At 50.6% G+C, this 57,519-nt stretch carries 52 protein-coding genes (2 of these 52 only partly in view); 32 read left to right on the forward strand and 20 right to left on the reverse strand.

What is annotated here, in order from left to right; genetic code table 11:
- The 5 genes from typA to WG68_RS06245 form a co-directional block, all read left to right on the forward strand.
- On the forward strand, positions 1-357 hold the final stretch of the coding sequence (typA, locus tag WG68_RS06225) for a translational GTPase TypA (RefSeq protein WP_046556800.1). The gene continues 1,482 nt to the left of window position 1, outside the view; 357 of the gene's 1,839 nt are visible here — the last part of the coding sequence; its start codon lies beyond the left edge, outside the window; its stop codon occupies positions 355-357.
- 137 nt (positions 358-494) lie between these two features.
- Positions 495-1,361, forward strand: coding sequence for a virulence factor BrkB family protein (locus tag WG68_RS06230; protein WP_046556801.1), 867 nt, complete (start codon positions 495-497; stop codon positions 1,359-1,361).
- On the forward strand, positions 1,358-1,795 hold the full coding sequence (gene dtd / locus WG68_RS06235) for a D-aminoacyl-tRNA deacylase (protein WP_046556802.1): 438 nt from the start codon (positions 1,358-1,360) through the stop codon (positions 1,793-1,795). The genes WG68_RS06230 and dtd overlap by 4 nt, the downstream gene beginning before the upstream one ends.
- Before the next feature lie 30 nt (positions 1,796-1,825).
- On the forward strand, positions 1,826-2,749 hold the full coding sequence (locus WG68_RS06240; RefSeq protein WP_046556803.1) for a bifunctional GNAT family N-acetyltransferase/hotdog fold thioesterase: 924 nt from the start codon (positions 1,826-1,828) through the stop codon (positions 2,747-2,749).
- Positions 2,750-2,860: 111 nt separating this feature from the next.
- Complete coding sequence (locus WG68_RS06245) at positions 2,861-3,481, forward strand: restriction endonuclease (RefSeq protein WP_046556804.1); 621 nt, start codon at positions 2,861-2,863, stop codon at positions 3,479-3,481.
- Between the two features lie 148 nt (positions 3,482-3,629).
- Here the strand turns inward: WG68_RS06245 and WG68_RS06250 are convergent, their stop codons facing one another.
- From WG68_RS06250 to hutC, 4 genes are all read right to left on the reverse strand, one after another.
- Positions 3,630-5,657, reverse strand: a complete 2,028-nt coding sequence (locus WG68_RS06250; protein ID WP_046556805.1) for a methyl-accepting chemotaxis protein — start codon at positions 5,655-5,657, stop codon at positions 3,630-3,632.
- A 179-nt stretch (positions 5,658-5,836) separates the two neighbouring features.
- Positions 5,837-7,372: a histidine ammonia-lyase gene (gene hutH / locus WG68_RS06255; RefSeq protein ID WP_046556806.1), complete on the reverse strand. Its 1,536-nt coding sequence runs from the start codon at positions 7,370-7,372 to the stop codon at positions 5,837-5,839.
- Positions 7,373-7,377: 5 nt separating this feature from the next.
- Entirely contained in the window at positions 7,378-9,051 is a 1,674-nt protein-coding gene (gene hutU / locus WG68_RS06260) for a urocanate hydratase (RefSeq protein ID WP_046556807.1), read from the reverse strand.
- Entirely contained in the window at positions 9,051-9,779 is a 729-nt protein-coding gene (gene hutC / locus WG68_RS06265) for a histidine utilization repressor (protein WP_046556808.1), read from the reverse strand. Before hutC ends, hutU begins: the two co-directional genes overlap by 1 nt.
- A gap of 98 nt (positions 9,780-9,877) precedes the next feature.
- Between hutC and hutI the strand changes: the two genes are divergently transcribed.
- Together hutI and WG68_RS06275 are read left to right on the forward strand one after the other, a co-directional pair.
- Entirely contained in the window at positions 9,878-11,101 is a 1,224-nt protein-coding gene (gene hutI, locus WG68_RS06270) for an imidazolonepropionase (protein WP_046556809.1), read from the forward strand.
- Between the two features lie 62 nt (positions 11,102-11,163).
- Complete coding sequence (locus tag WG68_RS06275; RefSeq protein WP_235357685.1) at positions 11,164-12,729, forward strand: putative bifunctional diguanylate cyclase/phosphodiesterase; 1,566 nt, start codon at positions 11,164-11,166, stop codon at positions 12,727-12,729.
- On the opposite strand, the gene WG68_RS06280 is transcribed toward WG68_RS06275, so the two are convergent.
- Positions 12,726-13,784, reverse strand: coding sequence for a formimidoylglutamase (locus tag WG68_RS06280; RefSeq protein WP_046556810.1), 1,059 nt, complete (start codon positions 13,782-13,784; stop codon positions 12,726-12,728). The two genes, WG68_RS06275 and WG68_RS06280, sit on opposite strands and share 4 nt — an antisense overlap.
- An 18-nt stretch (positions 13,785-13,802) precedes the next feature.
- Positions 13,803-14,288, reverse strand: coding sequence for a ribonuclease E activity regulator RraA (gene rraA / locus WG68_RS06285; RefSeq protein ID WP_046556811.1), 486 nt, complete (start codon positions 14,286-14,288; stop codon positions 13,803-13,805).
- A gap of 164 nt (positions 14,289-14,452) precedes the next feature.
- On the opposite strand from rraA, the gene WG68_RS06290 reads away from it, so the two are divergent.
- Positions 14,453-16,468 carry a putative bifunctional diguanylate cyclase/phosphodiesterase gene (locus WG68_RS06290; RefSeq protein ID WP_046556812.1) on the forward strand — a complete coding sequence of 672 codons (2,016 nt, stop codon included), beginning with the start codon at positions 14,453-14,455 and terminating at the stop codon, positions 16,466-16,468.
- 15 nt (positions 16,469-16,483) lie between these two features.
- Here the strand turns inward: WG68_RS06290 and WG68_RS06295 are convergent, their stop codons facing one another.
- The 5 genes from WG68_RS06295 to priA form a co-directional block, all read right to left on the reverse strand.
- Positions 16,484-16,852: a gamma-butyrobetaine hydroxylase-like domain-containing protein gene (locus WG68_RS06295; protein WP_200897551.1), complete on the reverse strand. Its 369-nt coding sequence runs from the start codon at positions 16,850-16,852 to the stop codon at positions 16,484-16,486.
- 3 nt (positions 16,853-16,855) lie between these two features.
- On the reverse strand, positions 16,856-18,190 hold the full coding sequence (gene hslU, locus WG68_RS06300) for an HslU--HslV peptidase ATPase subunit (RefSeq protein WP_046556814.1): 1,335 nt from the start codon (positions 18,188-18,190) through the stop codon (positions 16,856-16,858).
- 11 nt (positions 18,191-18,201) lie between these two features.
- Positions 18,202-18,720, reverse strand: coding sequence for an ATP-dependent protease subunit HslV (hslV, locus tag WG68_RS06305; protein WP_046556815.1), 519 nt, complete (start codon positions 18,718-18,720; stop codon positions 18,202-18,204).
- Positions 18,721-18,778: 58 nt separating this feature from the next.
- Complete coding sequence (locus WG68_RS06310; protein WP_235357686.1) at positions 18,779-19,234, reverse strand: SPOR domain-containing protein; 456 nt, start codon at positions 19,232-19,234, stop codon at positions 18,779-18,781.
- A gap of 199 nt (positions 19,235-19,433) precedes the next feature.
- Positions 19,434-21,608, reverse strand: coding sequence for a primosomal protein N' (gene priA / locus WG68_RS06315; protein WP_046556817.1), 2,175 nt, complete (start codon positions 21,606-21,608; stop codon positions 19,434-19,436).
- 204 nt (positions 21,609-21,812) lie between these two features.
- Between priA and rpmE the strand changes: the two genes are divergently transcribed.
- Positions 21,813-22,025, forward strand: a complete 213-nt coding sequence (gene rpmE, locus WG68_RS19340; RefSeq protein WP_083981810.1) for a 50S ribosomal protein L31 — start codon at positions 21,813-21,815, stop codon at positions 22,023-22,025.
- A 73-nt stretch (positions 22,026-22,098) separates the two neighbouring features.
- Here rpmE and WG68_RS06320 read toward each other — a convergent pair whose 3' ends face one another.
- Positions 22,099-23,004, reverse strand: coding sequence for a tetratricopeptide repeat protein (locus WG68_RS06320; protein ID WP_046556818.1), 906 nt, complete (start codon positions 23,002-23,004; stop codon positions 22,099-22,101).
- Positions 23,005-23,567: 563 nt separating this feature from the next.
- Between WG68_RS06320 and WG68_RS06325 the strand changes: the two genes are divergently transcribed.
- Positions 23,568-24,809, forward strand: coding sequence for a malic enzyme-like NAD(P)-binding protein (locus WG68_RS06325; protein WP_046556819.1), 1,242 nt, complete (start codon positions 23,568-23,570; stop codon positions 24,807-24,809).
- A 37-nt stretch (positions 24,810-24,846) separates the two neighbouring features.
- On the opposite strand, the gene WG68_RS06330 is transcribed toward WG68_RS06325, so the two are convergent.
- From WG68_RS06330 to WG68_RS06340, 3 genes are all read right to left on the reverse strand, one after another.
- Positions 24,847-25,812: a sugar phosphate nucleotidyltransferase gene (locus tag WG68_RS06330; protein ID WP_052748987.1), complete on the reverse strand. Its 966-nt coding sequence runs from the start codon at positions 25,810-25,812 to the stop codon at positions 24,847-24,849.
- Positions 25,813-25,958: 146 nt separating this feature from the next.
- Positions 25,959-26,768: an SDR family oxidoreductase gene (locus WG68_RS06335; protein WP_046556820.1), complete on the reverse strand. Its 810-nt coding sequence runs from the start codon at positions 26,766-26,768 to the stop codon at positions 25,959-25,961.
- A gap of 44 nt (positions 26,769-26,812) precedes the next feature.
- Positions 26,813-27,577 (reverse strand): hypothetical protein, encoded by a 765-nt coding sequence (locus WG68_RS06340; RefSeq protein WP_046556821.1) that lies wholly within the window; start codon positions 27,575-27,577, stop codon positions 26,813-26,815.
- Positions 27,578-27,705: 128 nt separating this feature from the next.
- Between WG68_RS06340 and WG68_RS06345 the strand changes: the two genes are divergently transcribed.
- Both WG68_RS06345 and WG68_RS06350 read left to right on the forward strand, forming a co-directional pair.
- Positions 27,706-28,848, forward strand: a complete 1,143-nt coding sequence (locus WG68_RS06345) for a sensor histidine kinase (RefSeq protein WP_046556880.1) — start codon at positions 27,706-27,708, stop codon at positions 28,846-28,848.
- Positions 28,841-29,485 (forward strand): response regulator, encoded by a 645-nt coding sequence (locus tag WG68_RS06350; protein ID WP_046556822.1) that lies wholly within the window; start codon positions 28,841-28,843, stop codon positions 29,483-29,485. Before WG68_RS06345 ends, WG68_RS06350 begins: the two co-directional genes overlap by 8 nt.
- 78 nt (positions 29,486-29,563) lie before the next feature.
- Here WG68_RS06350 and metJ read toward each other — a convergent pair whose 3' ends face one another.
- Positions 29,564-29,899, reverse strand: coding sequence for a met regulon transcriptional regulator MetJ (gene metJ / locus WG68_RS06355; protein ID WP_046556823.1), 336 nt, complete (start codon positions 29,897-29,899; stop codon positions 29,564-29,566).
- 184 nt (positions 29,900-30,083) lie between these two features.
- Between metJ and metB the strand changes: the two genes are divergently transcribed.
- From metB to argH, 9 genes are all read left to right on the forward strand, one after another.
- Entirely contained in the window at positions 30,084-31,358 is a 1,275-nt protein-coding gene (gene metB, locus WG68_RS06360; protein ID WP_046556824.1) for a cystathionine gamma-synthase, read from the forward strand.
- Positions 31,359-31,364: 6 nt separating this feature from the next.
- The gene (metL, locus tag WG68_RS06365; protein ID WP_046556825.1) at positions 31,365-33,764 is read left to right on the forward strand and encodes a bifunctional aspartate kinase/homoserine dehydrogenase II; all 2,400 of its coding nucleotides are present in this window, start codon (positions 31,365-31,367) and stop codon (positions 33,762-33,764) included.
- An 18-nt stretch (positions 33,765-33,782) separates the two neighbouring features.
- A complete protein-coding gene (metF, locus tag WG68_RS06370) occupies positions 33,783-34,676 on the forward strand; it encodes a methylenetetrahydrofolate reductase (protein ID WP_046556826.1) in 894 nt (297 codons plus the stop codon).
- 89 nt (positions 34,677-34,765) lie between these two features.
- Positions 34,766-37,654, forward strand: a complete 2,889-nt coding sequence (locus tag WG68_RS06375; RefSeq protein ID WP_046556827.1) for a ligand-binding sensor domain-containing diguanylate cyclase — start codon at positions 34,766-34,768, stop codon at positions 37,652-37,654.
- 133 nt (positions 37,655-37,787) lie between these two features.
- The gene (argC, locus tag WG68_RS06380; protein WP_046556828.1) at positions 37,788-38,819 is read left to right on the forward strand and encodes an N-acetyl-gamma-glutamyl-phosphate reductase; all 1,032 of its coding nucleotides are present in this window, start codon (positions 37,788-37,790) and stop codon (positions 38,817-38,819) included.
- Positions 38,816-39,586, forward strand: a complete 771-nt coding sequence (gene argB, locus WG68_RS06385; protein WP_046556829.1) for an acetylglutamate kinase — start codon at positions 38,816-38,818, stop codon at positions 39,584-39,586. Before argC ends, argB begins: the two co-directional genes overlap by 4 nt.
- 66 nt (positions 39,587-39,652) lie before the next feature.
- Positions 39,653-40,567 (forward strand): ornithine carbamoyltransferase, encoded by a 915-nt coding sequence (locus tag WG68_RS06390; RefSeq protein WP_046556830.1) that lies wholly within the window; start codon positions 39,653-39,655, stop codon positions 40,565-40,567.
- A 7-nt stretch (positions 40,568-40,574) separates the two neighbouring features.
- The gene (locus WG68_RS06395) at positions 40,575-41,780 is read left to right on the forward strand and encodes an argininosuccinate synthase (RefSeq protein ID WP_046556831.1); all 1,206 of its coding nucleotides are present in this window, start codon (positions 40,575-40,577) and stop codon (positions 41,778-41,780) included.
- A gap of 5 nt (positions 41,781-41,785) precedes the next feature.
- A complete protein-coding gene (gene argH / locus WG68_RS06400; protein WP_046556832.1) occupies positions 41,786-43,174 on the forward strand; it encodes an argininosuccinate lyase in 1,389 nt (462 codons plus the stop codon).
- Positions 43,175-43,277: 103 nt separating this feature from the next.
- On the opposite strand, the gene WG68_RS06405 is transcribed toward argH, so the two are convergent.
- Entirely contained in the window at positions 43,278-45,821 is a 2,544-nt protein-coding gene (locus WG68_RS06405) for a penicillin-binding protein 1A (protein ID WP_235357687.1), read from the reverse strand.
- A gap of 258 nt (positions 45,822-46,079) precedes the next feature.
- Between WG68_RS06405 and WG68_RS06410 the strand changes: the two genes are divergently transcribed.
- The 9 genes from WG68_RS06410 to WG68_RS06450 all read left to right on the forward strand — a co-directional run bounded on the left by WG68_RS06410 (position 46,080) and on the right by WG68_RS06450 (position 54,987).
- Positions 46,080-47,159 carry a pilus assembly protein PilM gene (locus WG68_RS06410; RefSeq protein WP_046556834.1) on the forward strand — a complete coding sequence of 360 codons (1,080 nt, stop codon included), beginning with the start codon at positions 46,080-46,082 and terminating at the stop codon, positions 47,157-47,159.
- On the forward strand, positions 47,147-47,743 hold the full coding sequence (locus WG68_RS06415; RefSeq protein ID WP_046556835.1) for a PilN domain-containing protein: 597 nt from the start codon (positions 47,147-47,149) through the stop codon (positions 47,741-47,743). The genes WG68_RS06410 and WG68_RS06415 overlap by 13 nt, the downstream gene beginning before the upstream one ends.
- The gene (locus WG68_RS06420) at positions 47,740-48,339 is read left to right on the forward strand and encodes a type IV pilus inner membrane component PilO (protein ID WP_046556836.1); all 600 of its coding nucleotides are present in this window, start codon (positions 47,740-47,742) and stop codon (positions 48,337-48,339) included. Before WG68_RS06415 ends, WG68_RS06420 begins: the two co-directional genes overlap by 4 nt.
- Entirely contained in the window at positions 48,336-48,872 is a 537-nt protein-coding gene (locus WG68_RS06425) for a pilus assembly protein PilP (protein ID WP_046556837.1), read from the forward strand. The genes WG68_RS06420 and WG68_RS06425 overlap by 4 nt, the downstream gene beginning before the upstream one ends.
- Positions 48,873-48,890: 18 nt before the next feature.
- Positions 48,891-50,957, forward strand: a complete 2,067-nt coding sequence (locus WG68_RS06430; RefSeq protein ID WP_046556838.1) for a type IV pilus secretin PilQ — start codon at positions 48,891-48,893, stop codon at positions 50,955-50,957.
- A 166-nt stretch (positions 50,958-51,123) separates the two neighbouring features.
- Positions 51,124-51,642: a shikimate kinase AroK gene (gene aroK, locus WG68_RS06435; RefSeq protein WP_046556839.1), complete on the forward strand. Its 519-nt coding sequence runs from the start codon at positions 51,124-51,126 to the stop codon at positions 51,640-51,642.
- Positions 51,643-51,660: 18 nt separating this feature from the next.
- Positions 51,661-52,716, forward strand: coding sequence for a 3-dehydroquinate synthase (gene aroB / locus WG68_RS06440; RefSeq protein ID WP_046556840.1), 1,056 nt, complete (start codon positions 51,661-51,663; stop codon positions 52,714-52,716).
- Positions 52,716-54,107 (forward strand): SPOR domain-containing protein, encoded by a 1,392-nt coding sequence (locus WG68_RS06445; RefSeq protein WP_046556841.1) that lies wholly within the window; start codon positions 52,716-52,718, stop codon positions 54,105-54,107. The genes aroB and WG68_RS06445 overlap by 1 nt, the downstream gene beginning before the upstream one ends.
- Before the next feature lie 4 nt (positions 54,108-54,111).
- Positions 54,112-54,987 (forward strand): Dam family site-specific DNA-(adenine-N6)-methyltransferase, encoded by an 876-nt coding sequence (locus tag WG68_RS06450; RefSeq protein ID WP_152663043.1) that lies wholly within the window; start codon positions 54,112-54,114, stop codon positions 54,985-54,987.
- On the opposite strand, the gene WG68_RS06455 is transcribed toward WG68_RS06450, so the two are convergent.
- From WG68_RS06455 to WG68_RS06465, 3 genes are all read right to left on the reverse strand, one after another.
- Positions 54,926-55,120 (reverse strand): DUF2970 domain-containing protein, encoded by a 195-nt coding sequence (locus tag WG68_RS06455; protein WP_046556842.1) that lies wholly within the window; start codon positions 55,118-55,120, stop codon positions 54,926-54,928. The two genes, WG68_RS06450 and WG68_RS06455, sit on opposite strands and share 62 nt — an antisense overlap.
- Entirely contained in the window at positions 55,120-55,371 is a 252-nt protein-coding gene (locus WG68_RS06460) for a hypothetical protein (RefSeq protein WP_046556882.1), read from the reverse strand. Before WG68_RS06460 ends, WG68_RS06455 begins: the two co-directional genes overlap by 1 nt.
- Before the next feature lie 145 nt (positions 55,372-55,516).
- On the reverse strand, positions 55,517-56,197 hold the full coding sequence (locus WG68_RS06465) for a TorF family putative porin (protein ID WP_046556843.1): 681 nt from the start codon (positions 56,195-56,197) through the stop codon (positions 55,517-55,519).
- Between the two features lie 232 nt (positions 56,198-56,429).
- Between WG68_RS06465 and rpe the strand changes: the two genes are divergently transcribed.
- Together rpe and trpS are read left to right on the forward strand one after the other, a co-directional pair.
- Positions 56,430-57,107 carry a ribulose-phosphate 3-epimerase gene (rpe, locus tag WG68_RS06470; RefSeq protein ID WP_046556844.1) on the forward strand — a complete coding sequence of 226 codons (678 nt, stop codon included), beginning with the start codon at positions 56,430-56,432 and terminating at the stop codon, positions 57,105-57,107.
- 77 nt (positions 57,108-57,184) lie between these two features.
- A protein-coding gene (gene trpS / locus WG68_RS06475) for a tryptophan--tRNA ligase (RefSeq protein ID WP_046556845.1) crosses the window boundary here: on the forward strand, positions 57,185-57,519 show its beginning. It continues 670 nt past the right edge of the window; 335 of the gene's 1,005 nt are visible here — the first part of the coding sequence; its start codon is at positions 57,185-57,187; its stop codon lies beyond the right edge, outside the window.

A 57,519-nucleotide genomic window follows, 5' to 3' on the forward strand; every position in this document is an offset into this window, starting at 1 on the left:
ATTTCTAACGCCGTGGGTAAAGCGGCTGGTTATGCTATTTTCTCACTGCAGGAACGCGGTAAGATGTTTATCGGCCATGCCGAAGAAGTGTATGAAGGTCAGGTTATCGGTATTCATAGCCGTAGCAACGACTTAACGGTTAACTGCTTAAAAGGTAAGCAATTAACTAACGTACGTGCCTCAGGTACCGACGAAGCCATTAACCTGGTACCACCAGTCCGTTACACCCTGGAACAGGCGCTGGAATTTATTGATGACGATGAACTGGTAGAGGTAACGCCTAAATCTATCCGTATTCGTAAGCGCCACTTAACTGAGAACGACCGTAAGCGCGCCAGCCGTGGCCCTGCTGCGTAAGCGTTTTCTGTAGTAAAACAAAGCCAGCATATTGCTGGCTTTGTTGTTTCTGGTTGTGCTACCAATCCTGATATACACTAGTTTGCCTCTGGTTTTTCTAGTATTCTTGCGCTTATCAGAGTTATAACGGAGCTGCAATGGACAAGCCTCATCTGGTGCGCTATCTGCATCGGAGCAAAGATTTTGTTATCGGATATATTCAGCGCTGTAAGCAGGATCAGATCTCTATAGTGGCAGGTTATCTGGCGTATATTTCGCTGTTGTCACTGGTACCGCTCATTGCCGTGATGTTTTCGATGCTGGGCATGTTTCCGATGTTTGTGGCGCTGCGATCCCGCTTGGAAGAACTGATATTTGCTAACGTAATCCCGACCCGGGGCGAAGAAATACAAAGCTATGTTAATGAATTTATCAGTAATACTGGTGGGATGACGGCGATAGGTATTCTGGCGCTTATTTTTGTGGCGCTGCTGCTTATTCATAATATTGATAAAACCTTAAATAAAATCTGGCGGGTGAAACAGCGGCCGCGGCCGATTATTTCGTTTTCAATTTACTGGATGATCTTAACTCTGGGCCCGGTGCTTATTGGTACCTCTATAGCGGTCACCTCTTATCTGGCGACGATCAGCCGCTATGCAGAAGGTTATACGCCGGGTATTTCCAGCGTTGTGCTGTGGCTGACACCTTATCTGATGTCGCTGCTGGCGTTCTTTATTCTTTACCTGGTTGTGCCTAATCTGAAAGTTAAGGTGCGTCATGCACTTTGGGGTGCGTTACTGGCCACTATTTTGTTTGAGTTTTTTAAACGTGGTTTTGCGCTCTATGTCACAGAATTTCCATCTTATCAGGCAATATATGGTGCCCTGGCACTGGTGCCTATTTTATTTGTCTGGGTGTATTTATCCTGGCTGGTGGTGCTGCTGGGCGCCGAGCTTACTGCCTTGCTGCAGCAGCGGGCTGAACTGGAAGAAGCCGAAGCATCAGGAGAGTCGCAAGCGTGAAAGCACTGATTCAGCGGGTAAGCCAGGCCTCAGTATCTGTTGCCGGCGAGCAAATCAGTGCTATTGGTCCTGGCATGCTGGTATTGCTGGCAGTAGAGGCGACTGATACGCCGGCATCGCTAAGCAAGCTGGTGCATAAAGTGGCGCACTATCGTCTGTTCGGTGACAGTAACAGCAAAATGAATTTAAATGTGCAACAAATAGCAGGGGCTGTATTAGTTGTGTCGCAATTTACCCTGGCTGCAGATACCCAAAACGGCTTAAGGCCCAGTTTTACCCCAGCCGCCGATCCGGCTATGGCTGAGCAATATTATCTGCAATTCAATCAGCAATTAGCCGGGCTTGGCATTATGGTGCAACGCGGTCGTTTTGGCGCGGATATGCAGGTCAGCCTCACCAACGATGGCCCGGTAACCTTTTTGCTGACCAGCTAATCTTCCTTTGTTATTAATATTGAGAGCGTTATGGCCATACCTTCTGACTGGCAGTTAACTCGTCCGCTCACACCTGAGCACTGGCAAGCCTATTATCAGCTGCGCTGGCAAGTGCTGCGTGCGCCCTGGCAACAACCCAAGGGCTCAGAGCAGGATGAGCTGGAGCCGCAGGCCTGGCATTTAATGCTGACAGACGGCGGTGGCGCCGTGCAGGCGGTTGGCAGGCTGCATCAGCTTGCAGATAAAACAGGTCAGATCCGCTATATGGCTGTCGCTGAAAGCGCCCGCGGTAAAGGCGCAGGTGCCCGGATATTGCGCGAGCTTGAGCTGCAAGCCATATGCCTTGGTTTGCAGGTGCTGTACCTGAATGCCCGCCAGGATGCGGTTGGTTTTTATCAGAAGCAGGGTTACCAGCTGGCAGGTAACGCTGAACCGATGTTTGGTATTGCCCATCGGCGAATGGCAAAGCAGTTATGTCTGGCGGGTAGCCCGACAGATTTTCAGCGCTGGCAGCAACAGCTGGCGGATACCTGGCGGCAAACTATTCCGCTTAGTCAATATATGCAGATCCACATCAGTGGCTTTGATGGCTATCAGTTAAGTTGCAGCGCACCGTTGGCGCCAAATATCAATCTGCACCACACCATGTTTGCAGGCAGCATCTACACCCTGGCCACTTTAACCGGCTGGGGCATGTTGTATTTACAGTTACAAGCATTGGGGTTGCAGGGGGCTCAGGTATTGGCCAGGGCTGACATTCGCTATTTGCGACCTGTTGCCAGTGCGCCAGAGGCACGTTGTCAGCTGTTGCAGTGTACCGGAGACCTGGCTGCGCTGGCGCTAGGCAAAAAAGTGCGGCAGCGGATCAGCGTAGGTATCTATTGCCAGCAGCAAAGGTGTGCTGAATTTACCGGTGATTATGTGATATTGCCTGAGCTTTCGCCTGAAAATTAAACACTGCTCAGTCGCTGACAATATTTATAAGGCATTTATCAAAACTTGGTAAAGCAGCTTAATTAACTCAGGCCGATAATACAGCCTCAACAGCGTGAGCTTGAGGTGGTTATGAAAAGTAAATGGCTTTGGGTGTCGTCTATCAGTACGGTGCTTGGAATAGTGGCCGGCGGCGTGTACCTTTTTTTTGCTGAGCATTCGTTATTATTGAGTGATAATAGCCTGACGTTATCTGCGTTCTGGTCAACCTTCATGTTATGGGCTTTTGTGCTGATGTTTTTGGCGGCATTGATCTGTAACGTTTTCGCTTTTGTTGAGTTGGATGATGAGCACCGTCTGGCCGGTTTTCATCAGCGTTTTCGTTCGGCTCTGGCATGGAGTGAGCGACAACAGCGCTTTTTACTGGAAGCGCAGCGTTTACTGAGTCGTAAAGGTCAACTTATTGTGAGCGATAAAGTGGCAGCAGATTATCAGTTATTGAAAGCGCAGCGAGACACTCTGGTGTTAGTGCAGCAAACGGATGTGCCGGTAGATATTACTCAGGTCCGGGCCATGTTTCAGCAAATGCTGGCAGCTGATATAACAGATGGTATGGTGGTTAGCAGTGCAGGCTTTTCTAATCAAGCCTGGATTTTCGCCCAGGAAGCGAATATCAGTTTACTGGACGTGAAAAGTTTAAGAAAACAGCAAAAACACACAAAAATTCAGCATGTACCAATAATTCAGAGCTGATATCAAAGTTTCATCAGGATTTTTGTTGTTAAATTAGCGATATTCAGTGGCGAAAGGAATCAAAATAATAAACATGGACTGCTTCACTTCCTGCATAGCTGGCTTCGGCCAGCTTTTTTATTGGCGCCGGTTAAACCTTAAGATGCGCTTAGTTTATTTTAAACCGGGTGGCAGCCGACTGCAGTTGCGCTGCTAAACGTGCCACATCATCACTGTGTACCAGGGTGCGCTCTGCTTTACTGGTGCTGTTGTTGGCCAGATGCACCATTTGCTGCATATTGTCGCTAATGGCGCTGCCTAATGCTAACTGGCTGGTGCTGGCGTCGCTTACCGCCGAACTTATTTGCCGGGTTTGTGCTATTGCCTCATTTACCGCTTCCAGTGCACTAGCGAGTTGTTGGGTGGTCGCCACACATTGCTCAGCATCGGTTTTACCTGTCAGCACCGACGCCACCGCTTGCTGGCTTTGTTGCTGTAAACTGGTAATCATTTGCCGGATTTCGTTGGTAGCCTGTTGTGTGCGCCCGGCCAGCGAACGTACTTCATCTGCAACGACCGCAAAACCGCGCCCCTGTTCGCCGGCCCTGGCTGCCTCGATAGCGGCATTCAGTGCCAGTAAGTTGGTTTGTTCAGCAATGGCGCTAATGGTAGTAAGAATGCCGCCTATATTGGTTGACTGATCATTCACTTTATTCATCACATCACTGGTACTGCTTAACTGACTGGCCAGTCCGGTGATCAGTTGACTATTTTTGGCAGCGATTTGTTTAATATGCTGGCTTTGCTCTAATGCCTGGCGCATGGCTTCACCCGCCTGGCGGGCTTGATCGGCAACGGTTTGCGTATTATTGGCTAATTCCCCGGTAATGCTGTCAACCCGGCTGATTTGTTGCTGTTGTTGTTGTAATGACTGACTAATTTCCTGTACTTCAGCACTGGACTGGCTGGCATTGCTGTTTAACTCGGTGGCATTTTGCTGAATGTTAGTGATCAGGCTACGTAATGCCGCAATTAAACTGTTGACCTTGGCAGACAGCGCACCGAACTCATCCTGTTGTACTATGGTAAGCTGGCGTGTTAAATCACCTTTGGCAATGTCACCCAGCATATGGTTGATACTGGCCAGCGGTTTAAGCATGGCAGTAATTGTAAAATAAGCGGCTACCACAGCCAATACCACTAATACCAGCATCATAACCAGCGTGCGGTTGCTGCCGGAGCTAAGGGCGTTGGACACCTGCTGCTGTAACTTAGTGAAGCGCTGATCGGCCAAATTCACTACCTGATCCAAGGCCTGCACGGCTTGCTCGACTTGCTGCTCAGAGCTGTTAAGCTGGCGACGGGCAACCTGTTGCTGTTGCAGTTGCTGTTGTTTCAGGCTGACCAGGTTCTCCTCGCCCTGCAGCTGACTGCTAAGTGCATTGAACAGTTGCTGAAATTGCGGCCAAAGATCATCTGTGTCGATCTGGCTGATTTGTCTATCAAGAAAATCAATATTGACCTGAATATCACTCAGGGTAAAACCGATGTTTTGCTGGTTTCGTTGCAACACCTCTAAATCGGTATAAGCTGCCACTTCACGTACTGTGTTAAGCAGCCCCAGCAACTGACCGTCAATCCGTCCGGCATTACCACTTATTTGCTCCATCATGGCATCGGTTACCGATAACTCAGCATCGGCCAGATCTAACAGGCTGGCACCGGCTTCATCAATTGAGGTTTCCAGTTTGCTTAGCTCCGCCAGCACGGCTGCAGCGGCGCTGTTACTTTGAATACGGGCACTAAACATGCTGTCAACCGCGCCGCTGTACTGATTAAAATGGCCCAGCGCAATCTGCAATGGCTGTTGCAGGGCAGGATCCTGGCTGGTTAACTGGTTAAAGTCGCTGATTAACGCGCTAAAGTTACTGCGGCTGGCGGCGAATTGCTGCTGATAATTGTTGATGTCGGTTTGTTGTTCAGCGGTAAAACCCAGCGCAGAAAGTTTGGCCAGTTTCAGCAGCTGAATTTGTGCCAGATTACTTTGTTGCTGCGCCGGCACGGCCAGCTGGTTAACGTCATTGCTGTAGCGGGTAACAGTGTTAAAGCTAAAAAGCGCTAAGATGCTGGCAAACAGCAACAAAGTAGCAATAAAACCAAAGCCTAAAATGACTTTATGAGCAACCTTTAACGTCATAACTTCCGCCAGTTAATGCTTGTATGCCAAAGTATAGTGGCAATATCAGCAGTTGGTGCAAAAATCACAAGGTAGCAAACAAAACTGCACTGGTCTAGCCAGAAATAACAAGCTAGTGCACTAATGGGTCGCATCCGCACCAATATGGTGCGGATGCGGCTAGCTATAATGCTGGGTACTTAAAAGCTGGTGAGTAATCTGGAGGGAAGCAATGGATTAAGCGCAGCGGCGCGGATTAAACAGGCGCTTTTCTCAATATCCGGGCCGAAATAGCGATCCTGCTGGTAAAAGCTTACTTCGCTACGCAGCAGTGCTTTGGCACTTTCCAGCGCAGGAGTTGATTTGAGTGGAGCCCGGAAATCCAGACCCTGAGCTGCTGCTAAGTATTCTACAGCCAGCACGCCGGTGGTATTTTCACTCATATCCGCCAGCCGTCTTGCCGCAAAGGTTGCCATTGATACATGATCTTCCTGATTAGCTGAAGTGGGTAAGCTGTCAACCGAGGCTGGATGAGCCAGGCTTTTGTTTTCTGATGCTAACGCCGCTGCGGTAACCTGAGCAATCATAAAACCGCTGTTGACGCCACCATTAGGTACCAGAAACGCCGGCAATTTACTTAAACTGGCGTCTATCAACAGTGCCATGCGTCGCTCTGACAAGGCGCCAATTTCAGCAATGGCTAGTGCCAGATTATCGGCTGCCATCGCGACGGGCTCCGCATGAAAATTGCCGCCTGATAAAATGTCGCCTTCTTCGGCAAACACCAGCGGGTTGTCTGTCACGCCATTAGCTTCTACCGCAAGTACTTCTGCAGCCTGGCGTATTTGGGTCAGGCAAGCGCCCATTACCTGAGGCTGGCAGCGTAAGCTGTAGGGGTCCTGCACTTTATCGCAATCTTTATGTGACGCACCCAGTTCCGATTCTTCAGCCAGTAGATGGCGGTAGATGGTGGCCGCATCAATCTGGCCACGCTGGCCACGGGCGGCATGAATTCTGGCATCGAAAGGAGCACGGCTACCCAGTGCCGCTTCCACGCTCATGGCGCCAATAACGCAGCCAGCGGCAAATAAATTCTCAGCCCGAAACAGGCCTTCCAATGCCAGAGCCGTTGACGCCTGAGTGCCGTTTAACAGCGCCAGTCCTTCTTTGGCTGCCAGCGTCAGTGGGGTCATACCTGCCAGAGTAAGGCCCTCTGGGGCGTCATATACCTGCCCGCGGAAACTGACTTCACCTTCGCCGATCAGTGGCAGCACCATATGAGCCAGTGGTGCTAAATCACCCGAGGCGCCGACTGAACCTTTAATCGGAATGCAAGGGTAAACTTCAGCATTTACCAGGTTTATCAGCGCCTCAATAACCGATAAACGGATCCCGGAAAAGCCCCGGCTCAGCGCGTTAATTTTCAGAACCAGCATTAACCTTACTGTGCTGTCGTCCATAAAGTTGCCAAAGCCGGCAGCGTGGGATAGTACGATAGAGCGTTGCAGTAACTCCAGTTCTTCGTTTTTAATCCGGGTATTGGCCAGCAAACCAAAGCCAGTGTTTATGCCATACACCACTTTATTTTGTTTAATAACATCAGCAACGCATGCAGCCGATTTCTCAATGGCGGCTAGCGCCGAGGGGTCGAGCGTCAGGTGCACCGGACCTTGCTGCACTTGCCGCAGCTGCGCCAGGGTTAACTGACCGGGTATTACATTTAATTGCATTGCCATAATATCTACTCCGTTACCATTGGCAGGTCTAAGCCTTGTTCTGTTGCGCAGTTTACTGCGATGTCGTAGCCGGCATCGGCATGACGCATTACCCCGGTGCCCGGGTCGTTCCACAGCACCCGGCCCAATCGCGCCGCGGCTTGTTCTGTGCCGTCGGCCACAATCACTACACCACTGTGCTGGCTGTAACCCATACCCACACCGCCGCCGTGATGCAAGGATACCCAGGTGGCGCCGCCAGCTGTGTTAAGCAGGGCATTCAACAGTGGCCAGTCTGATACGGCATCTGAGCCATCGAGCATAGCTTCGGTTTCACGGTTGGGGCTGGCAACGGAGCCGGAATCCAGATGGTCACGGCCAATCACCAGCGGGGCGCTGAGTTCGCCATTTTTCACCATCTCGTTAAAAGCCAGGGCAATGCGGGCACGGTCTTTTAAGCCAATCCAGCAGATACGGGCGGGCAACCCCTGAAACTGAATGCGCTCGCGCGCCATATCCAGCCAGTTGTGCAGATGGGGGTTATCCGGGATCAGCTCTTTTACTTTGGCATCGGTTTTATAAATATCTTCTGCATCGCCCGATAAGGCGACCCAGCGAAATGGCCCTATGCCTTCGCAGAACAGTGGCCGGATATAAGCCGGCACAAAGCCAGGAAAATCAAAAGCATTGGTCACGCCCTCGTCTTTGGCCATCTGCCGGATATTGTTGCCATAATCCGTTGCTACCGCACCGCGTTGTTGCATGATCAGGATGGCTTGCACCTGCACCGCCATTGATTTTTTGGCCGCTTTCACCACGCCTGCTTCGTCAGTTTTTCGTGCTGCTGCGGCTTGTGCCATGCTCCAACCCTGAGGCAGATAGCCGTTTAATGGGTCATGCGCTGACGTTTGGTCGGTCACCACATCTGGCGTAATACCTCGCTCTACCAGTTCAGCAAACACATCAGCGGCGTTCGCCAACAGGCCGATGGAAGTCGGTTTACCAGCCGCTTTTGCTTGCTTCAGCATGGTTAAGGCTTCATCCAGCGAGTGCGCCTTTTTATCCAGATAGCGGGTTTTTAAGCGGAAATCTATCCGGCTTTCATCTACCTCACAAGCCAGCATATGGAAACCCGCCATGGTCGCTGCCAGTGGTTGCGCGCCGCCCATGCCGCCTAAGCCGCCGGTAAGTACCCATTTATTTGCCGCCACACCGGCAAAGTGTTGTTTGGCAATGGCAACAAAGGTTTCATAGGTACCTTGCACTATGCCCTGGGTACCAATATAGATCCAGGAGCCCGCTGTCATCTGGCCGTACATCATCAGGCCTTTGCGATCCAATTCGTTAAAGTGTTGCCAGTTGGCCCAGGCCGGTACCAGGTTTGAATTGGCAATCAGCACCCGAGGCGCATCGGGGTGGGTAGGGAATACCCCCACCGGTTTACCGCTTTGTACTAACAGGGTTTGGTTATCTTCCAGCCGGTTTAACACGTCTACTATTTTATCAAAGCATTGCCAGTTACGAGCCGCACGGCCAATACCGCCGTATACCACCAGTGCTTGTGGGTGCTCGGCCACCTCGGGATCGAGGTTGTTCATCAACATCCGCTTGGCCGCTTCAGTCTGCCAGCTTTTGGTGCTGATGGTGGTGCCGCGATCGGCGCGAATAACCCGGCTGTTATCAATACGTGAGTCTGTCATCAGATGGTCTCTCTGCTGGTAGGTAAAGAAAAATTCAGATGGCCGCCCAAACGGTAGCGACTACCCGGTGAAGTTAAATAGGCCAGGCTGACTGCACCATCCCGGCTAAAGGTGCGGCGGGTCAGGCGCAGGCAGGGCTCTGCTTTTTTCAGCATTAAATGTTTGCAGGTAAAATCGTCCGGCCAAATCGCCTCTACCGTATGCTCGGCCTCGGTTAGTGGCGCTATCAGGCTTAAGTATTGATGCGGAGTATGTTGGCTGAAATCCTGCACAATGTAGTCTGGCACCTGCACTGGGCTGACATAACGTGCTTCAAGTTGCAGCGGCAGACCGTTTTCCAGGTGCACAATTAATGAGAAAAACACCGGCTCGTTCCGGTTTAAACCCAGCGCCCTGGCGATAATAGTCGGGCAGGGTAGTTCAGTCAGTTGTAGCAAGTGAGCACTATAGGCGTGCCCTCTGGCTTGAACTTCATCAGCAATATTGCGAATTTCTAACAGTGAGGACTGTGACTTTAATGCTGCCACAAAACTACCGACCCCCTGGGTACGATATAAAATGCCTTGTTCGGTTAATTCCTGCAGGGCGCGGCGAGCTGTCATTCGGCTGACGCTGAATTGTTCGGCCAGTTCATTTTCGGACGGCACTCTGCTGTGCTCTGGCCAGGCAGCAATTTCAATCTGGCTCAGCATAAATTCTTTTATTTCGGCAAACTTGGCGACTGCCATAACACCTCCGCAATTGACTATTAAAAAATACTGTAATTTGGTTGTATATACAAGCTGGTGGTGTAAAATTATTTAGCACAGTCAATCAGGAGAACCCCATGCCGCAATTTGATGCCATCTGGATTAACGCCAATATCGCTAGCATGACCGACAACGGCCAGCCCTATGGCTTGATAGAAAACGGGGTGTTGGCGGTTAAAGACGGTGTGATTGCCTTTGTCGGCGCGCGCAGTGAGTTGCCGGCATTCGATGCGTTGAGCACGCCGTTGTATGATGTGCAGGGGCAGTGGATTTTGCCCGGTTTCATTGATTGCCATACGCACCTGGTGTACGCCGGAAACCGGGCTAATGAGTTTGAGATGCGCTTAAAGGGCGCTAGCTATCAGGAGATTGCTGCGGCAGGAGGGGGCATTAAAGCTACCGTGGCCGCTACGCGCGCCGCCAGCCATGAAGAACTGTTTGTACTGGCCAAAGACCGGCTTAACAGCCTGCTGGCACAAGGCGTTACCACAGTGGAGATAAAATCCGGCTATGGCCTGGATCTTAGCTCTGAGCAAAAAATTCTTGAGGTGGCCGCTGAGCTGAATGCGCATCACCCTGTTTCGGTGCAGAACACTTTTTTAGGTGCGCATGCACTGCCGCCGGAGTATGCCGGCGATGCCGATGGCTATATAGCGGCAGTGTGCCGGATGTTGCCTCAACTGCACGCACTTAATCTGGTTGACGCTGTAGATGTGTTCTGTGAAGGCATCGGTTTTAACCTGGAACAAACCCGTTCTGTATTTAATGCTGCTAAGGCACTCGGCTTGCCGGTAAAAGCCCATGCCGAGCAGTTGTCTAATTTGGGTGGTAGTGCTCTGGTTGCCGAATTTGGTGGCTTGTCGGCCGATCATATTGAGTTTCTTGATGAAGCTGGTGTTACTGCCATGGCCAAAGCTGGCACCGTGGCAGTGTTGCTGCCGGGGGCATTTTATTTTTTACGCGAAACCCAGTTGCCGCCAATTGCATTGCTGCGCCAGTACGGTATACCTATGGCATTAGCCACTGATCTGAATCCCGGTACCTCGCCGCTGTGCTCCATACCACTGATGCTGAATATGGCCTGCACCCTGTTCAGGCTAACGCCGGAAGAGGCGTTAGCCGGGGTAACCCGCCATGGTGCAGCGGCGCTGGGCCTGGCTGACAGGGGGGTATTGGCAGTGGGTTTGCGCGCTGATTTTGGCTGTTATCAGCTGTCCCAGCCTGCAGAGCTGTGTTATCAGTTTGGCGTTAATAAGCTTAAGCAATTGATTATTAATGGTAAACAGGTAAGGTTGCCTTAGCGGTAGCTTTACAAGTGGCAAATTTGCGGTAAGCTGTTGGCAACCAATAACGGGCAGCAAAAATGTGTGGTAATGCCATGGTCGTCGCAATACAGCGTATGTTAGTTCTGGGGGGGGCATTACTGGGCGCAGCCAGCGCAAGTTGGCCAGTTGTCGCCGCGCCTGCGCAGCCCGCGCTGCCGGTAGCCGGGCTGCTATTGTTACTATTTTTGCTGTTGTTGCTGGCTCTAGCTTATGCTCTGAAGCTTAAGTTTGATTTAAAACGGGCGCTACAACCTAAACCCGATATGCAGGGTTTTTACTCATTGCATGATGATATTAGTGGCTTTCCAAATAAATATGCGTTGCAGCGACAGCTCGACCTGATCCTCAAAAGTGCACCTGAACAACAGTTTGCGTTGATTTTACTAAAAATTGAGCAATTTGAGCAGATAAACCAGCTACTGGGCCACAGCAATAGTAATTTAATTCTGGCGCAAATAGCCCAGAGAATTAACGACCAGCTCGCCAGTGAAAGTAAAATACTCACCTTTGAATATCGACAGCAACAACCGGTGCGGGTTTGTCATCTGGGAAGTGTCGACTTTGCCATCTGGCTGGATATTGGCCATCAGCCGGCCCGGGCCGAATTTCTGGCAAAACAGCTGCAACAATCGGTACCCCAACCGATGCTGGTGCATGGCTGTGCCATCGATTATAAACTGGGGGTAGGCATCGCATTATATCCGGATCACAGTACTGAGCTGAACGAACTGCTGGAGCGTGCTTATCTGGCGCTACAGCATTATCAGTGGCAGCGCGGAGCCAGCTCGCTGTTTAGTCAGGACATGATTAACTACACCACCGAGAAACTGGCACTAATGGCAGAATTGCGTCAGGCCATTGATGATCAGCAATTAGTGTTGTTTGTGCAGCCGCAAATGAATATGAAAAGCCGGCAGGTACTGGCGGCGGAAGTACTTATTCGCTGGCGCCACCCCAAAAAAGGCTTGCTGGCACCAGAGGCTTTTTTAGCACTGGCCGAGGAGATGGGGGTGATTTACCCGCTAAGCCAATGGGTGCTGGAACAAGCAATTCAAACGATTGCCAGTTTAACCGAGCAACAGTTAGTCAGCCGCATTGCGGTGAATATTTCCAGTAAAGAACTGCTGCACGATGAGTTGGTAGATGCGCTGGAAGTCTTGTTTGACAAGTATCAGGTTAACCCGCAGTTGCTGATGCTGGAAGTCAGTGAAAGAGCGCTGTTAGCTGATCCGCCCCGGGCGATGGCAATGATGCAACGCTTGCACCGGTTAGGGGTTGAGCTGGCGTTGGACGATTTTGGTACCGGCTTTTCGTCACTGGCATTTTTACGAAAGCTACCGGTGCAATATGTGAAAGTTGATTGCAGTTTTATCAGCGAGCTGCATAAAACCGAAGCCCATATGGCGATTACCGGTGCCATTATTGATATGGCGCGTAACCTTGGGCTGGGTGTTATTGCCGAAGGGGTAGAAGGGGCGGAGGTTGAAGACAAACTGCTGCGGATGGGGTGTCAGCGAGGTCAGGGATTTTGGTATTCACAACCTTTTGAACTGAGCGGGTTTCCTGCCTGGTTACGCCAGTGGCAGCACCGTCATCCCGGCTAAATCGCAGGGGGTTGTTCTGCCTTTCCCTGCATAAAAGCCAATACTAAGGTAGCAAGCACCTGCCCGCATTGGTTTAAGCCCGCAGCCAGGCCGGCCGGATGGCATGCCGGAGCCGCTTCAGCCAGGTGCAGATAGCGCGCGCGTGGTAACCGCGCCAGCTGAAACACATACTGGCTGGCCTGTTCGACACTGAGCCCGGTATAATTAAGGGCACTGGCCGGCATGGTATCAATGCTGTCGGTATCCAGTTCAATGGCAATCGGCGCCACCCCCTGGCAACAACGTTCAATCAGCTGATCCAACGCCTGCTGATAGCTGAGCTGCTGGCTTATTGCCAAATGCTGGTAGCTGATATATTCGCCTGTGGCTTGCTGCAATAGCGCCAGGCTGGCCACGGAGTTTTTATGTAAGTCCAACCCTAACACCGTGTATTGACCCAGATAGCCAGCCGCGCTGGCATAACTGAAACCATTACCACTGTGCCGGCCTTCAAGTGGCCGAAAATCAGCATGCGGGTCTAAATTGGCGCAATTAACCGGCTGCTGGCTCACTGCTGCCAGAGCCTGCAATAAGGGGTAAGCATTATTGTGGCCGCCGCCGATCACAATAGGGTATAGCCCCGCTGAAAATATCGGCACTAGTTGGTTGCTGACCCGTTGGTCAAGTTCCGCACAAAGCTGGCGCAAACTGGCCAGCTGCTGCGGATGCTGGTTGCTCAGGCTTGCAGCCTGTTGCTGCAGATCGGCGCAATCAATTTCACCTAATAATAAAATTTGCTCGCTGGCCAGGGTATCGCTGTGCTGCAGGTTTAAAAACCGCTGTAAAAATGCCTGCCAACCCAGCTCAGCGCCCGGGTTGCCTAAATTAGCCAGCGGGCCAATGCATTCGGCAATACCCAGTAACACAAACTGGCCGCCGGCCGCTTTGTGGGCAGCCAGGAGTTCGGGGTAGGGTAAGTCGGGGTCGGGTAATTTCACCAGCTGGCCCAGCCGGCTTTCGCCGCTGCGCCTGGTGTAATAAGGTTGTATGTCGTGCTCGGTATAGCGTTGCAGCATAGTGTTTAACTAAATCAGTTACTCAATATCTAAGGCATCCGGCGACATAATAATGCCGGTACTGTCAGCATATAAATGATCACCGGGTAAAAAGGTGACTCCGGCAAAGTTAACCGGCACTTCGGTTTCACCAAAGCCATTGTCATCGGCGCCAATAGGAATGGCATTAACGGCCTGAATACCAATTTCAAAGTCTTCCAGTGCGTCTAAATCACGGACACTGCCATAACAGACGATACCTTCCCAGCCATTGCTGGCAGCAAGACTGGCCAATTCTGCATCGATTAACGCACGGCGGGCCGAGCCACCACCGTCAATCAGCAGTACCTTGCCAATACCATCATCGGCCAGCACCTGGCGTACCAGACCATTGTCTTCGAAGCACTTAATGGTACGAATTTGGCCGCCGAATGAACGTCTGCCACCATAATTAGCAAAGATAGGTTCGACCACATCAACCTGATCTGCATAAAGATCGCAAAGTTCTGAGGTATTGTATTCCATGTAAGACTCCATAGGCAGGGTATGCTAATGCACAGTATAGCGCTATGCCCTGCAAGCTCAAGCGATTAATGTTAGATGCAGCAGCTTAACAACGCTAACAAAGTATTGCTGCTAAAGCATTTTGTTTGTTAAGGTGTATTTGACCAGCTAACAGAGAGCGCCAAGTGCCAGCAGAACTCTTCGCCAGAATTGCCCTGTATTTAACCCAAGCCGGGTTGGCGATACTTATCGCACTACTTTTTTGGTATTACCTGCGGGTATATCAGCAGAAATATTTAAAATTCTGGTTGCTGGCCTTTATATCCTTTGCCTGCTATCCCATCGCACTATTGTTGCACTATGCCACCCCGCTGGGTCAGAGCGGGCTAAAATTCTTGTTAGCATTCACTGCACATTTTGCCTGCTACAGCTTTGCTGTACTGATGTTACTGGGTAATCTGCAACAGGGCTCTGTGCAGAATAGCCGCTGGCTTGGCTGGCCGGTTAGCCGATATTTAGTCATCTTTTTTGTGCTGGCAGCAGCCGGCGTTGCTTTACCGGAATGGTTGCCCGGGTTGCAAAGCTGGCATAACTTTTTACAGGTTGAGTTACGTTTTATTGTCTGTGGCCTGCTATTGTTTATGGCCGGGCTCTGGTTGTGGCAGAGCAGCCCCCATGGCCTGGGGCCGCGACTTGCCACATTAATACTGATGCTATGGGGCGCGCTCTACCTGCTTCACGCCGTGACGGTAATGCTGCAAGTTAATCTCTTCTTATCGATTCATGGTACCTTCGTGTATAAAAGTGTTGAGCTCGGGCTATTGGTAACCCTGGGCTTTTCACTGGTCATTTGGCTGCAGGAAAATGAGCGCAGTACCAACCTTAAACTGACAGAAAAAACCCGTTATCTGGATCAGCATGACCAGCTGACCGGCGCACTAAATCGTGATGCGTTGCTAAGCAAGCTGCAGCAGCAGATTAATACTGAACAAGGTACACAATTGCAACTGGTGATGCTGGGCCTGGATAAATTTAAAAACGTTAACGAGTCGGTTGGCTTAAAACAAGGTGATCGCATTTTGCGCGAAGTGATCCGCCGCTTTGAGCAAAGTATTGTTAAGCCGGTGCTGATTGCCCGTACCGGAGGCGATATTTTTGCGCTGGTGCTGGCCGATGTAGTCAGTGACAAACAGCTGCAATATACCTTGCAGCATGTGCAGCAGCTGATTGAAAAGCCGTTTTTACTGGAAAGTGGCCCGGTCAAGCTGACGACAAGTATGGGGTTGTCGCACTACCCGGCGAATGCCAGCAGTGCCGAGCAGTTACTGCAGCAGGCGAATATCGCGTTTCATCAGGCGAAGCGCCTGCAGGCCAGTTGGCTGAGTTACCAGGCGGGTATGGAAGAAGAAACGGCCCGCTTGCTTGCCTGGGAGAGCGAGTTGTTGCAGGCGATCAGCGACAATCAATTTGTGTTGTACTATCAACCACAGCTAAGTTTGCGCAGCAACTTGCTGGAAGGCTTTGAAGTGCTGGTGCGCTGGCAACATCCTGAGCGTGGGCTGCTGATGCCAGGCCAGTTTTTACCCATGGTAGAGCAACTAGGCCTGAGCCAGGTCCTGGATTTAGTGATTTTGCGCAATGCTATTGCCAGTATTCAGCGCTGGCAGCAGCAAGGGGTACATATTCCGCTGGCCATTAATATGTCGCCTATTCATTTTGAGCAGGAAGGGCTGAAACAAGAGCTGAAAAATTTGCTGCAACAGTACAGCGTATCACCGGAAATGGTAGAGCTGGAGGTTACTGAAAATACCGCAATGCAGGATATGGAAAAGGGCTCTAACTTTGCGCTTGAGCTACAGCAAATGGGTATTAAGGTGTCGATTGATGATTTTGGTACCGGCTATTCGTCCCTGGCGTATTTACGCAAAATGCCGATTGAGAAAATTAAAATTGATCGCAGTTTTGTGATGGATATGACCTCAAATGATTCCGATATGATGATTGTCAAAACCATGATAAAGCTGGCCCAGGGGCTGGGCAAGCGCATTCTGGCCGAAGGGGTGGAAACTATCGATCAACTTAACCTGCTGCGCAGTTTATCGTGCGATGCAGTGCAGGGGTATTATATTGCCAAGCCGTTGCCAGAAAATGAGGCGCTGGCGTTTATCCGCGCCTACCCGGGACAAATATTTAAAGCCTAACTGTTAATGTAACGCTTACAGCCTGATGCGGGTGCTGATCAGGCTGTCGCGACTGGCATTGGCTGCTTTCAGGCGGGCCAGGTACTGCTGCCACAAGTCGTGCTGGTTTGCGGCCAGCTGGCATAAGTAACTAAAATGATACAAGCCGGTATCGTGGCCATCGTCAAAGCTTAATTTCACACCGTAGTGACCAACAGCGCTGATACGTTGAATAGCAACCTGGCGTTTATTGGCAACCAGCGTTGGTTTACCATGGCCGCGTACCTCCGCTGACGGCGAATGCACCCGTAAAAACTCAGCGGACAACACTTGCACTGTGCCGTCGCTGAATTTCAGGTCCAGCAGCCGTCGCTGCTGGTGGTAGTGCAGGGTAAGCAGGGTCATCATTTATAGAATAAAGCGGCTTAAATCTTCATCCTGCACCAGTGCGCCTAAATGTTGCTCAACGTAATCAGCGGTAATTTCAATATGCTGACCGGCATGGTCGGCCGCATCATAGGATATTTCTTCCAGTAAGCGCTCCATTACGGTGTATAAGCGACGGGCACCGATGTTTTCGGTGGTTTCATTAACCCGAAAGGCCGCGGCGGCTATGCGTTTAATGCCTTCGCTGTTAAAGCTGATATGCACTCCTTCGGTAGCCAGCATTGCAATAGATTGCTCAGTCAATGAGGCCTTGGGTTCGGTTAGGATCCGCTCAAAATCGGCGGCGGTCAGGGCTTCTAATTCGACCCGGATTGGTAGCCGGCCTTGTAGCTCAGGCACCAAATCAGACGGTTTACTCATTTGAAACGCACCTGAGGCAATAAACAGTATATGGTCGGTTTTAACCATGCCGTGCTTGGTATTGACGGTACAACCTTCAATCAGTGGCAGCAAATCGCGCTGCACGCCTTCACGTGACACATCCGGCCCACTGGTTTCGCCGCGTTTACAAATTTTATCTATTTCGTCCAGAAACACGATACCGTTTTGCTCAACGGCTTCCAGTGCTTCGGCTTTTAACTCTTCCGGGTTAACCAGCCTGGCAGCCTCTTCGTCAATCAGCTGCTTTAACGCGTCTTTAATTTTCAGTTTACGCTTTTTCTTTTTTTCGTTGCCCAGGCTCTGGAACATACTTTGCAACTGAGAGGTCATTTCTTCCATGCCCGGTGGCGCCATGATCTCTACCCCGATTGGCGTTTGCGCCAGCTCCAACTCAATTTCTTTATCATCAAGCTGGCCTTCACGCAATTTTTTGCGGAAAATCTGCCGGGTGTTGCTTTCGCTGGTTGTTGGCGTATCGCCCTCGCTCCAGTTATCCCGCCCTTTGGGCAGCAACGCATCCAGAATCCGTTCTTCGGCTGCTTCTTCTGCCCGGAAGCGATTTTTGGCGATGGCTTGCTCGCGCAGCATTTTTACCGCACTGTCGGTTAAATCGCGGATAATGCTTTCCACTTCTTTGCCAACATAGCCTACTTCAGTAAATTTAGTGGCTTCAACTTTAATAAAGGGCGCGTTAGCCAGTTTGGCCAGCCGGCGGGCAATTTCAGTTTTACCTACCCCGGTTGGCCCTATCATCAGGATATTTTTCGGGGTCACTTCGGCGCGCAGACCAACTTCCAGCTGCATCCGACGCCAGCGATTCCGCAAGGCTATCGCCACCGCACGCTTCGCTTTATTCTGGCCAATGATGTGCCTGTCCAGCTCGTGGACAATTTCTCTGGGTGTCATATCAGACATAATAAACCTGCTTAAAGTTGTTCAATGGTGTGCTGCTGATTGGTGTAAACACAAATATCGCCAGCAATAGTTAAGCTTTTTTCAACGATGTCGTGGGCACTGAGTTCAGTATTTTGCAGTAAGGCGGTGGCTGCTGCCTGGGCAAACGGGCCGCCGCTGCCAATGGCGATTAAATCCTGCTCCGGTTGAATCACATCACCATTGCCGGTAATAATCAGTGAGCAGTTGGCGTCAGCGACAGCCAGTATTGCTTCGAGTTTACGCAGCATCCGATCGGTGCGCCAGTCTTTTGCCAGCTCTACTGCCGCACGCATCAGATGGCCCTGATGCAGTTCCAGTTTGGCTTCAAAGCGTTCAAATAAGGTAAAGGCGTCGGCAGTACCGCCAGCGAAGCCAGCCAGTACTTTGTTGTTGTAAAGCCTGCGTACTTTACGGGCATTACCTTTCATTACGGTATTGCCCAGTGATACCTGACCATCGCCGCCAATAGCAACGTGGCCATTGCGGCGAACAGAAACGATAGTTGTCATGAATTTTGCCTTATGGCGAATAAACCTAAGGCTTAAGTGTGGCTGGACTGCTCGCTTTTCAAGTCCAGTTCCAGATCTGACAGCCATTGATGTTCTGTTGTTGCAGCCGGTTACGATCAGCCGTGGCCTGGCGCCGCGAGTCATAAGGACCTAAAACCACCCTGAACCAGACGCCATTGCTACCCTCGGTGCGTCGCACGGTAGAAGTGAAACCGGCAAAAGCAATTTGAGCGCGCATGGCTTCGGCTTGCTCAGCCTGGCGAAACGAGCCACATTGCATCTGAAACGGGCCTTGTGGCTGGCGTGGGGTACTATCCACTTCCACCTGTATCTCGCGGTTTTCCAGCTCTTTAATGTACTGATAAGGCTCGGCCACAGGCTTAGCCGGCAAGTCATCGACGGTGGGTTTAGTGCGGGTTATTGCTGGCGCCGTTTTTTCCGGGCTGACAGGTTGTTGCTTCAAATACCATAAAAACCAGCCAAAACTAGCCAGCAGCAAGGCAGTAATAATCATCAGCAGCCATGGACGCCTGGCCTTTGGGGCTGATCTGGTATTAGTGCGCCGTGCAGCACTGGGTTTGGCTTTAGGCTTGGGGCGGGCAGTTTTTACATAATCTTTGTGCGGCATATCGACAGCTTAACAACCTGGCTTAAGAATTCTCTGGCTATTCTACCTGCTTAGCCTGAAAAAGAAATAAGTGCGGCTTGTCGCTTTAGCTTAAATCGACCGGATCAACATCCAGTTGCCATTTTACCTGTCGGCTGAGCGCCCAGCTTTGCAGTGTGGCCAGCAGGGTAGTGAGTGCCTGATGCAGCAGCGGGCGCTGGCTACTGTAAAGATGTAGCTGCCAGCGAAACTTGCCGGCCCGTTTTTCCATCGGCGAGCTCAGTGGCCCTAATAGCTCGAGCCCCGGCAGCGTTTTAGCTATGGCTGCCAGCTCGGTTAACCACTGCTGACATAGCGCACTTTGCACGGCTTCTGCCCGGAATAGCGCCAGATGCTGATACGGCGGCAACCGGGTTTGCTGACGCTCCAGCAAGGCGCTGCGGGCAAAGGAGGCATAGCCGTTGTGAATAATATCTTGCAGCAGCGCATGTTCCGGGTGATGAGTTTGCAGCAATACCGTGCCGGGGCTACTGCCACGACCCGCTCTGCCTGCCACCTGGGTGAGTAACTGCGCCAGCTGCTCAGGCGCCCGAAAGTCACTACTGTATAAGGCACCATCAACATCAACAATAACCACCAGGGTGACAAAGGGAAAATGGTGGCCTTTTGCTAACATCTGGGTACCGAGAATAAGCCGTGGACCACTTTGATTAATGCTTTGCAGTGCACTGTTCAGTGCACCTTTGCGCCTGGTGGTATCGCGGTCCAGCCGGGTGATGGCGACCTCAGGAAACAGCTGTTGTAAGTTTTCTTCTAGTTGCTCGGTACCCTGACCCACCGGTGCCAGCCTGGCACTACCACATTGTTTACATTGGCGCGGTACTGCTTTGGTTGCGCCACAATGATGACATACCAACTGCCGGCTTTGCTTGTGGTAGGTGGTAAAAGCGCTGCAGCGATGGCACTCCGTCATCCAGCCACATTCCTGGCAACTGAGAGCGGGGGCAAAGCCACGCCGGTTTAAAAACAACATGACCTGCAACCCTTGCTGCAGTTGCTGCCGGATAGACTGCAGGGTTTGACTGGCTAAACCAAACTGCAATACCTGTTGCTTTAAATCGACCAGCTTATAGCGGGGCATGGCCTGGCCACCGGCCCGGTTATGCAGGCTAAGGGGGATAAAACGCTGTTGCTGACAATTATAAAGGCTTTCCAGTGACGGTGTGGCAGAACCCAGCAAAATAGGGCAGCTTTCTATTGCGGCCCGTTTAATTGCCAGATCTCTGGCATGATAGCGAAAGCCATCTTGTTGTTTTAACGACTGGTCATGTTCTTCATCAATAATAATCAGACCCAGCCTGGCGAATGGCAAAAATAACGCCGAGCGGGTGCCAATAACAATAGCTGCGCTGCCAGCCTGGGTCTGGCGCCAGCAATTCAGACGTTCGGTGTCGGTCAGATTAGAATGCCAGCATAGCACTGGTGCCTGAAAACGGCTTTGAAAGCGCGCCAGGGTTTGTGGTGTCAGGCCAATTTCCGGCACTATGACTAATACCTGCTGACCGGTATCGAGCAAGGGTGCGATGGCCTGTAAATACACTTCCGTTTTGCCAGAGCCGGTCACACCTTCGAGTAATAAGCATTGAAAACGGTTTGCGGTCTGATTAATGGCGGTAACAGCCAATGCCTGATCAGCCGTCAATTGCAGTGCCGGCTGTTTTAAGCCGCGCTGGCTAAAAGGGGTTAATGGCAGCAATTGCTGCTGAATGAGGCCTTTTTCTGCCAGTTGTTGCAATGCCTTTCGTGGATGGTTAGCCAACAGCTCAGTGGCGGCTAACGAACCGGGTTGCAGTGCTTGCCACAACGCCAGTTGACGCGGTGAGCGTTTAAAGTCGGCGGTTGTAGCGCCAGCGCCTGCAGCAGTCAACTGCCACGCATACTGTTGGTAGTCGGCCAGGCTTTTCCCCTCCCGCAATAGCGCAGGCAGGGCCGCTGTCAGCACTTCACCCAGCGGGTGATGATAGTATTCTGCGGCGAAGGTCAGCAGCTGGCGCAATGGCTCCGTCAGCACCGGCTGCGGGTCAATAATGGCGATAATCGGTTTTAATTGTGCCAGCGGGTAATGGTCAGCCGGATTGAGCTGCCAGGCAATGCCAATTAATTCCCGCTTGCCAAAAGGTACCCGTAGCCGACTGCCAATTTGCACCTGTTGCTCAGCGCTTAACAGATAATCAAAGTGTTGCCTTAACGGCAAGGGCAGGGCAACGCGGATAACTGGCACAGCTAAAATCCTTCAGGTTAGACAAGCCTTAGTGTAAGGTGCCGTCAGGCTGCTGCCAAGCAAAACAAAAGTTGTAAATAAGCCTGCCTGGTAGTTGCAACTTTGCTGGCTATCTATTAAGCTACGCGCCCTTAATTAACTGTAATTACGTATGGTGTCCGGCACAAGATGACCGGATAGCGATACGGCCTAACGAGGTAACCCATGAAACCAGGTATCCATCCAGAATACAAAGAAATTACTGCAACCTGTACTTGCGGTAACAGCTTCAAAACGCGTTCTGCGCTGTGTAAAGACATCCACTTGGATGTATGTTCAAGCTGCCACCCGTTTTATACCGGTAAGCAGAAAGTATTAGACGTTGGCGGCCGGGTTGACCGGTTCAAGAAACGTTTCGCGGTTCTTGGCAATCGTTAATTTGCCACGCTACTTAGCGATAAAAAAAGCACCGAAAGGTGCTTTTTTTATCGCTAATAGCAGCCGACGCTGGTTATTTACCGCCACTGAGCACTTCGCCAATTGAGCTGGCACCGCTGCCCGGCGTTATTGAAGCACAAGCCGAGCCCGAGTTTTCGCATGTTACGCCACTGATCCGGCTGCCAACAGAGCGGCGATCATATTTGCCGCTGGCGTTTAAGCGTCGTACCAGGCCATCCAGCATTACGTTGGCTTCCAGCTTTTGACCTCGCACCTGAATTACTTCAATATCATCGACACTTTTAAAGTCGGCGATTAAATCGGTTTGCTGTGTATCAGTGGCCATTTCGTTTATCACTTGTTGCAGGTAGTCCCGTGCTTCCGGGTGGCGCGCCAGCGTTAAGGCTTTATATAATTTGCCAGCGCCTGCTAAATCCTGCTCGGTTGCTGTGGCGGTATGCTTTAGCCTTGCCAGTATAAACATCGCATTCATCAACTTTGTCTCTGCCGCTTTTTCTAACAGCGTCACGGCTTCGTCAACTTTGGTTTCGTCGTCTGTTTGTAAATACAACAATGCTTGTTGATACATTGCTGGCGGATACTCACTTTTCACCGCCTGAGCCAGTAACTTATCAGCCTGTTCAATATTTTGCTCCAGCACAAAACCATTGCGGTGCCAGTCAGCCATCAGATAGGTGGCCATCGGATTGCGATGCCGCACCCCTAACTTGATAAAGCGGGCGGCTTCCTGGTGGTTTTGCTCCAGGCCATCGCCAGAGGCATAGGCCATAGCAACGAAAGCGGCGGCATCTCCGCTGCCACTGCGCGCCAGCTTAATGAGCCGGCGCATTTCGTTTTCGCATTGGTTGCCTTCGCACACCTTCGCTTCGGCTGACGCCATAGCGGGTAAACTGCCAACACTGGCTATGGTCAGGGTTAAACTTAGCGCTATGGCGCTGCCTATCCGTGCTACTTGCATAAAACCCTCAACATTGTTACAAAAAATTTATATTGCAATGATCGGACAGTCAGCGCTGAGGGTCAAGACAATAGGAACAGCAAACTGTAAACAAATGTGTTGCCATGGGCATCGCCTGGTCAGCTGCCGGGTTTTTTCAGTTGCTGCTTTTTTAGGCAAATAGTCGTTATTAATAAAAAAAATAGTTAAATTTCCACTGTTTAGCTGAATATGCAGCCTGGACTAAAATTTTTAGATGGCTATACGCCTGAAAAGGCTGTGTTTTGGCCAGAAAGCCATCGAAACATTTACTGATAGATAATCACAATTATCGCAATCTTAACCAGTTACTTCAGCAATATGGTGATGAATTAATGTCGATTTTACCTATTTAGGGTAATGATGGCGCCAGCTCGGGCTTGGCGAATACGGCTGAAGTTGCTATAACAACCAACACTAAGACTAAAGTGGTATGGTCAGTAAGCCTGCGTTGCGCTGTTAAAATCGTCGCACCGCAGTTGTACAACAACAAAACTAAAAATAATCAGAAGTTACCCTCACTCATTAAAAGCAGGAACACAACGATGTCAGATTTCAGAGAGCAGGCGCTGCGCTATCATGCGGAGCCGACCCCGGGCAAAATTAGTATTGAAATCAGTAAGCCGGCTGAAACGGTTAAAGACCTGGCCCTGGCCTACAGCCCCGGGGTTGCTGAGCCGGTGCGGGAAATTGCGGCTGACATCGATAATGTTTATAAGTATACCGCTAAGGGCAATCTGGTGGCGGTGATTACCAACGGCACAGCCATTCTGGGGTTAGGTAATTTAGGACCGATGGCCTCCAAACCTGTGATGGAAGGAAAGGCCCTGCTATTTAAGCGCTTTGCTAACCTCGACTCCATTGATATTGAAGTGACGCATCGCACGACAGAAGAGTTTATTAACACGGTGGCCAATATCGCCGATACCTTTGGCGGTATTAACCTCGAAGATATTAAAGCGCCGGAATGCTTTGAAATTGAAAAAGAGCTGATTAAGCGCTGTAAAATACCGGTGTTTCATGATGATCAGCACGGCACGGCTATTGTGACTGCTGCTGGTATGCTAAATGCGTTGGAAATACAGGGTAAAGAGATCAGCAAGGCCATTATTGTCTGTATGGGCGCTGGTGCGGCGGCGATAGCCTGTATGGAGCTGCTGATTAAATGTGGCGCGCAACGTGAGCATATTTACATGCTTGATACCAAAGGGGTTATTCATACCCGGCGCGATGATTTAAACCAGTACAAATTGCTGTTTGCTAATAACACCGATAAACGCACCCTGGAAGATGCGCTTAAAGGTGCTGATGTATTTGTTGGCGTGTCGGGGCCCGATGTATTGCCGCCTGAGGCACTAACGCTAATGGCACCTAATCCGGTGATTTTTGCCTGCTCTAACCCCGACCCGGAAATCAAGCCAGCGCTGGCCCATGCTGCACGCCAGGATCTTATTATGGCTACCGGCCGCTCAGATTATCCGAATCAGGTAAATAACGTACTGTGTTTTCCGTTTATTTTCCGCGGTGCGCTGGATGTGCGGGCCAGTGTGATTAACGATGAAATGAAAATTGCAGCCGTTAATGCTATTCGTGCTATTGCCAAAGAGCCCGTACCGGCCGAAGTGCTGTTGGCGGCACAAATCGATAAACTGGAATTTGGTAAAGCCTATATTATTCCCAAACCGATGGACCCAAGATTATTGCCGCGGGTCGCACGGGCAGTGGCCGAAGCAGCAGTGGCATCGGGAGTCGCCAGAATTGCGCTGCCGGATAACTATTATCAATAAACGCTTAGCAATAAATGCGTTAGCAAAGAACACTGGATCAATAACTACTGGCAATATAGCGAGGCTGACAGCCGCCTGCCATTGGCAGCACAGTGCTTAGCTGGTGGCCTGCTCGTTTAACCGGCAGTGCTTTTGATGAAATGCTGCCACTGAGTACAGGCCAGGCTTGGTTCGGGCCTTGCAGCCAGTCAGGATGGTTCTTTACATCTTGTTGGGCGGCGTAATACGCATTGAGGGTACCGACATCGCGCCAGTAGCCGGGCAGTGTCTGTTCACCTGGTATCAGGTTATTGGCGAAATTATACACATACACTGCTTGCTGTTGGTACAAGGCCGGCAGCACGTGCTGGCCGAAATCAACATGCTGGCCTTGCTGGCACGCCGCCAGTGCCTGATATAAGGCTTCGGCAGTAAACAGATAGTTTCCCATCGAGGCCAGCACATAACCCGGACGGCCAGGTATGCAGGGCGCAGTGCTTTGCGGCTTTTCAATAAAGCCGATCATCCGGCCGCTGGCGTCTGTTTCAATAATACCAAAATGGTGAGCATGCGCTTCGGGTATGGCCACTGCCGCTATAGTGACAGCGGCATGTTGCTGTAAATGAAAACGCAGCATTTGCCGGTAATCCATTTTGTAAATATGATCGGCACTTAGCAGGGCGATATGCTGTGGCCGCAGATCGCGAATTTGACTTAATTGCAAGGCCACAGCGCCGGCGGTGCCTACGTTCAGGGTAGCGGGTGCCGCTTGGCATTGCAAAAAGCCCTGGCCAGCAAAGCGGCTGGTCCAGCGTTGCTGTAAATAATGTGCTAAGCCTGCTGCCTGATACTGGGTTAATACCATTAAGTCAGTAAAGCCTGAGTGCAGTAAATTACTTAACACAAAATCGATTATCCGGTATTTGCCAGCAAAGGGCACCGCAGGCTTTGCCTGATGGCAGGTTAACGGGCGCAGACGGCTGCCACAGCCGCCGGCCAGTAACAAGGTTAACAAGGCTGACATAATGCGCTCACTGTGCTGGCAGGGGGTGCCAATAAGCCTAGTTCAGCCAGCGCCAGTTAGCTTGATGCAGATCAAATTATAGTTGTGTTTTTTTGTAATTAATAATTAACACAGTATTAATGTTATTTTGTTCAGTTACTTAGCTTTTATCGCACCTTACTTTTTCGGACGATTTTGTATAGCAATTCTGGCGATAGCCGAGATACCCAGGCCGCCAATCGTTCTTTTAAGCCGCCGATAACAATATAGCTGTTGCCTTTAACTAAGGCTTTAACCGCTTTCTCGGCAAATTGCTCTGCGCTCATGGCATTCGCCTGCGCGTCGTCCATTTCACCCAAAGCGCTGCCATCACCGGTCAGCGCATTCAGTGATACATCGGTTTTAACAAAGCCGGGGAACAGGCTGGCAACAGTCAGCCCCTGCTCAGATAACTCGGCGCGCAAGCTATTGGCCCATAAATGCAGCGCCGCTTTGGCGGCAGAATAGCTACCGCGATACTGGGTGCCTACTAACCCCGCGACTGACGACACAAAGACCACCTTACCACCACCATCGGCCAGCAGTAAGGGCAGCGCCTGGCGGGTTAAACTAACCTGAGCAAAGTAATCTACCTCAAACAGTTTGCGATCGGTTGCCAGAGTGGTGTCAGTGATTAACGCACGTTGGCTAATGCCGGCATTATTGATTAACCAGTCCAGGCCACCAATTTGCTCGGTAACAGTGTTGATGGCAGCACTGATTGCGGCATGGTCAGTTATATCCAGCGGTAACAACAGATGCCCGGCGGCATTCGGCAGACTGGCACGCACCCGCTGCAGTTCTGGTTGGCGCCGGGCGCTTAAAATCAGCCTGGCACCAGCCGCGGCTAACTCGCGGGCCAGCGCTTCGCCAATTCCGCCTGAGGCGCCGGTGATCCAGATAACCTTATTATGAACAGCCGGGTTTTTTATAGTCATTCTTTGTTGTCCTTTGCCAGTGCTGCATGGACCTTAAGCCAGCTTTAAGCCTGTTGTAAAGCTTTGTGGTGCTGCACCTTATATTTGCGCTTATAGTAACCCGTTAGCAGGATCATCGCGCTTACGCCGATAACCGGCGCGGCCAGCCAGCTGACAATTTGCCATTCCCCCGGCAACCACTGCGCTAATATTCTGCGACCTCCTGCGGCAAAAAACGCGGTGTATAAGGCAATACCTGAACCAATCATGGCGCTGAAGTGTTCAATGATCCACTGCCGCGGTTTGATTTGTCGTTGGTAGATGTATAGGCAAATACTCAGCGAGGTAATAATACTGACGATAGCAAAGATGATCAGCAGTGGCATGCCAATGCCAATACCCTGCCACAGGACATAGATGCCGCCGGGTATCAGCATCAGGTTGGGGCCCTGAAAAGCGATACCTTTTAAGATTGCCCGGTTTTCCTTTACTCGCAGTGCCGCGACCGCATGGCGAACAGTAACCCAGGTTAACAGGCTTAACAGCAGCAGGAACTGCGAAAAGGGGATCCGCCATATCAGTAGCCGTTGTTGCTGTGCTGCCGTCAGTGCTTTGTCAGCGGCATAGATGGCAATAGGATCGGCCAGGCCAATAACGCACAGCGCCATACCTGATGCCGCTATCACCAGCATCAGATAGTAAAAGACGCTACCGGCATTCACATGCAATTTGCTGCCTTTACGGCTGAATACCGGTAGCCAGAACAATATCAGGGCAACGGCGCCCAGCGCAATATGAAAGTACAGCAGAGATGTGTGGATCAGCAGCATAAATGCCTCCTTGGTTGGTGCGCTGAGTTTAGCGAAGGGCGCCTGAACGTGCAGGTGCCAGAAGTCAGGATTTTTTATTGTGACTTGTGGCCTATTGCAGTTATTGGCCGGCCCCGCATAATAAGTGGATGAAATTAAAATACCCGTTAGCCACCTTCGCCGGGGTCATGACCTGGGCTCTGGTGTTCGCCATTACGCTGTATCTTTTGCAGTTGCAAAGCTCGCCACAACCCTGGCTGTGGGTATCAGTGCTGTTTATCGTATATGGCGTGGCTTTTATTACCCTGACACTGGATGCCGGCCCGGTTAAGTTGCAAAGTCCGGCCGGTAAACTGCTGCTCTTACTGCAATTATTCTGCGCCTTTGGTTTATTGCCGTTATTGAGTTCAAAATATTTCGATTATCTGGCCATTCTGACTGTTATCTGGGTCTCGATGTTACCGTCGCTCATGTCCAGCCGTCGCGCGGTACTGGTGGCAATGCTGGTGGTGATCTTGTGGTTCAGTCTGGCAGCACAGCTGGAACAGCGACAGCTGTGGATTACAGCCCTGTTGTATGGCTGCTTTCATTTATTCGCGGTAATGATGCAAAGCGCCACTCAGGCTGAGCAAAAAGCGAAAGAAGAACTGGCCAGTAAACACCAGCAACTCCTTGCCACCCAGCAATTGCTGCAGGCGGCCTCCCGCCAGAGTGAACGAACCCGTATCGCCCGTAACCTGCACGATGTCGTCGGCCATCACTTAACGGCGCTGACCATTCAGTTGCAGGTGGCCAGCCACCTTAGCGCAGGAGAAGCCAAGTTACAGGTAGATAAATGCCATCAGCTGGCAAAGTTATTGTTAGCTGATGTGCGAGAAGCGGTGAGCACCATCCGCCAGCATGCCGATTTATCGTTGCTTGCTGCGCTGCAACAGCTGGTAGCCCTGGTGCCCGAGCAACTCAAAGTGAGGTTGGACATTGCACCGCAGATAATGTTGCCCGATCTTAATCAAGCACAACACTTGCTATGTATAGTGCAGGAAGCGATCAGCAACAGTTTAAAGCATGCAGCGGCCACTGAGCTGAAGATCAGTGCGGAGTTGAACCAGCAGCAGCTGCAGCTGATCATTAACGACAACGGCAAGCTGGCCGCAAACTGGCAACCTGGCAATGGCATTACCGGTATGCAGGAACGCACAGCAGAATGTGCTGGCAGTCTGACGCTCGATACTCATGGCCAGAGTATGCAATTAACCCTTCAGCTACCCTATCGGGCGAACACTGATGCATAAAGTATTGTTAGTGGATGATCAAAAACTGATCCGGGATGGCATTACCAGCTTGCTGGGTTTATCTGGCATGGTACAGGTGATTGGCGAATGTGTTGATGGCTCCGGCGTAGTGAATGCCTGCAGACAGTTGCAACCAGATGTTATTTTGCTGGATCTTTCCATGCCGGTGATGGATGGGGTGCAAACGCTGGCCTCGCTAAAGCAGGCGGGGGTTACTACGCCGGTGCTTATTCTTACCACCTTTGACGAGCACGAGCTGGTACTACACAGTATTCAGCTGGGTGCCCGGGGTTTTCTACTCAAAGATGTGTCGCTGGATACACTGGTCCAGGCCATTGCCACGCTGGCCGGGGGCGGTAGCTATTTCGCGCCTAACATTACCGAACGGCTGCTAAGCACAGTGCGCAGCAACAGCAGCAACTTTGCTATGCCAGCGCAGCTGGAGCCACTTAGCGAGAAAGAGTCGCAAATTCTGCAATTAATGGCAGCCGGCTACAGCAACAAGGAAATTGCCGCTGCACTGTATAAATCTGAGGGAACAGTTAAAAACCAATGCTCGGCTATTCTGGCCAAACTGGGGGTGCGGGATCGCACCCGCGCGGTATTGCTTGCGCTGGAGCTGGGGTTGATTAGCTGATATTTTGCCTGATTAGCATCACCGATCTGACATTAAAAAAACCGCCTGGTGGCGGTTTTTTTGCAAAGCGGGCCGTTGTTACTCTTCGGTGGTATCCGCTTCAATAATTACCGGAATTGGCTTGCCCATACTGGTTAATATCTGCCGTACTTCAGTTGGGATCTGGTGCGGGTTATCTTTGCGTAAGTCTTCATCGGCAGGCAATGGCTGGCCGGTAAAGGCGTGCAAAAAGGCTTCGCACAGTAATTCACTGTTAGTAGCATGGCGCAGGTTGTTAACCTGGCGCCGGGTGCGCTCGTCGGTTAATACTTTTAAAACATTCAACGGAATGGACACGGTAATTTTTTTGACTTGTTCTGACTTTTTACCATGTTCCGCGTAAGGATGGATGTATTCGCCATTCCATTTAGCCATAAAGGGTACCTTAGTTATTTATAATGATTATTCGTATTTGCTCGCGCAGTTGCCAAATTCTAACTTTTTATCCTGCCATGTCCAATAGTGAGCAACAAATAATCATTATAGACGGCTAAATGGTTTGACATCCACTTTTTGATTGATATACTTTTAGACGTCTAAACATCCAAAAGGTGTCGTTATGTCTCAATCAGCTGCTGCAACCATTACTGCCCGGGCCGGAATTGCTCAGGATACGGCGTTTGGGGCAGTTACCCCACCTTTATATCTGACCACCACTTACAAATTGCCTGGGTTTAAGCAACCCGGCCAGTATGATTACTCGCGCTCTAACAATCCGACCCGGGACATTCTGGCTGATGCCTTGTGTGAGTTGGAACAAGGTGCCCGGGCTATTGTTACCGGCAGTGGTATGTCTGCTTGCTTACTGGCCCTGCAGTTACTGGGGCCCGATGATACGCTGGTGATCCCGCATGATTGCTATGGTGGCAGCTATCGCTTGTTTACCAATCTGGCGGCGCGCAAGCAGGCGTTTAAACTGCAGATTGTTAATTTTCAGCAGGCCGACTGGGCAGAAAAAACGACAGCAGCAAAACCGGCCATGATCTGGCTGGAAACGCCGAGCAACCCACTGCTGCAAATTACCGATGTTAAAGCCGTTTGCCAGTTAGCCGCGGCTTTAACAGCCAAAGTAGTGGTTGATAACACCTTTTTATCGCCGGTGCTGCAACAGCCGTTGCTGTTAGGCGCCGATATCGTGGTGCATTCTACTACCAAGTATATTAATGGCCACAGCGATATTATCGGCGGTGTGCTGGTGGCCAAAGATCCGGCCCTTGGTGATGAGCTAAAATGGTGGGCCAATTGTTTAGGGGTGACCGGGCCGGCATTTGACAGCTATATGACCTTACGGGGCTTGCGGACTCTGGTGCCACGGTTGCAATTACAGCAACATAATACCAGCGAGCTGGTCAGCTTTTTACAGCAGCAGCCGTTGGTTAGTAAATTGTACTACCCGGGTTTAGCTGATCACCCTGGCCACAGCATAGCTAAAGCGCAGCAAAGCGGCTTTGGTGCGATGTGCAGTTTTGATTTAGCCGCGCCGGCCGACGCCTTGCCGGTATTTTTTGCCAGCCTGCGCTTGTTTACCCTGGCGCAATCCTTAGGTGGTATTGAAAGCTTAATTTGCCATCCTGGCAGCATGACCCATGCCTCGATGGCTGCGTCCGCTCAGCAAACAGCAGGTATAGGCCCGACGTTAATCCGCTTGTCGGTAGGTATAGAAGCGCCGGCAGATTTAATCGCCGATTTACAAGCCGGTTTTCATGCGGTGGCAAACTGGCTTAGCAGCCAGCAAAACCGGGTAAGCTCGCAGCAGGCGACTAGCAAGGCAGCGGCAAGCACTAAATCTGATCAGCAATACCGGTTAAATCCGGCATTAACAGCATTCTGGTAACGAGTAATGAGTCAGCAATTAACAGCAGCAGCAGGGCGGCCGGTAGTCGAGGTGCATAAGTTTGGTGGCAGTAGTCTGGCCAATGCCGCGCGTTTTCAGGCGGTGGCCGGCCTGGTGCAGCAACAGCAGGGCTTGCCCTGGGTGGTGGTGTCTGCGCCGGGTGACACCACCGACACTTTGCTGGCGCTAGTGGCCAGTGCTGAGCAAGGCTGTGATATCGGCCCGGCGTTAACGCAGCTTTCTGAAAAATTACAGCAGCTTATTGCTGCTACGTTATCACAACAAGCGGCAGCACCAGTGCAGGCGACGCTACACGGCTGGCTTAGCCAGATACCGCAGTGGTTAGCAGCGCAGCAAGTGAATGACGTGTTAGCGCTTGGCGAGTTGCTGTCAGCAACCTTACTGGCAGCATTGTTAACTGATAGTGGCCAGCCTGCTGTGGCGCTGGATGCGCGCGACTTTCTGACATTTAATGGCGACGAACCGGACTGGCAGCGCAGCACGACAGGGTTAAGCGCGCTAACAGCGGGCCGTCAGCCAGCAGTATGCTATGTGGTAACGGGCTTTATTGGCCGTAACGAAACAGGCGCTGGTATTACCCTTGGCCGCAACGGCAGTGATTACAGTGCGACCTTGCTGGCGGCCTTGCTGGCGGCAGACAGTGTCAGTATCTGGACTGATGTTACCGCTATTTTCAGCGCTGACCCACGCAAATGCAGTAATGCAGTGCCTTATCGCCAGGTTAATAGCCGCCAGGCCTGCCAGCTGGCCGCGCTGGGCAACCCGGTACTGCATGCCCGCACGCTGGCACCGCTGGCGGGTAGCAGCACCCGCTTACGGGTGCGCAGCGCCCTGCAACCTGAGTATGCCGGCTGTGACGTCGTGCCAGAGGTCGCGGCCCGGTCATTTTTAACCAGTTTACACCCGGTAAGATTAGTGTCACAGACCGGCCAGCCTGCTATTCATGCTGACACACTGGCCCGGCAGTTGCGAAGTAGTGTAGTGGTGCTGCCACACAGGCACGGTGGTGACGATGACACCAGTCAGCGCTGGCTGATCCCAGCTGCAGTCTGGCCAGCAGCGGCCGGGCTATTACAGCAACAAGGTGGCCATCCGCTGGCCGATACATCCGATTACTATGCGCTGGTCTGGCTGAAAGCCAGCAATCAGCAACAGGTTAGCCCGGCTTTATTGCAGTATTTGCAACAGTTGCAGGTGCAACATCTGTACGAAAATGATCAATTGGCCGTTTGGCTATTTAAACAGGAATTAGCGGTGGCAGAGTTAAATCAGATCCATCAGCATTGCGTTGAGACTAAACCACGTTTGCAAGTGCTGGTGGCCGGCACCGGTAATGTAGGGGCGGCATTTTTACAGATGCTGCCTTTGCAGCAACAGGCACTGGCCAGTGGCATTGACCTGCAACTGGCCGGAGTGTTTAACTCGCGCCATGCCTGGCTTGGACCAGAGCTGCAGCCGGCTGCTTGGCACAGCGAACTGGCTGCGGCAGACAGCTACACCGAGGCTGAATTGCTGGCTTATGTAAGTCAGTTAGCCGGGCCAAAAGTGCTGGTAGATATTACGCCCAGCCTGCAGTTTGCCAGCCAGTATCGGCAGTTTATTGCGGCAGGTTGCCATATTATCAGCGCTAACAAACAAGGGGTAACGCTACCCTTGGCTCAATACAACCCCATCCGGGCCGATTTAGCCGCTAACCAGCTAAGCTGGCGCAGCAATACTACCGTGGGAGCCGGCATTCCGGTGCAGCAGGTACTGCAGTCCCTGTTGCAAAGCGGCGATAACATTAAGCGGATTAGCGGGGTATTTTCTGGCACCTTATCCTGGTTGCTTTGCAAATTTGATGGCAGCGTACCGTTTTCCAGCTTGCTGGCCCAGGCATCTGAGCTGGGTTTTACCGAGCCTGATCCGCGCGACGATTTATCAGGTATAGATGTGCAGCGCAAGTTGCTGGTGCTGGCCCGCGAGCTGGGGTTAAGCCTGGAGCTTGAGCAAATCAGTCTGCAACCGTTACTGCCTGAACAGCTGACAGCTGGCAACTGGACAGCCGCGTGGCAGCAACGCGAGTTACTTGACAGCATGCTGGCCGATGCCCTGGCACAGGCCAAAGCTGCCGGCAAACTGTTGCGCTATGCTGCCAGTTTGACTCTGACTGCTAGCGGACCGCAGGCCGAGGTAAAATTGTTGCAGGTGGCGCCTGAGCAGCCGCTGGCCGCGCTGGCACCCTGTGACAACATTTTTGTGATTGAAAGCCAGTGGTATAGCGACAACCCGCTGGTATTAAAAGGCCCAGGTGCCGGTAAACAGGTTACCGCCGGTGGTATTCATGCTGATTTGGCACAATTATGTCAGCAGCTTATTTTAACTGGCGCAAGCCATCACGTTTAATGGTTAACGAGAAAAATTATGGCCTTTGCAAACGCCCAATATCTGGATGCAATAAACCGCAATCTGCACGACGTGCAGGGTAAAGTAAATGTAAGCTTTGAGTTCTTCCCGCCCAGAACGGCACAAATGGAGCAAACGCTGTGGCAGTCTATAGAACGGCTGGCACCGTTGGCGCCCTCTTTTGTATCGGTTACTTATGGTGCTAATTCTGGGGAGCGTGACCGTACCCACGATATTATTAAGTCCATTAAACAGCGCACCGGCTTAATCGCGGCGCCGCATCTAACCTGTGTTGATGCCAGCAAGCAGCAACTGATAGACATTGCCCGAGATTACTGGGACAACGGCATCCGGCATATTGTTGCTTTACGTGGCGATTTACCACCAGGCAGCACAGCAGTACCTGAGTTATACGCAGCGGATTTAGTTGAGATACTGCGCTCGGTGGCTGATTTCGATATCTCAGTGGCGGCTTACCCTGAGGTGCATCCGCAGGCACCTAATGCTCAGTTCGATTTATTAAACTTAAAACGTAAAGTCGAGGCTGGTGCTTCCAGGGCTATTACCCAGTTTTTCTTTGATATCGAAAAGTTTTTACGTTATCGCGACCGCTGTGCGGCAATTGGTATTGATGTTGATATTATTCCAGGTATTTTGCCGGTGACTAACTTTCAGCAATTACAGAAGTTTGCCGGCCTGACCAATGTTGCAATTCCAGACTGGATGAGTAAGGCCTATCAGGGTTTGGATAATGATCCGACTACCCGTAATCTGGTGGGGGCGAATATTGCGATGGAGATGGTAAAAGTACTGAGCCGGGAAGGCGTAGATCAGTTTCATTTTTATACGCTGAACCGCAGTGAACTCAGCTACGCCATCTGCCATTTGCTTGGGGTGCGGCCAGTACTTTAGCAACGGCTATTGCATCACGCTTCCAATGCGCCGACAAAAGCGCTAATCTTGCCAGTGCAAAAGTCGCTTTTTTAGACAGGGATTGGCCGATGCTGTTGTTAACTGTTTGCCGATACAGGGTGTATGTCGTTATTTGCTTGCTTAGCATGTTGTTATCTGCTGCCCTTTTTGCGGCAGATGACGACATCGTTAGTCTTGATAACTACTTCAGTGAAAGCTGGAGTACCGTTCATGGTTTGCCTCACAACACCATTAATGCCATAGCTCAGACACCGGATGGTTACCTGTGGTTTGGTACCTGGGAGGGGGTGGCCCGTTTCAATGGCCGTCGCTTCGATATTTTTGAACGAAGTAGTTTAACCGGTCTACCCGATTCTGGTATTCGTGGTCTTAGCATAACCGCCAACGGCGACTTACTGGTGGCAGGGTCGCGTGGCGGCATCGCGCGGGTCAGCGGCCAGCAATGGCACAGTTATCCGCCGCTGGGGGTGTTGATCAATAAAGTGATGGTCGACAGTATTGAGCGGCTGTGGCTGGCCACCGAAGGCGAAGGTGTGGTTATGCAATCACCTGATGGTAGCCGGCAGCAGTTTACCGAAGACAACGGCTTGCCGGCTAACGCGGTACAAAGTTTATTTGAGGATAGCCAGGGCCAGATTTGGGTCGGTACGGCGGGTGGTCTGGCATTGATAGATAACGATTTGCAGGTGAGCCAGCCATTTGCTGCTGAACTGAACAGTCCGGTATTTGCTCTGGCGGCCAACACTGAACAGCAGCTGTTAATAGGCACTGAGCGAGGTCTGTATCAAGTAGATCATCAGCACAGGTTAAGCCTGCTCCTGGCCGATGTACCGGTAGCTACGTTATTACCTGAAATGTCGGGCATGTTATGGATAGGCACAGTGGATCGCGGCTTATTGCGTTTATACAAAAATCAGCTTGAACAACTCAGTATTGAGCAAGGTTTGCCAAATAACCGGGTGCTGGCGTTGTTGCGCGATAAAGAGCACAGCCTGTGGGTGGGCACCAATGGCGGTGTGTTTCGTTTACGCGACGCGCCTTTTACCACCTATACTACCGAACAAGGCTTAGCCGACAATTATGTCCGTACTGTGATGTCAGATCAGAACAACTGTGTTTATGTTGGCAGTAGCAGAGGCTTAGACCAGATATGTGACGGTATCATCAGCAATATTGATTTATCCAGCCATGCCAAAGGCCAATCAGTATTGAGCCTTGCCAAAGGCCAGCAGCAAAGTTTATGGATTGGTACCTATACCGATGGTGTCTTACATTACGCCGATGGTGCAGTGGTCGCTCACTATCGCAGTGACGATGGGTTGGCCGCCAATGAAGTTCGGGCGATCCTGGCACGGCCGGACGGTTCGGTACTTGTTGGCACGGCGCAGGGCCTGAGTCTAATTTACGATGGCCAGTTGAGTACGCCGGTTGCAGCTACCTTGCTGCCTTCACCCTTTATTATGGCGCTGCATCAGACCCGCGATGGCCGGGTATTTATCGGCAGTGGTGCCGGGGTGTCCGTTTGGCAGGATGGGAAAGTTCGCCAGCTTGATTTCACCGGGTTGGATAACGCCGAATATGCCTTTGGCTTTGTTGAAGATCATGCTGCTGATATTTTGTGGATGACCACCGACCGTGGCCTGATTGCTTTTGATTTAACCACTGAGCAGCTGGCATTAGTGGGGCGTCGCCACGGCATGCCGTTTGATAAATTGTTTCAACTGGTGATAGATCAGCAGCAGCATTTCTGGATTTCAACCAATCGTGGAATTTTACGGCTGAGCCGGCAACAGGCGCTGGACATCGTATATGGCCGGCGCGACCGGATCCACTATGAGCTGTTTGGCGAAAGCGATGGTATGGCCAGTGCTCAGGCTAATGGCGGCTCGTCGCCAGCCGCCAGTTTACATAGCGATGGCTCGGTTTGGATAGCTACCTCGGTTGGTGCCAGTAAGGTTCAGCCGACCCGCTTAAGCAGGTTTTCAGCGGTAACGCCTCCGGTGGTGTTGGAGAAGTTGCTGGCAGATGGTAAACCGTATTTGTCTGCGCAGCATATTAAACTGGCTGCAGGCACCAACCGGATTGAGCTGGAATATGCTGGCCTTGGCTTTATTATGCCGCAGCGTATTCAGTATCGCACTATGCTGGAAGGCTTTGAGCTGGACTGGGTGCTGCGGGGTACCCAGGTTAACGTTCAATACACCAACTTAGCACCAGGCGACTATCATTTTTATGTTGCGGCTTCCTATCCTGACGGTGGCTGGAGCCCGGTTGCTGCGTCGGTATCATTCAGTATTGCGCCGCACTTATGGCAGCGACCATTGTTTCAGTTGCTGATTGTGCTGTTGGTGGCCGTCTTAATTATCGCCGTCGTCCGCTGGCGTCTGGCCAGCTTAAAACGTAGTGAGTTAAAACTGAAGTTACAAGTGGCTGAAAAAACCGCTGAGCTGGCGGCGTTGGCCCGGTTAGATTCATTAACTGGCCTGGCAAATCGGCGGGCGTTTGATGAAGCGATGCAGCACGAGTTGAAGCGGGCACGGCGCCAGCAGCAACCGCTTTGTCTGGCGTTACTGGATATTGATCACTTCAAACAGGTTAATGACAACTGGTCGCATAGTATTGGCGATGAAATATTAAAACGCGTTGCCGCAACGCTGCAGCAGCACTGCCGGGATACTGATTCTTTAGCGCGTTGGGGTGGCGAAGAGTTTGTGATTCTGTTACCCGATACTTCTTTAGCGAAAGCAACCGAAGTATGCGACAGGCTGCGCATGCAGGTAGCTGACACCAGTTTTACTGAGGTGGTGCCGGATTTAACAATAACCTTAAGTATTGGTCTGGCGATGCTGGATAGTAACGATGATGGCAAACAGCTGCTTATTGACGCCGACCGGGCGCTATATCAGGCGAAAAGACAAGGACGAAATACTGTTGTCAGCCAGGATGTGCCTCATTAGGTTAAAAATAAATTTTAGATAAAAATTCATAAAAACAGCATAATTATTGTTGATTCTGCATGTTTGCCGTTCTACACTAGCCACCGTTTTATGCTATAACTTTTAGCTGATTTTGCAATTGAGTGCGGTAAACATGTCTTTAGTGTCTTCTTCTGATGTAAAAATTCGCAGTGCCGTATTAGGTGCTGCGGGCTACAGTGGTGCCGAATTATGTGCCTTGTTAGTCGCCAACCCTTATTTTTCGCTTGATCATGCTTTTGCGTCATCGGGGCGAACCGCTGAGCCACTCAGTAACCTGTATCCACGTTTTACTAATGCCATCGATATTATGGTCGAACCCTGGTACGACGAGCGGATTGCTTCCCTGCAGGTTGATGTAGCTTTCTTAGCGCTGCCGCATGAAGCCAGCGAAGCGGTTACGCCGTTGCTAATGGCTGCAGGCATTGTGGTGGTAGACCTGTCTGGGGCATTTCGGTTAAAGCAAGCTCAGCTATATCCGCAATACTATGGTTATCAGCATCAACACCCAGAGCTGTTAAATGAAGCAGTTTATTGCCTGATGGAATGGCTGACAGAAGCACCTGGCAATTTAATTTCCGTGCCGGGTTGCTACCCCACAGCCTGTTCACTGGCGTTGTTGCCACTGCTGAAGGCTGGCTTGGTTGCTGAACAGTGTATTCCGGTTATAAATGCTACCAGCGGTGTGTCAGGTGCGGGTCGTAAAGCTGCGTTGAGTACGTCGTTTTGTGAAGTAGGTTTAAATGCCTACGGCTTTTTTGGCCACCGCCACCGGCCTGAAATTGAACAGAACCTGGGTAGAAAAGTGGTGTTTACGCCGCATTTAGGTAATTTTAAGCGGGGTATTCTGGCCACCAGCGTGCTGACATTAAAGCCCGGAGTTAGCGCGGATCAGGTAAAACAGGCCTTTACTGAGGCTTACCAAAATAAACCCTTGGTCAGGTTGCTTAAGCAGTCGCCCAATGTCGCTAATGTGGCAGGCACGCCTTATTGTGATCTGTACTGGCAGCAGGATGGCGAACAACTGGTGGTGGTGTCAGCCATTGATAACCTGCTCAAAGGCGCCGCAGCTCAGGCCATGCAGGCTGCCAATGTGCGCTTTAACAAGCCAGAAACCGCCGGCCTGTTTGGCGGGGTCGCCGTATGAAAACCTTACCCTTAGTCATTAAAATGGGTGGTCGTTTATTGCAGGAGCGCGCTGCGCTGGATGCCTTATTGGCCGTGTGTCGTCAGCTTAAGCAGCAGCGGCCGGTTGTGCTGGTGCATGGCGGAGGCGATCAGGTGGATCAGTGGCTGGCTAAATTTGGTTTTACCACCGAAAAAATCGACGGCCAACGGGTTTCGCCGCCAGAACAAATGCCAGTGATTACCGGAGCCTTGGATGGCGCAGTTAATGCTGAGTTGGTCAGCCGCGCTATGCTGCAGGGGTTAAACCCGGTGGGCTTAAATCTGTCTGCCGGTACCAGTTTGCAATTTACCGTTAACAGCAAACTGGGGGCTGTGGGGCTGGCTAAGCCAAACGACGCGACCCTGATTACGCTGCTGTTAGCTCAAGGTTTTACCCCGGTGTTCAGCTCAGTGGGTATAGGTAGCGAAGGGCAGTTGCTGAACGTTAATGCCGACTTAGCCGCTGCCGCCATTTGTCAGCTGGTGCAGGGCGAACTGGTATTGCTGACCGACGTGCCAGGCATTCTGGATAGTCAGATGCAACTGATTGCCGAGCTTACACCTGCTGCTGCGGCAGAACTGGTTGCCACTGGTGTGATTAAAGGTGGCATGAAGGTGAAACTGGATGCAGCACTGGAGACTGGCCAGGCTTTGCAGCGCAATATTATTGTCGCTGGCTGGCAGCAACCGGAAAATTTGTTAAAACTGATGCAGAACCAGCCGGTAGGCACCTGCATTTTATATTGAACCCGCCATGGTGTGTGTCACCACCGGCTTGATCAGGAAACCGCCTAGCGGATTACAGCGTGTTTTATGAGTAAATTGAGCCAGCTACTGTGCTTAGCCGATCTGGACCGAACCCAACTTAGCGAAGTATTGAATTTAGCCGTAAAAATTAAAGCGACGCCAGCACAATACCAGAGTGCGTTGGCCGGCAAAAGTATTGCCCTGCTATTTGAAAAACCCTCGCTGCGAACCCGGGTCAGCTTTGATGTGGGTATTAATAAGCTGGGTGGCCATAGCGTCTATCTGGATTTGCAAAACGGGGCTATGGGCGTGCGTGAGTCGGTGCAGGATTTTGGCAGTAATCTGGCATGCTGGACCGATGCCATTGTGGCCCGTGTTTTCAACCAGAAAACCTTACTGGAACTGGCACATAGCAGCAAGAAGCCGGTAATAAACGCCCTGAGTGATTTATATCATCCGTGTCAGGCGCTGGCGGATTTGTTAACGCTACAGGAACAGTTCGGCCAGCTGGATCAGGTGCATTTAGCTTTTGTCGGTGATGGTAATAATGTCTGTCATTCGTTAATGCTCGGCGCCGCCATTATGGGCATGGACTTAACGGTGATCACGCCGCCTGGATTTGGCCCCGATGCCCATGTATTGTTAAAAGCGCAGCAACTGGCCGCAAACAGTGGTGCCAAACTGGTGCTGAGCCAGCACTTGTCCTCTGCCGCCGGAGTAGACGCATTATACACCGATACCTGGGTATCAATGGGGGCTAAAGCCGACCCGAAGCAAGTTGGCCAGCTGTTTGCCGATTACCAGATCAACACCGCGGTGATGCAGCGCTTAGCGGTGAAACATTTTATGCACTGTTTGCCGGCTCATCGGGGGCAGGAAGTGACCAGCGAAGTGCTCGACAGCGATTATTCGCTGGTGTTGCAACAAGCCGAGAACCGGATGCATGCCCAGAATGCTGTTTTAGTCAGTTTATTTAGTTGAGGTAACAATGAGTGTAAAAAAAGTAGTATTAGCCTATTCAGGCGGCTTAGATACCTCGGCCATTGTGCCGTGGTTAAAAGATAATTATCAGTGCGAAGTTATTGCCTTCGTTGCTAACGTTGGTCAGGGCGATGAAGAGTTGGCCGGGGTAGAGCAAAAGGCGATTAATTCCGGTGCCAGCAGCTGCTATGTGGTCGATCTGCGCCAGGAGCTGGTAAATGAAGTGATATACCCCACCTTAAAAACCGGCGCGGTATATGAGGGCCAGTATTTGCTGGGTACTTCGATGGCCCGTCCGGTAATAGCCCGCGCCCAGGTTAAGCTGGCGCTGGAGCTGGGCGCCGATGCGCTATGTCATGGCTGCACTGGCAAAGGTAATGATCAGGTACGGTTTGAAAGCTGTTTTGCTGCCCTGGCGCCACAGCTCAAAGTGATAGCACCATGGCGTGAATGGCAATTTAACTCGCGTCAATCCTTGCTGGACTATCTGGCGGAGAAGAACGTGCCTACCACGGCGTCGGCCACTAAAATTTATAGTCGCGATGCCAACCTGTGGCATATTTCGCATGAAGGCGGTGAGTTGGAAGACCCCTGGTGCGAGCCCTCCAATCAGGTGTGGATGTGGACCAAATCACCTGAGCAGGCGCCAGATCATCCTGCCTATGTTGAGCTGGCGTTTGAACGGGGCCAGTTAACCCATGTTAATGGCAAGCAGCTGGATGGCGTGGCAGCGATTGAGCTTTTAAACGAGCTGGGCTCAGAGCATGGCGTTGGCCGGATTGATATTGTTGAGAACCGGCTGGTGGGCATGAAATCCCGTGGTTGTTATGAAACGCCGGGCGGTACCATATTACTGGCAGGCCTGAAAGGCCTGGAAGCGCTGGTGTATGATCGCAGTTCGCTGAAATACCGTGAGGAAATCGGCCTGGAGTTTGCCCAGCTGGTGTACGATGGCCGCTGGTTCACGCCGTTAAAAGATGCCTTACTGGCTGCTGCAACCTCGCTGGCTGAACAATTAACCGGTGAAGTGGTGATCAAGCTGTATAAAGGCAATGTGACTGTTGCAAAGCGTCGCTCCGTGAACACCTTATACTCGGAAGCTTTCGCCACCTTTGAAGGTGATGAAGTGTATGATCAGAAAGATGCAGCTGGTTTTATCCGGTTGTATAGCCTGGCCAGTCGGATCCGGGCATTGCATCAACAAAAGGACTAAGCGTTATGGCCATGTGGGGAGGACGCTTTACCGAAGCTACCTTAAGCGAATTCCGGGATTTTAACGACTCGCTTAGTTTTGATTATTTACTGGCACAGCAGGATATTGCTGCGTCCAGAGCCTGGGCTAAAGGCCTGCTGCAAGCAGGAATTATCACTGATATTGAAGCAGCGCAGCTGGAGCAGGGACTGGCCGATTTAGCGATGGCTATCGATGCTGATCCGCGCCTGCCGTTGCAAACAACGGAAGAAGATATTCATAGCTGGGTAGAAAGCCAGCTTACCGCTAAGCTTGGCAGTGTTGCTAAAAAGCTGCATACCGGGCGCAGCCGTAATGACCTGGTGGCGACCGATCTTCGTTTGTGGACTCGGCTGCAGGCGGGCACTGTGCGTAAATCGCTGTTGGCCGCGCTGGCCGCACTGCTGGAATTTGCTGATAAAGCAGAGCAGGCCGTGATGCCGGGCTTTACGCATTTGCAGCGGGCTCAGCCGGTATTAGTGGCGCACTGGGCGTTGGCCTATGTTGAAATGTTTAAGCGCGATCTGGGCAGGCTGGATGATGCTGTAGCAAGGATGGACAGCTGTCCGCTGGGTTGCGGTGCTCTGGCTGGTACAGGCGTTAATATTGATCGTAACGTGTTGGCCAGCGAACTGGGGTTTAGCCATGCGGCGTTGAACAGTTTAGATGCGGTGTCTGATCGTGACTATCTGGTAGAGCTGTCAGCAAGCGCCAGCCTGTGTATGACCCATTTATCGCGTCTGTCAGAAGATGTGATTTTTTTCTGCTCTGGCGAAGCTGGCTTTTTTAAGCTGGGCGATGCTATCAGCTCGGGCTCTTCACTGATGCCGCAGAAGAAAAACCCGGATGTATTCGAGTTACTACGGGGTAAGACCGGCCGGGTATTGGGGCATTTAGTGGCTATTTTGCATGTGTTAAAAGGTTTGCCACTGGCGTACAACAAAGACATGCAGGAAGACAAACAGGGCTTCTTTGACCTGATGCACAGCTGGCAGCAATCGTTGCTGGTGCTGGCAACGGTTCTGCCTCATCTGAGTGTAAACCGTGAACAATGTCGTAAAGCAGCAGAGCTGGGCTACAGCAATGCCACAGATTTAGCCGATTATCTGGTTAGTAAAGGTATGCCATTTCGGGATGCTCACGAATGTGCCGGTGAACTGGTATTAGTGGCATCGAAACAACAGTTGCCACTGGAAGCGCTAACTCTGCAGCAAATGCAGCAGATCAGTGCGTTAATTACTGACGATGTTTATCCGGCACTGACCCTGGAAGCCGGCATGGCCAGGCGTTGTGCCTTAGGTGGCACAGCTACCGGCCAAGTGGCAGCGGCCCTGGCTAATGCTAAAAGTTGGTTTGAACAGGTAGTCGCCGGATAATCACTGCCAACACCCAGCCTGCCCGTTTACAACAAGGCCAGCTATTTAGCTGGCCTTATGTAATTGCGGCTAGAAAACTGCGCAGGTGCCGGGCATGTTGTCACTAAAATAATTCCGTTTCGTCAGGTTCTGCTTTCTTGTCATTATCAAAACGAATGTGTTGTACGGTATTCTGACTGTACTGCGTTGGCTCAGTGCCGGTTTTAAAATACTCAAAGCTGCTGGTGTGGTCGTTGCTGCGGCTTAACAAGCCGCTGGCCAGATCAATCCGCACCGACGATAAGCCGGTAGGTTGTGGCAGTGGGTTCTGCGGATAGTCAGGTAACACCTGGCTCATATAATCTAGCCAGGCGGGCAGTGCCGTACGGGCACCTGATTCGGCGCCGGCGCTTTGGTCCTGGCCCAGGTTGGCATGCCATTGTGCCCGGCCGAGGCTGCGGTTGGCATCATCAAAACCTACCCAGACCGTCACCGCGGTAGAGGCAGTAAAGCCGGAGAGCCAGGTATCTTTAAAATCATTGGTAGTACCGGTTTTTGCTGAAATATCACGCCGTTTTAAACGCTGTGCCCGCCAGGCCGTGCCATTCCAACCGGTACCCTGGCGCCAGTCGCCGCCGCCCCAGACGCTGCTGGTCAGCGCGTCAGCAATTAAAAATGCATTTTGGCTGCTGATAACCTGCTCTGCCGCTTTGAGCAGCGCTGTTGCAGTTTGCTCCTCGGGCTGTTCAGCTTGTTGCAAACTACTGAACAAGGCATGTAACTGCTGCTCATTATCCGCACTCTGCTCAGGCTCACTGCCATTAGTAGCGATGCTGATGTCTGCATCTGCTGCCACGTGTTGCTCTGGCTCAGGCTGACAGTCGTTGCACGCCAGCCGCGGCTGGTGCTGAAAAATCACTTCGTCCTGATCATTAACCACTTTATCTACCACATAAGGTGTCACCAGAAAGCCGCCATTGGCAAATACCGCATAACCGGTTACCAGTTCCAGCGGTGTCAGTGAGGCAGAACCTAATGACAGGGTCTCGTTACGGGGCAGATCACTGGCGGCGAAGCCAAAGCGTTGCAAATAGCGGATACTGGCATCAATACCAACGCCGCGAAGTAAGCGCACAGACACCACGTTTTTTGATTTCGCCAGGGCTTCACGGATCCTGATTGGGCCATCATACACGGCAGGTGAATTGCGGGGGCGCCAGGCGATACCTGCGTTGTCATCCCATTGATGAATAGGGGCGTCATTCATGACGGAGGCCAGGGTGTAACCTTGCTCTAATGCCGCTGAATAAATAAAAGGTTTAATGTTAGAACCTACCTGACGTTTTGCCTGGGTTGCCCGGTTAAACTGGCTCTGGCTAAAGCTGTAGCCACCAACCAATGCCTGAATAGCGCCATCCTGAGGATTAACCGCTACCAGCGCGCTGCTGGCTGCAGGTACCTGGCTTAACCGCCACTGTTCATCCTGTTGCCGCACCAGGATATGCATACCCGGCGCCAGAATAGCAGCGGCACTTTTGGGCGCAATGCCCTGGCGCTCATCGCTAATATACGCTCTGGCCCATTTCAAACCATCCCATTGCAGCGTTACCTGCTGATCACCAGCCAGCAGCACTTCAGCGCTGTTCTGGCTCACCGTTAATACCACTGCCGGCAGCAAATCTTCAATGCCTTGCTGCTGGCTGAGGTAGGCGACAATTCCGGCATGTTCAGGCCGGTCTGTCTCAGTAAACTGTGGGCTGTCCGCTTGTTCTGTCTCTGCTTTAGCCAACTCTGATTGCCACAATTGCGCCACCGGGCCGCGATAACCATGGCGTTCATCATACTGATACAAGTTTTGCTGCAGTGCCAGCCGGGCGGCGTGTTGCTGTTTGCTATGCACCGTGGTGTAAACTTTATAACCCTCGGAGTAGGCCACTTCCTCACCAAAGCGTTGCACCATTTGCTGGCGTACCATTTCGGCGATATAGGGTGCTGAGGCAGTGATTTGAGCACCATGCAACCGGCTGGTAATGGGGACTGCCAGCGCGGCACGGTAATCTTCTTCCGTAATAACATTAATAGCGCGCATTCTGGTTAACACGATATCGCGACGATTCTTAGCGTTGGCCGGTGAACGAATAGGATTAAGGATAGAGGGGGCTTTTGGCAAGCCAGCAATAATAGCGATCTCGTCCAGCGTCAGTTCATCAACGGTTTTGCCAAAATAGACCTGGGCAGCAGCACCTACGCCGAACGAACGGTGGCCAAGTTCAATTTTGTTCAGGTACAACTCCAGAATTTCATCTTTTTCCAGTAGTTGTTCAATTCGAAACGCCAGAAAGACTTCTTTAATCTTCCGCATAACCTTTTTTTCCCGGCTAAGGAAAAAGTTACGGGCCAGTTGCTGGGTAATAGTGCTGGCACCCTGACTAAAATCACCGGACGACATGACCACGCTGGCAGCACGCATAATACCAATAATATCTATGCCAGGGTGATCATAAAACCTAGTATCTTCAATAGCTAAGAAAGCCTGAAGCAGTAAAGGTGGCATTTCATCGAGTTTTAGAGGGATCCGTCGTTTTTCACCAAATTGGGAAATAAGCTGGCCATCCGCCGTATAAACTTGCATCGGCGTTTGCAACTTAACTTCCTTTAAGGTTGCCACGTCAGGTAGATCATTTTTGACGTAAAAATACAATGCCACGATCGTCAGGATCCCAGCAAAAAAAACAACCAGACAGACTATTAAAAGTTTTTTAACCCAAGACACTGAATAACCCCAATTTTTACTCCCAATTCCTTTACAACGCTGCTAGTATATATTTATTGGCTGTCGATGAAACGCTTTTTCTTGCTAATAAATAGCGTCTGAGCTAAGAATACGACAATAAGAATCATAACTATAAAATGGCCACAGGAAGCTATGATAAAAAGCCTGTTCAGTAAACAAACACCTATGATGGTTGGTATCGATATCGGTGCCCACTCCGTCAAGGCTGTGCTGTTAAGCCAGCATGGTAACCAGTATAAGGTCGAAGCCTTTGCTGTAGAGCCGATGATTAAAGGCGCGATGTCCGATCGTGAGATCCAGGATATCGAAGCTGTCGGTAATGTGATCAGCAAGATCCGTAAGAAGATCCCTCGCTCTGTGAAATTTGCAGCCGCAGCGGTTTCCGGATCTACCGTGATCAGTAAGGTCATCTTTATGGATGTGTCATTAACCGATGCTGAACTGGAAAGCCAGATAGAAGTTGAAGCTGACACCCTGATCCCTTACCCATTAAATGAAGTTAGCCTCGATTTTGAGAAACTCGATGTCAACGAATCCGATCCGTCTAAAGTTAATGTGCTGCTCAGTGCTGCTCGCACAGAAAGTGTTGAGGCCAGGGTAGCGGCATTAGATAATGGCGGTTTTAGCGCGAAATTGGTTGATGTTGAAAGTTATGCACTCAGCCGCGCCGCAGAGCTGTGTTTAAAGCAATTGCCTGACGACGCAGCGGGTAAAGTGGTGGCGCTGGTTGATATTGGCGCTACCATGACGCTACTGAGTATTGTTGAAAAAGGCAAAACATTATACACCCGTGATCAGGCGTTTGGCGGTGAGCAATACACCCGCAGTATTCTGTCGTACTACAATAAAAGTTACGATGAAGCTGAACTGGCCAAGGTGAGTGGTGATTTACCACCCAACTATACTTTTGAAGTGTTGGCGCCATTCCAGACTATGCTATTACAGCAGATCCGCCGCGGCATTCAGATGTATCTGACCAGTAGTGGTCGTGATGCGGTGGATTATCTGATTGTTTCCGGTGGCACGGCATTGATTGATGGCATAGACAAACTATTAATAGATGAACTGGGTATTCACACTGTCGTGGCGAACCCCTTTAAAACCATTGATGTGGCCACATCAGTTGACCGTGAGCAGCTTAATAAGTCGGCTCCGCAATTGATGGTTGCCAGCGGTCTTGCCTTACGGAGTTTTTCATCATGGCATTTATAAATTTACTGCCCTGGCGGGAAGCTGCTCGCAAAGAAAAACAGAAACAGTATGTGACGGTGCTGGCGATGACTGCGGTTGTCAGTTTTCTGGTGTTTTTTCTGATCAATATGGTTTACAGCGCCATGATTGATGGCCAGTATCAACGCAACCGCTATCTGGAAAATGAAATTAAAGTTCTTGATCAGCGCATTGCTGAAATTCGGACGTTGAATGAAACCAAGCGTAGTTTGCAACAACGGATGAGTCTGATTGAACAGCTGCAGGGGAGCCGTAACCTGGGGACTGAAATTATGTCTGAAATTGCCAGGGTAGTACCTTCTGGCATTTATCTGACACAATTAGAGAAAAAAGGTTCTACACTGCTGTTAGTGGGCAGAAGTGAGTCGAACAACCGTTTGTCTACCATGTTGCGTGATGCAGAGGACTCACAGTTGTTAACCAGCCCGCTGCTGGAGTTTATTGAGGCGGGTAAAGATGAGTCACGCCTGCTGAGTAATTTTAAAATGCATCTTAGGGTACAGGGCTATGAAGCTGTCCAGGATAGCCAACCGGCTAAACCCAGTGCGAGAGGTGGTGCACGATGAGCCTGAATTTTAATTTATCTGAAATTGACATTAATGATCTCGATATTGAGAACATGGGATCCTGGCCTGTTGCGGCGAAGGTTATTTTCGCCATTATTTTGGCGGCATTAGTCGCGACCCTCAGTTATTTCCTGTTGATTGATAGCAAAATTGATGAGCTTAACTCGGCGAATCAAAAAGAGACAGAATTGCGCCAGTTATACCGGACACGCTACGCGTCAGCCGTTAATCTGGACTTGTATAAACAGCAAATGGTTGAAATGGAAAACACGTTTTCATTTTTACTTAAACAGCTCCCTACTACCCACGAAACGCCGGGTTTGCTGGATGATATTACCTATGTAGGTACAACCAGCGGTTTAACCTTCTTACGGATTAACTGGGAGCCAGAAATTGAAAAAGAATTTTACACCGAACTGCCGATTAAGATAGATGTGGTGGGGGACTATCATCAGTTTGGTAATTTTGTAAGTGAGGTGGCTAAGTTGCCACGTATTGTCAGCTTACATGACTTCTCTATTCAGACTGAGAAAAATGATCGGTTACGGTTTAATGTCACCGCTAAAACTTACCGTTATAAGGAGACTGCACAATGAGAAAACTCATTCTGGCAGTTTCTGTTGCCACCTTATTATCTGGCTGTTTCGATGACTTAAGTGAAGTACAGGCACACATGGATACGGTGAAAGCCAGCACCCAACCGCGGGTAGAGCCGTTACCAGAGGTGCGGGAGTTTGAGCATATCGCTTATGTATCACAAAACAGCCGCAGCCCATTTTCTGAACCCAGACCTGAAGCTGTGCAGGATCGTTTCTTGCAAGTGCAGGATTGTTTGCATCCCGACCCCCGGCGGCGTAAAGAGCCACTTGAAAAATATGCGCTGGATAACTTAAAAATGCGCGGTACTTTGGGTGATACAGGTAACATCTGGGCTTTAATTGAAGCTTCTGATAAAACGTTACACCGGGTAACGTTAAGTAACTATGTTGGTTTGTTTCATGGTCGGGTAATTAACGTAGAACCCACCCATGTTGAATTGTTAGAGTTGATCCCGGATGGGGCAGGTTGCTGGAAAGAGCGGACGACCATGATCCAAATGGTCGAAAATACAGCAATGACGAGTAATTGATAGGTGTGCGAGTATATCATGGATAAAATAATCAAAAGAATTTCACGAGGAATCACCGGCACCCGGCTATGTTTGGCAGCATTGATGCTGCTGGCACTGCCAGCAGCAGCAGTGCCATTGCTGTATGATGTCAGGTACAACCCACTGCTCACCGGCGAGACTGAGATAGAGTTTATTTTCGATGAAGATCTGTATACTGATCCCAGTATTCAGGTATTTAACGAGCCCGCCCGGATCGAACTTTACTTCGACAACTCTGACTATGAAGAAAAGCTGGAAGAAGTATTAATTGATAAAGCCGGGGTGAGAAGAGTTAAGTCTGAATTCCTCGGTGAAGGTTTTAAATCAACCATCTATCTGGATTATCTGAAAATTTACCGCACACGGGTGCGTGGTAATGTGTTTTACATGCACATTTCTGACAACCCAACTGCTGAACAAGTCGGCCAGGCTGCTGACGTTACGCCAACCTATATTAACCGCCTGCAAGCCATCGATTTCCGCCGTGGTGAAAAGGGTGAAGGTCGGGTACTGGTATTCCTGCGCGAAAATACCGCTGCGGTTGATGTTAGCGAACGGGCGGGTAAATTACTGGTTGAGTTTCACAACACCGATATTCTGAATGAATTGCTGTATCAGCTTGACGTGATGGATTTTGGTACCATTGTTACCGGTATTGAAACCTTTAAAGAGGGTGCCTCTGCCCGGTTGGAGATCGCTACCAGCGATGCCTTTACCTACACCTATCAGCAAATTGACAACATTTTCACCCTGAATGTGGAACGTGACACCACCAATCGCAGTATTCTTGGTGGTGGCCGCGAATACAAAGGTCGGGCGATTTCGCTTAATTTTCAGGATATCCCGATCCGTACCGTATTGCAGATTATTGCTGACTACAACGGTTTTAACCTGGTTACCAGCGATTCAGTGACCGGTAATATTACCCTGCGCTTAGATGGTACGCCCTGGGATCAGGCGCTGGACATCGTGTTACGGGTTAAAGGCCTTGATAAGCGGATGGATGGCAATATTCTGATGGTTGCACCCACTGAGGAGTTGTCAGCCCGTGAAGCGCGAGAGTTGGAAGCGAGGCAGCAAGTTGAGCAACTTGAGCCATTGTACTCCGACTATCTGACGATTAATTATGCTAAAGCGACAGATTTAGCCGGCTTGTTGTCAAACCGTGATGCGACCTTGTTATCCAGTCGTGGCAGCGTCGTCGTTGACGATAGAACCAACACTATTCTGATTAAAGATACCGCCCGTAACATTGAAAGTGTACGCAAACTGATAGAGCGGCTGGATGTGCCGGTACGTCAGGTATTAATTGAGTCAAGAATGGTTACGGTGCGTGATAGCGTCACTGACGAGCTGGGTATTCGCTGGGGTTTTAGCGACCAGCAAAGTACCAGTGGTGGTAATCGCGGAGTGTCGGGCAATGCCGCCGGCTCTAATGCTATCTCTACTGGCCAGTTCCCGGCGCTGAATGATCGTTGGAATGTTAACTTACCCATTCAGAATCCAGCTGGCAGTATTGCGTTTCATGTGGCCCGTTTAGCCGATGGTACCTTGCTGGATTTAGAACTGTCAGCACTGGAGCAGGAAAACAAGGGTGAAATTATCGCCAGTCCACGGATAACCACATCGAACCAGAAAGAAGCCAGAATTGAACAGGGTGTGGAAATTCCCTATGTGCAGGCTGCTTCCAGCGGTGCGACTACGGTTGAGTTTAAGAAAGCCGTGTTGAGTTTAACCGTTACGCCGCAAATTACCCCGGATAATAAAATTATTCTGGACCTGGTGATTACCCAGAATACCCGTGGTGAAACGGTGCAAACCCCAACCGGGCCAGCGACAGCCATTGATACTCAGCAAATTCAAACGCAAGTATTGGTTGATAATGGTGAAACCATAGTGCTAGGTGGTATTTATCAGCAACAAATCTTGTCCACCGTATCTAAGGTGCCGTTATTTGGTGACATTCCTTATGTTGGTGCCTTGTTTCGCTCTAAGCGTGATGTCAACGAGAAAAATGAATTACTCATTTTCGTGACGCCGAGAATTCTGACCGAAGGCCAATAATGCCAGATTGATTCGGGAGCCGACCAATGGCTCCCGAATCAAGTCAGAATTAACTTGCCAACGAAAGGCCATTCCTGACATAATTCAGCGCTTCAAATTTTCGCGGGAGCCTTTTGGTCCTTCAATTCAACTTTTCATTGATTAAGCTGATTTAGCACTACGACATATGGCAGAAAAACGTAATATCTTCCTTGTTGGCCCGATGGGCGCAGGCAAAAGCACTATCGGTCGTCATTTAGCAGACATGCTTCATCTTGACTTCTACGATTCAGATCAGGAAATAGAGCGCCGTACCGGTGCCGATATTGCCTGGGTATTCGATTTAGAGGGCGAAGAAGGGTTCAGGGTGCGTGAAGAAACAGTCATTTCTGATTTGACTGAATTACAAGGTATCGTTTTAGCTACGGGCGGTGGTTCAGTTATTAGTAAAGAAACCCGCAACCGGTTATCGGCCAGAGGCATAGTCGTCTATCTGGAAACACCGATAGAAAAGCAAGTTGCCCGTACCCAGCGCGACAAACGTCGGCCTTTATTGCAGACAGAAGAAGCGCCGCGTGAAGTATTAGAGCGGCTGGCAGCGGAACGTAATCCGTTATATGAAGAAATTGCCGACTTTACTGTACGCACTGACGAGCAAAGCGCCAGAGCTGTAGCCAACCAGATTATTGAGCAATTGGGTTTTTAAAGAATAAAGGAGCTGCATATGCAAAGAGTTGAAGTCCAACTTGGCCAGCGCAGCTACCCCATTAATATTGATACCGGTTTCAGCGCGCTTGCTGAAACCCTGCAAACTGCCAACCAGGTCGTCATTGTTTCCAATCCAACCATAGCGCCACTTTATCTGGAACACGTTCGTTCGTTATTCTCCACTTCAGCAAAACATATTCTGATTGAAGACGGTGAGGCTTACAAAACCCTGTCATCCTTTGAGACCATACTGTCCTTTTTACTGGAACAACGGATGTCTCGTGATGTATTACTGGTGGCATTGGGCGGCGGGGTCATTGGCGATTTGACTGGTTTTGCTGCGGCATGCTTCCAGCGTGGCGTGCGTTTTATTCAAGTCCCCACAAGTTTACTGGCCCAGGTAGATTCGTCGGTGGGTGGCAAAACAGCTGTTAATCACCCACTTGGCAAGAATATGATAGGGGCGTTTAAACAACCCGAGCAGGTAGTAATCAGTACTGCGACCTTACAGACTTTGCCGCGGCGTGAGTTCGCCGCTGGTATGGCTGAAGTGATTAAATATGGCTTGTTAGGCGACGCTGAATTTTTACACTGGTTATTACAGCATAGTGAGCAGATATTAGCACAGCAGCCTGATCTGCTGGCGCAGATGATTAAACATTGTTGCCAAATGAAGGCAGATATTGTCAGCCGTGACGAAACAGAGCAAGGTGAGCGGGCGTTATTAAATCTGGGCCACACCTTTGGTCACGCTATTGAAGCCTTTATGGGCTATGGTAACTGGTTGCATGGTGAAGCTGTTGCGGTAGGCATGGTAATGGCAGCTGAATTATCAGCTCATCGTGGCTGGCTAAACCAGCAAGACGTGGTAACAGTAAAAGCGGCATTGCAATGTTTTAGATTGCCGGTTACGCCACCACCTGAGATGACCATTAGCGATTTTCTGCCGTATATGAAAACCGACAAAAAGGTAAAAGATGGCCAGATGCGCTTTATACTGCTGAGCAAGCTGGGTCAGGCAGAGGTAAGGTCAGATGTGACAGAGGCCGAGTTGTTGCAGGCATTTGGCTGATGGATACCTCGGTACTACAGCAAAGACTGGCTGCACAGCGCCATTTACTGCCGTCCCAGCACGAATTGTTAAACAGGTTGTTATTTCAGCTGGCGTTTAACGATTTTCAGAATATTGGCCTGGTAGGTGCCGAGGGCAGTGGTAAATCAACCCTGGCACTGGCGTTGGCCGAGCTGTTTTCTGAACAGGCAAATGTTGCATTGTTAACCGGTCCGCTTACTGAGCAGGAAATTGATGAGCAACTGCTACAACAGTGGTTTGGCCAACGCCAGGCTTTACCTGCCCTTGCCGGGTTGATGGCCGAGCCTATTGCTGGCAGCTCACCGCTGCTGTTAATTGTAGATAATTTCAGTTTACTTAGCGACGACTCTCAGCAAAAGCTGTTGCAACTCGATTGTCTGGGTTTCTTTATGCTGGCCGAGGCTTCTGCGCAAATGGCGCTGAATTTGAGTATCACTACCCTTACCTTACAAGACGCCGGGCAAGTTCTTAAAGATAAAGGATTGGATCCACTCGCCGTTGCCGAGCGTTTTGCCGCCAGTGCCGGGAATATGCATTTGCTGCATAGCGCTGTGGTTAAAGCAGATGAACGGAAAAGTTATAGCATGGCCTTCTGGTTACTGCCAGCGGCTATTGGGTTGTTATTGCTGACGGCACTGGTGAGTTGGTACATGCCGACTAGCCGTGATGTGTCTCAACACAATGAGGTTGTTACTGCCCATAGCCCGCAGCCAATTAACAGTCCGGAACTAATTGAGGCTACTGAGCCAGTTGACAGCCCTGAGCTAACTGACAGCCCTGAGCTAACTGACCGCCCTGAGTTAACTGACAGCCCTGAGCCGATTCGGCTTGCTGAGCTTAGCGATGCGCCACCACTGACTGTGATGCCCGAACCGGGCGATGCAGCAGAGCCACTGAGCTCTGCTGAGCTGACAAAGCCAGCAGATTTAATTGATACGGCTATAACAGCTACTACCCCTGAGCCAGTGCTGCCTGGAGAGCCAACAGGCACTCCGGCGGCAATAGCTGATTCTGCAACAGTTGCTGTTGCCGCTGACATGCTGTATCAAGAGCAACAATTACTGGCATTGCCAGCACAATCCAGAGTGCTGCAACTAGCCGTGTTGTCAACGGAGCAGGCGCTGCAGCGCTTTAAACAGGCTTATCCTGCAACAGAGATCGACATTTATCAGCGCAGCTGGCAAGGGCAATTGCAATGGGTCATTCTGGCGAAGGGTGACTACCCTGATGTCAGCAGTGCCCGCGAGGCCAGGGCAGCGCTGGCGGAACCTTTGCGCTCTGCCGGGCCCTTTATTAAACCCGTTGCCCAGGTGCAGCAGGAAATAAAAGCCTTAGCACGCTTGCGTGCTGAGCCACTAATGCAGGAATAAGTAGTTGATTGCTAAACGGAGCCGGGCCTTTTTGAAGTGGGCCGGCGGGAAATACAGCCTGGTACCTGAACTTATTAAGCGTTTACCTGTGGGGCCGCAATTAGTCGAGCCTTTTGTGGGGGCAGGATCTGTTTTCCTGAATACTGATTACCCTGCGTATGTGCTCAATGACATCAATGCGGATCTTATTCAGCTGTACCAAATTGTTCAGCACAAAGCGGATGCCTTTGTCGCAGATGCGCGCAGTTTGTTTTGTACCAGCGCCAACCAGCGCAGCAGCTATCTGAATTTCCGGCAGCAATTTAACAGCAGTACCGATCCCTATCAGCGAGCATTGCTATTCTTGTATCTTAACCGGCACGGCTACAATGGCTTGTGCCGTTATAACTTGTCTGGCAAGTTCAATGTTCCTTTTGGCAGTTACAAAAAACCTTATTTTCCAGAAGCTGAGTTATATTATTTTGCTGAAAAAGCACAAAAGGCTCGTTTTAGTTGCAGTAGTTATCAACAGGTTTTTGCTGAGCTGGACCCCGCCGCAGTAGTCTACTGTGATCCACCCTATGTTCCGCTTAGCAAGACAGCAAGCTTCACCAGTTATGCACGGCAAGGTTTTAATCTGGATGATCAGGCACAACTGGCCAACTTAGCCGAACAGGCTCAGCGTAACGGCCATAGTGTGCTGATTAGTAACCATGATACCACCTGGACCCGTAAGATTTACCAACAGGCTGCGTTGCATAGTATTCAGGTTGGGCGTTCCATTAGTCAAAATGGTGCGGGCAGAGGCAAAGTAGCTGAATTGTTTGCGTTATACCTGGCTAGTTCAGCACCAGGGTTACCGTTAGCAGTAATGCTGCCACAAACAGTAGTGCCGCAATAACGCCCACCACAATATAAGGCACTATGCTACCGGTTTTAAAATCCTGCTGACGTTGTTTCTCAGACTGCACGCCGATAAATGCGCCCAGTACTGCTTTAACCACCTGCCAGGTACTGGCTTTCGTTGCTGCCATTAGTTTGATTTGTTGCTGGGGGACAGTCGATTAAGTAACTCCAGAAAATCGACGAAATGAAACTGAGTGGAGCGGCTCTCACCTTTAATCCAGCCTAACCAGTTTTGCTGCATATTCTGACACAGTTCATTACCAGTTTGGTTAGTGTTGGCCTGGCAAAGCGGACTACTTTTGAAATAGCCTGTTGCGAGGACGGCCAAGACTAAGGCTGCTCCAATCGCTAACACTTTGCTGTTAAAGGTAATTTTCATGTTAAATCCAGTTAACGCTTTCATCACTAGTTGCCGAGTGTAAATGATCTGCATAATGGATACAAGATGCTTATTTAGTATACGCTGTTGTGCGTCAATGGATCAGCTGCTCAGGCAGGGCTGAGCAGCATTTTCATCGCGTCGTTTAGAAGCTTTTTGACACACTGAACACAACCCGGCTGTCACATAAATTACAGCCATTAATATCGGTATCAACATAAGCCAGGCTTAAACCCGCGCCTAATACCTCGGTGCTTAAACCGATGCTCCAGTCCAGGTAGCTTGCAGAGCTGTCATCATATTCGTTGTGGCCAATGTGCAGGTCCAGCGTCAGGTTATCGGTTAGTGCGTAGCTATAACCGCCGTAAAGATAAAAGTAGGTGCCGGCATTACCATAGTAGTCATCACTGAATGCCAGACCAAAGGTGAAATCCTGATATGACAATGAGCCGTATAATTCATAGAAGTTGGAGCCGGCAAATTCGGTATTGGGGTAGCCATAGCGCATTACGCCAACATCGGCTGACCATTGCTCGTTTAAATCACCACTCCAGCCTAGCATCACATCCAATTCCAGCGTGCCCTGGCCGCCAAAATCCACGCTCGAGCCCCATACCGAGACATAAAAGCCTGACTCAGCTGTAAGGGTTAACCCGCCTTGAATGGCCGGCGCTTCTTCAGTTTGCGAAATACCCCGAAAGGCATAGTCAGAAGTAAACGTAATATCACCACTGAGTTCCATGGCCTGGCTCTGCTGACTGGTAGCAGCTAAACCCAGCAACAAACTGGCACTAACTAAGCTTTTAAATGTCGTTGTCATTTTCATTGGTATTGCCCTTATGTTTATTCCCTGAAATATTCATTCCAATAAGCATGCCAAATGAAATAACTACATAAATACAAAGACATAGTGTATTGCTGTGCTTTTCTTACAGCGTTGTTGCGCACAACTGGTGCGCTGCTGCCTGATTTTTGTGCAGCGGTCTGCGCAATGAACAAAGCGTGCTTTTTGCAGGCTAATTCAGTAAAGTCAGGGTTTTATTAGCCGGAACCCAACTATGCTGCCTTATTTGATCGCCCCTTCTATTTTGTCTGCCGACTTTGCCCGGTTGGGCTCTGACGTTGAGCAGGTGTTGGCAGCAGGAGCTGATGTGGTACATTTTGATGTGATGGATAACCATTATGTGCCTAACCTGACCATAGGTCCCATGGTATGTAAAGCACTGCGAAACTATGGCATTACCGCACCTATTGATGTCCATTTAATGGTAGAGCCAGTCGACAGCCTGGTACCGCAATTTGCTGAAGCGGGCGCCAGCATTATTACTTTTCATCCGGAAGCATCCCGCCATATTGATCGCACATTACAGCTAATTAAAAGCCATGGCTGCCAGGCCGGGCTGGTGTTTAATCCGGCTACCCCATTAAGTTATCTGGATTATGTGCTGGATAAGCTGGATGTTATTTTGCTGATGTCAGTGAACCCAGGCTTTGGCGGTCAGGCGTTTATTCCTGCCACTCTGGACAAGCTGGCTGAGGTACGCAAGAGGATTGACGCCAGCGGCCTGCCTATCCGGCTTGAAGTAGACGGCGGAGTTACCGTAGATAACATTGGCCAGATTGCTGCCGCAGGTGCTGACATGTTTGTGGCAGGTTCCGCTATTTTCAACAGCCGTGATTATCAGCAGACGATAACCAGCATGCGCCGGGCGCTGGCAGTGGCACGCCCAGAATAATTTACTGCGTACAGCCGCCGCTTGCGGCTATAATACAGCTCTTTTTAGCAGAGTTAACCGAGGACAAGATACCCATCATGAGTAGCAAACCAATTGTATTAAGTGGCGCCCAACCCTCCGGACAACTCACCATTGGTAACTATCTGGGTGCGCTTAGGCAATGGGATCTGATGCAGGACGCTTACGATTGCCTGTATTGCATTGTAGATTTGCATGCTATCACGGTCAGGCAAGACCCCGCAGCGCTGCACAGTGCCTCGCTCGATAGCCTTGCCTTGTATCTGGCATGTGGTATCGACCCAAAGCGTTCAGCGATATTTATGCAGTCGCATGTGCCTGAGCATAGCCAGCTGGCCTGGGTATTAAATTGTTACACTCAGTTTGGCGAGTTAAGCCGGATGACGCAGTTTAA

Origin of the sequence: Arsukibacterium ikkense (genome assembly GCF_000987775.1) — a bacterium.
GTDB classification, from domain to species: domain Bacteria; phylum Pseudomonadota; class Gammaproteobacteria; order Enterobacterales; family Alteromonadaceae; genus Alishewanella; species Alishewanella ikkense.

What these genes read in the sequence shown, in the direction of transcription:
- WG68_RS06230 (WP_046556801.1), top strand. Translation starts at nt 495, where the DNA reads ATGGACAAGCCTCATCTGGTGCGCTATCTGCATCGGAGCAAAGATTTT.
- WG68_RS06240 (WP_046556803.1), top strand. Translation starts at nt 1,826, where the DNA reads ATGGCCATACCTTCTGACTGGCAGTTAACTCGTCCGCTCACACCTGAG.
- WG68_RS06245 (WP_046556804.1), top strand. Translation starts at nt 2,861, where the DNA reads ATGAAAAGTAAATGGCTTTGGGTGTCGTCTATCAGTACGGTGCTTGGA.
- WG68_RS06250 (WP_046556805.1), bottom strand. Translation starts at nt 5,657, where the DNA reads ATGACGTTAAAGGTTGCTCATAAAGTCATTTTAGGCTTTGGTTTTATT.
- hutH (WP_046556806.1), bottom strand. Translation starts at nt 7,372, where the DNA reads ATGGCAATGCAATTAAATGTAATACCCGGTCAGTTAACCCTGGCGCAG.
- hutU (WP_046556807.1), bottom strand. Translation starts at nt 9,051, where the DNA reads ATGACAGACTCACGTATTGATAACAGCCGGGTTATTCGCGCCGATCGC.
- hutC (WP_046556808.1), bottom strand. Translation starts at nt 9,779, where the DNA reads ATGGCAGTCGCCAAGTTTGCCGAAATAAAAGAATTTATGCTGAGCCAG.
- hutI (WP_046556809.1), top strand. Translation starts at nt 9,878, where the DNA reads ATGCCGCAATTTGATGCCATCTGGATTAACGCCAATATCGCTAGCATG.
- WG68_RS06275 (WP_235357685.1), top strand. Translation starts at nt 11,164, where the DNA reads ATGTGTGGTAATGCCATGGTCGTCGCAATACAGCGTATGTTAGTTCTG.
- WG68_RS06280 (WP_046556810.1), bottom strand. Translation starts at nt 13,784, where the DNA reads ATGCTGCAACGCTATACCGAGCACGACATACAACCTTATTACACCAGG.
- rraA (WP_046556811.1), bottom strand. Translation starts at nt 14,288, where the DNA reads ATGGAATACAATACCTCAGAACTTTGCGATCTTTATGCAGATCAGGTT.
- WG68_RS06295 (WP_200897551.1), bottom strand. Translation starts at nt 16,852, where the DNA reads ATGACCCTGCTTACCCTGCACTACCACCAGCAGCGACGGCTGCTGGAC.
- hslU (WP_046556814.1), bottom strand. Translation starts at nt 18,190, where the DNA reads ATGTCTGATATGACACCCAGAGAAATTGTCCACGAGCTGGACAGGCAC.
- hslV (WP_046556815.1), bottom strand. Translation starts at nt 18,720, where the DNA reads ATGACAACTATCGTTTCTGTTCGCCGCAATGGCCACGTTGCTATTGGC.
- WG68_RS06310 (WP_235357686.1), bottom strand. Translation starts at nt 19,234, where the DNA reads ATGATTATTACTGCCTTGCTGCTGGCTAGTTTTGGCTGGTTTTTATGG.
- rpmE (WP_083981810.1), top strand. Translation starts at nt 21,813, where the DNA reads ATGAAACCAGGTATCCATCCAGAATACAAAGAAATTACTGCAACCTGT.
- WG68_RS06320 (WP_046556818.1), bottom strand. Translation starts at nt 23,004, where the DNA reads ATGCAAGTAGCACGGATAGGCAGCGCCATAGCGCTAAGTTTAACCCTG.
- WG68_RS06325 (WP_046556819.1), top strand. Translation starts at nt 23,568, where the DNA reads ATGTCAGATTTCAGAGAGCAGGCGCTGCGCTATCATGCGGAGCCGACC.
- WG68_RS06330 (WP_052748987.1), bottom strand. Translation starts at nt 25,812, where the DNA reads ATGTCAGCCTTGTTAACCTTGTTACTGGCCGGCGGCTGTGGCAGCCGT.
- WG68_RS06335 (WP_046556820.1), bottom strand. Translation starts at nt 26,768, where the DNA reads ATGACTATAAAAAACCCGGCTGTTCATAATAAGGTTATCTGGATCACC.
- WG68_RS06340 (WP_046556821.1), bottom strand. Translation starts at nt 27,577, where the DNA reads ATGCTGCTGATCCACACATCTCTGCTGTACTTTCATATTGCGCTGGGC.
- WG68_RS06345 (WP_046556880.1), top strand. Translation starts at nt 27,706, where the DNA reads ATGAAATTAAAATACCCGTTAGCCACCTTCGCCGGGGTCATGACCTGG.
- WG68_RS06350 (WP_046556822.1), top strand. Translation starts at nt 28,841, where the DNA reads ATGCATAAAGTATTGTTAGTGGATGATCAAAAACTGATCCGGGATGGC.
- metJ (WP_046556823.1), bottom strand. Translation starts at nt 29,899, where the DNA reads ATGGCTAAATGGAATGGCGAATACATCCATCCTTACGCGGAACATGGT.
- metB (WP_046556824.1), top strand. Translation starts at nt 30,084, where the DNA reads ATGTCTCAATCAGCTGCTGCAACCATTACTGCCCGGGCCGGAATTGCT.
- metL (WP_046556825.1), top strand. Translation starts at nt 31,365, where the DNA reads ATGAGTCAGCAATTAACAGCAGCAGCAGGGCGGCCGGTAGTCGAGGTG.
- metF (WP_046556826.1), top strand. Translation starts at nt 33,783, where the DNA reads ATGGCCTTTGCAAACGCCCAATATCTGGATGCAATAAACCGCAATCTG.
- WG68_RS06375 (WP_046556827.1), top strand. Translation starts at nt 34,766, where the DNA reads ATGCTGTTGTTAACTGTTTGCCGATACAGGGTGTATGTCGTTATTTGC.
- argC (WP_046556828.1), top strand. Translation starts at nt 37,788, where the DNA reads ATGTCTTTAGTGTCTTCTTCTGATGTAAAAATTCGCAGTGCCGTATTA.
- argB (WP_046556829.1), top strand. Translation starts at nt 38,816, where the DNA reads ATGAAAACCTTACCCTTAGTCATTAAAATGGGTGGTCGTTTATTGCAG.
- WG68_RS06390 (WP_046556830.1), top strand. Translation starts at nt 39,653, where the DNA reads ATGAGTAAATTGAGCCAGCTACTGTGCTTAGCCGATCTGGACCGAACC.
- WG68_RS06395 (WP_046556831.1), top strand. Translation starts at nt 40,575, where the DNA reads ATGAGTGTAAAAAAAGTAGTATTAGCCTATTCAGGCGGCTTAGATACC.
- argH (WP_046556832.1), top strand. Translation starts at nt 41,786, where the DNA reads ATGGCCATGTGGGGAGGACGCTTTACCGAAGCTACCTTAAGCGAATTC.
- WG68_RS06410 (WP_046556834.1), top strand. Translation starts at nt 46,080, where the DNA reads ATGATAAAAAGCCTGTTCAGTAAACAAACACCTATGATGGTTGGTATC.
- WG68_RS06415 (WP_046556835.1), top strand. Translation starts at nt 47,147, where the DNA reads ATGGCATTTATAAATTTACTGCCCTGGCGGGAAGCTGCTCGCAAAGAA.
- WG68_RS06420 (WP_046556836.1), top strand. Translation starts at nt 47,740, where the DNA reads ATGAGCCTGAATTTTAATTTATCTGAAATTGACATTAATGATCTCGAT.
- WG68_RS06425 (WP_046556837.1), top strand. Translation starts at nt 48,336, where the DNA reads ATGAGAAAACTCATTCTGGCAGTTTCTGTTGCCACCTTATTATCTGGC.
- WG68_RS06430 (WP_046556838.1), top strand. Translation starts at nt 48,891, where the DNA reads ATGGATAAAATAATCAAAAGAATTTCACGAGGAATCACCGGCACCCGG.
- aroK (WP_046556839.1), top strand. Translation starts at nt 51,124, where the DNA reads ATGGCAGAAAAACGTAATATCTTCCTTGTTGGCCCGATGGGCGCAGGC.
- aroB (WP_046556840.1), top strand. Translation starts at nt 51,661, where the DNA reads ATGCAAAGAGTTGAAGTCCAACTTGGCCAGCGCAGCTACCCCATTAAT.
- WG68_RS06445 (WP_046556841.1), top strand. Translation starts at nt 52,716, where the DNA reads ATGGATACCTCGGTACTACAGCAAAGACTGGCTGCACAGCGCCATTTA.
- WG68_RS06455 (WP_046556842.1), bottom strand. Translation starts at nt 55,120, where the DNA reads ATGGCAGCAACGAAAGCCAGTACCTGGCAGGTGGTTAAAGCAGTACTG.
- WG68_RS06460 (WP_046556882.1), bottom strand. Translation starts at nt 55,371, where the DNA reads ATGAAAATTACCTTTAACAGCAAAGTGTTAGCGATTGGAGCAGCCTTA.
- WG68_RS06465 (WP_046556843.1), bottom strand. Translation starts at nt 56,197, where the DNA reads ATGAAAATGACAACGACATTTAAAAGCTTAGTTAGTGCCAGTTTGTTG.
- rpe (WP_046556844.1), top strand. Translation starts at nt 56,430, where the DNA reads ATGCTGCCTTATTTGATCGCCCCTTCTATTTTGTCTGCCGACTTTGCC.